Below are 55,438 nucleotides of genomic sequence, written 5' to 3' on the forward strand. Positions count from 1 at the left end.
CCCCCCCCCCCCCCCCCCCCCCCCCCCCCCCCCCCCCCCCCCCCCCCCCCCCCCCCCCCCCCCCCCCCCCCCCCCCGCCGCCCCGGGGCGGCGTCTCGCATCCAGAGGGGAACGGGCGACCAGATCCCGGAAAGGGACGGCGCCGAACCAGAGTGGGGAACGGGCTGATCGAAGCGCTCATCCACCTCGCGCAGGCCAGTGTCTTCGACCTGCTTGCCCTGAGCCCGCCCGGCTGGGGCGGCAACCTGCTTCGCGGTCTGACCAATTCGGTCCTGATCGCCGTCGGCGCCTACGGCATCGGCATCGCCATCGGCATCGGCGGCGCTTTCGGCAAGCTCTACGGCGGGCCGGTGCTGCGCGACCTGCTCGAACTCTACACGACGATCGTCCGCGCCGTGCCGGAACTGGTGCTGATCCTGCTGCTCTATTTCGCGGGAACGGACCTCATCAACCGTCTGCTGGAGGCCCTGGGCTACCAGCGCATAGACATTAACGGGCTGGTCGCCGGCATCTGCGTCCTGGGGATCGTGCAGGGCGCCTACTCGACCGAGGTGATCCGCGGCGCGATCCTGTCGATCCCGCAGGGGCAGATCGAGGCCGCGCGCGCCTTCGGCATGTCGCCGGCGCTCATGCTGCGGCGCATCACGCTGCCGGCGATGCTGCCGTTCGCGATCCCCGGCATGGCCAATCTCTGGCTGATCGCCACCAAGGACACGGCCCTGCTCGCCATCGTCGGCTTCAACGAGTTGACGCAGGAGACGCGCACCGCCGCCAGCACGACCAAGGCCTACTTCACCTTCTTCCTGGCGGCCGGCGCGCTCTACCTGCTGATCACGCTGTTCTCCAACGTCATCATCGCGCGCATCGAGAAATGGGCGCGGCGCGGCATGCCGGCTGGGGCGCACTGATGTCGGACCAGGCCGCCTCCCGACTGGTCGATGCCGGCGCGCGCGCCTCGCTCTGGCTGCAGCCGCACCGCATCGGGCTGATCGTCGTCGGCATCGTGCTGGTCGTCTGCGCCGCCATGTTCATGCGCTGGGACTGGCTGCCGGACTACTACGGCCTGGCGCTGCAGGGCATCTGGCGCACGCTCTGGATCCTCGTTGTGACCTGCGCGCTCGGCTTCCTGCTCGCGGTGCCGATCGGCCTCGTCCAGGTGACCGGCCCGCGCTGGCTGTCGTGGCCGGCCTACTGGTTCTGCACGGTCGTCCGTGGCACGCCGCTGCTGCTGCAGCTTTGGTTCCTCTACTACGGGCTCGGCTCGCTGTTTCCGCAGTTCCCCTGGGTGCGCGAATCGTTCCTGTGGCCGTATCTGCGGCAGGCCTGGCCCTACGCGGTGCTGTCGCTGACCATCTCCTACGCCGCCTACGAAGGCGAGGTCATGCGCGGCGCCTTCGCCGGCGTCGCGCGCGGCCAGCTCGAGGCGGCGCGCGCCTTCGGCATGAGCCGCTGGAAGGTCTTCCGGCGGATATGGCTGCCGCAGGCGACCTACCGCGCCCTGCCGACGCTGGCCGGCGAGACCGTGCTGCAGCTCAAGGCGACGCCGCTGGTTGCCACCATCACGGTGGTCGACATATATGCCGTCGCCTCGCGCGTTCGCCAGTCCACCTTCATCGTCTACGAGCCGCTGCTGCTGCTTGCGGTCGTCTATCTGTGCATCACCGGGATCCTGGTGTATGCCTTTCGCAAGCTTGAGGCCCGGATACCGACGAGACTGGGATAGGGGATGGCCGAAACGGTCCGACTGGATCTGGCTGAAGCGATCGCGCTCTGCGAGGGCGCGGCGCGTGCGGCGGGGGCCAATGCGGAGACGGCCACGGCGCTCGCCAGGTCGGTCGTCGCGGCCGAAGCCAAGGGTGTCGCTTCGGTCGGCCTCTACCACTTCCTCGACTATCTCGACGCGCTCGAGACGGGCCGCCTCGACGGCCACGCCGAGCCGGTCATAACCAGGCCAGCGCTCGCCGTCTTCGTCTCCGACGCCGGGGGCGGAGCCGCGCATACCGGCTTCGACCGGGCGTTCAACGATTTCGGCAAAGCGGCGCGTCTCTTCGGGGTGGCGATCTTCGTGCAGAAGAACGCCTTCACCTGCGGCGAGCTCGGCTACTTCACCGGACGGCTGGCGAGTGAGGGGCTTGTCGCTTTCGCTGCCACCAACGGGCCGGCGCTGATGGCCGGCGCCGGTTCGACCAAGCCTGTCTACGGCACCAACCCGATGTCGTTCGCCGCGCCCGTCGAGGACGGCGTGCCGCTCGTCATCGACCAGTCGTCGAGCTCGACCGCCTTCGTCAACGTCAGGCGGGCCGCCGAGGAGGGGCGCGAAATCCCCGCCGGCTGGGCGCTCGACGCCGGCGGCAGGCCGACCACCGACCCCGTCGCCGCGATGAAGGGAGCGCTGCTCGCTTTCGGGGGCAACCGCGGCGCCAATGTCGCCCTGATGGTGGAGGTGCTGGCGGCCGGGCTGTCGGGCGCCAACTGGTCGCTCGACGCGCCGTCGTTCGAAACGGGGGCGGAGAGCCCGGCGACCGGCCTCTTCCTGCTCGCCATCGCACCGGGCCTGATCGACCCGCAATTCGCCGTCCGCCTCAAGGCGCAGCTCGATCGCCTCGCCTTCGAATACCGGGTGCATGTCCCAGGCGCGTCGCGCGGCAAGGCCGGTCTCCTGGCCAAGGCGCTCGGGCTCGACGTTCCCGTCGACGTCGTCAGGCGGATCGCCGCCTTTGCCGAACGCGGCTGAGGGCGCAGAGCGCAACCCGTGAACCTTTTGCCGTCGCCGGACGACACATTCGAGAGCAACCGCATCGGCGCGGGACCCGAACGCGTCGGGATCCCGCAGCCCGGAAAGCCCCGCCCCCGGCGGGGTTTTCCGCGTTGCCGGCGAGGATGGCGCCGCCCGTCAACCACCCATGCGTGGTTTGGGATGCGCGTCGCGGATCGTCCCAGGCAGTCACCGCAACGCTTCCATCCTGCGGTGAAAGCCTCTATGAGACGGGCTTCAAGCAAGACCACGCAGGCGTGAGCGGAGCCAGCCATGACCGAAATCATCGAGACCCCGAAACTCATCACCGTTTTCGGCGGCTCGGGCTTCATCGGCAGGCATGTCGTGCGGGCGCTGGCCAAGCGCGGCTACCTGATCCGCGTGGCAACGCGGCGGCCCGAGCTCGCCGGCCATGTCCAGCCGCTCGGCAATGTCGGCCAGATCCAGCCGGTGCAGGCCAACCTGCGCGCGCGCTGGTCGGTCGAGCGCGCCGTCGAGGGCGCCAGCCATGTCGTGAACCTGGTCGGCATCCTCCACCAGTCCGGCGCGCAGAGCTTCGAGGCCGTTCAGCATGAGGGCGCGCGGACCGTTGCCGAGGCGGCGAAGGCCGTCGGCGCCAGGCTGACGCACGGTTCGGCGATCGGCGCGGACGCCAGGTCGCCCTCGGTCTACGGCCGCACCAAGGCGCTCGGCGAGAAGGCCGTGCTCGAAACCGTCGCCGACGCGGTCGTGGTCCGTCCGTCCGTCGTGTTCGGCCCGGAAGACCAGTTCTTCAACCGTTTCGCGGGCATGGCTCGATTTTCGCCGGTGCTGCCGCTGATCGGCGGCGGCCGGACCAAGTTCCAGCCGGTCTTCGTCGGCAACGTGGCCGAGGCCATCGCGCGCTCAGTCGATGGCCGCGTCGAAGGCGGTCGCATCTATGAACTCGGCGGGCCGAACGTGATGACCTTCCGGGACTGCATGGAGGAGATGCTGGAGGTGATCGACCGCCGGCGGATGCTGGCGCCGGTGCCGTGGTGGATCGCCGAACTCAAGGGCGCGGTGCTCGGGCTGCTGCCCAACCCGCCGCTGACGCGCGACCAGGTGATCCTGCTGAAGTCCGACAACGTGGTGTCGCAGGACGCCGAAACGACGGGGCGCACGCTGCAGGGCATCGGCATCCAGCCGCAGTCGACCGCCTCGATCCTGCCGAGCTACCTCTGGCGCTACCGCGCCGCCGGCCAGTTCACGCATCGAAGCGAAGCCTGAGCAGCGACCGGCATGGAGGCGGCCGCCTTCCTGCCGGGGGGCATCGAGCCCTGGGTCGCCGGCCTTCTCGTCGTCGCCAGCTTCTTCACTTCCGCCATCACCGCGGCGTTCGGCATCGGCGGCGGCCTGGCGATGCTGGCCCTGATGGGCCTGTTCGTTCCGGTCGCCTCGGTGATCCCGGTGCACGGCGCGGTCCAGCTCGGCTCGAACTCGGGCCGCGCCTGGCACCAGCGCGCCAACGTACGCCTGGACGTGGCGAAACCCTTCATCGCCGGCAGCATCGTCGGCGCAGTCCTCGGCGTCTTCCTCGTCATCCAGCTGCCCGACGCGCTGCTGAAGCTTGTCCTCGGCGGCTTCATCCTTGTGCTGACATGGTCGAAGATCCCGGGCATCGACCGGCTGAGCCGGGCAGGCCTCGCCATCGCCAGCGTCGGGCTGGCGATCCTGTCGATGCTGGTGGGGGCGACCGGCCCGCTGGTGGCTGCCCTGTTCGCGCGATTCCTGGAGAACGACCGCAAGGCGCTGATCGCCACGAGCGCGGTGGCGATGACCACCCAGCACCTGCTCAAGATCGTCGTGTTCGGGATCGCCGGCTTCGCCTTCGGCCCCTGGCTGCCGCTCGTCGCGGCGATGATCCTGTCGGGCTTTCTCGGGACGGTCTTCGGCACCAGGATGCTGGAACGGATGCCGGAACAGACCTTCCGCAAGTGGTTCCGCGTCGGCATCACGCTCTTGGCCGTGGATCTCCTGCGGCGCGGGTTCCTGGCCCTCTAGGCCGAACTCAGCCCCAGATGAACAGCGCGGCGAGCCCGACCGCGCCGACGATCATCCGCCACCAGGCGAACAGCGCGTAGCCGTGCCGCGACACGTAGTCGAGCAGATAGCGCACGACGATGACCGCCGCCACGAAGGCCGCCACGAAGCCGACGCCGATGACGGGCAGGTCGGCGGCCGACAGCACGTCGCGGTTCTTGAAGAGGTCGTAGGCAAAGGCGCCGGCCATGGTGGGCATGGCAAGGAAGAAGGAGAATTCCGCGGCCGAGCGCTTGTCGGTTCCCATCAGCAGCGCGCCGACGATGGTCGAACCCGAACGCGACGTGCCCGGAATCATGGCAAGGCACTGGAACAGCCCGATCTTGAGGCAGAGCGAGAGCGGAAAATCCATGACGTCGTGGTATTTCGGCTTGAGCTGGATGCGATCGATCCAGAGCAGCACCACGCCGCCGAGCAGCAGCATGACGCAGATCAGCTTTGGCGTCTCGAACAGCACGGTCTTGATGAAGCCGTGCGCGGCGACGCCGATGACGGCGGCGGGCAGGAAGGCGACCAGAACGCCGATGACGAAGCGCCGGGCCCGGGGGCTGCTCGGGAGATCGGCGGCGATCGTCAGGAGGCGTCCTGCATAAACGGTGAGGATCGCCAGGATCGCGCCGAGCTGGATCAGGATTTCGAACGCCTTGCCGGTCGACTCGAAGCCGAGGAAGTGGCCGGCGAGCAGGATATGGCCGGTCGAGGAGACCGGAATGAACTCGGTCAGCCCTTCGAGCAGGCCGAGCATCAGCGCGTCGACGAGTGTCTGGTTGTCCATGCCCGCAATCTCCAGCGGAGGCCGCTATTGCTTGTCACACGCCGGAACCGGCCCTATAGGTCGGGCGGCCGAGGCTCCCCTGGAATCGGGGCGTTGCACATTTAGCGGCGCGGCCGCCTCTAGGCCAGACGCATTTTCGTTCTCACACGCCGGACCATGCTGACGCTTTTTCACCATCCCATGTTCGCGACCTGCCGTTTCGTTCGCCTTGCCTTCGGCGAATTCAACGAAGAGCTTTCGCTGATCGAGGAAAAGCCGTGGACGCGCCGCAAGGAGTTCCTGGCGCTGAACGCCGCCGGAACCCTGCCGGTGCTGCTGGCCGAGGGCGACGTGCCGATCATCGGCGCGCATGTCATCGCCGAATATCTCGACGAGACGCGCGGCGTGCTGAAGCGGGACCGCCGGCTGCTTGCCGAGGATCCGCTCGATCGCGCCGAGATCCGCCGCCTCTGCGACTGGTACCTCGTCAAGACCGAGAGCGAGGTGACGCGTCACCTCGTGCGCGAACGCGTGCTGAAGCCGCTCATGCCGGAAGCGTTGGGCGGCGGCTCGCCCGATTCGTCGGCCATCCGCGCGGCGCGCGCCAATGTGCGCCAACACATGAAATACACCAACTGGCTGGCCGGCACGCGCCACTGGCTGGCCGGGCCGCGCATTACCTATGCCGATCTCGCCGCCGCGGCGACGCTCTCCATCCTCGACTATCTCGGCGAGATCGACTGGAGCGGGCATACGGCGGCGCGCGAATGGTACACGCGCATGAAATCGCGGCCGTCCTTCCGGCCGCTGCTCGCCGACCGGGTGCGGGGTCTTTCCCCGGTGGCTCACTATGCGGACCTCGACTTCTAGCAAGCCGCCCGGCGGCGATGCGCTGCGGCGGATGATCGACCGCGACGCGAAGCGCGCCGGCTTCGACGCGGTGGCGGTGACCACGCCCGATTCGATCCCGCTTGCCCCGGCCCGGCTGAGGCAGTTCGTGGCCGAGGGAATGCACGGCTCGATGGGTTGGCTCGCCGAAACGCTGGAGCGGCGCGCCAACCCCCGCGCGTTGTGGCCGGAGGTGCGCTCGATCGTGGTGCTGGCCATGAACTACGGCCCGGAGGCCGACCCGCGCGAAACGCTCGCCAGGCGCGACCGCGGCGCCATTTCCGTCTACGCGCGGAATCGGGACTATCACGACGTCATCAAGGGACGGCTGAAGACGATCGCCGGCCGCATCGTCGCGCAGGCGGGCGGCGACGTGAAGGTGTTCGTCGATACCGCGCCGGTCATGGAAAAGCCGCTCGCCGAGGCGGCCGGCATCGGCTGGCAAGGCAAGCACTCCAACCTCGTCAGCCGCGACTTCGGCTCCTGGCTGTTCCTGGGCTCGATCTTCACGACCGCCGACATCGAGCCGGACGAGCCGGAAGAGGATCGTTGCGGATCCTGCCGCGCCTGCCTCGACGCCTGCCCGACCGACGCATTCCCCGCGCCGTACAGGCTCGATGCGCGCCGCTGCATCTCCTACCTCACCATCGAGAACAAGGGGCCGATCCCGCGCGAGTTCAGAGTCGCGATCGGCAACCGCATCTACGGCTGCGACGACTGCCTGGCCGCCTGCCCATGGAACAAGTTCGCGAAACAGGCCTCGGAAGCGAAGCTCGCCGCCCGCGGCGACCTGCGCGAACCGAGGCTCGGCGACCTCCTGGCGCTCGACGACGCAGCGTTCAGGACGCTCTTCGCGGGCTCGCCCGTCAAACGGATCGGTCGCGACCGCTTCCTGCGCAACGTGCTGATCGCGGCCGGGAATTCGGGCGATGCTTCGCTCGTTCCGCAATGCCGGGAATTGCTGGCCGACCCGTCGTCGCTGGTGCGCGGCGCGGCGGTGTGGGCGCTGTCGCGGCTGTCGGCCCGGGACGAACTGATCGGGCTTGCCGGCGACATTGTCGATCCGGACGCCGACGTCAGGGCGGAATGGACCGTCGCGCTGGAGAGACTTGCATGACATCGCGCTTCTTCATCTTCGGGGCCGGCTACTCGGCGCGGGCTTTCGCCGGCGCGCGAGCCGACCGGCCCGTGGGCTTCGCCGGCACCACGCGTTCCCACGAAAAGGCGGACGCGCTCGCCCGCGCCGGCATCGAGCCACTGCACTTCAACGGCAAGACGCTGTCGCCGGACCTCGTCGCCGCGCTGAAGGAGACGACCCACCTCGTCGTCTCGATCGCCCCGGACGAGGGCGGCGATCCCGTGCTCGCCGCCACCGCCGGGCGGCTCGCCGGGCTCGCTCCGAAGCTGCGCTGGCTCGGCTATCTCTCGACCGTCGGCGTCTATGGCGACCACGGCGGAGACTGGGTCGACGAAACCAGCGAATGCCGACCCGTTTCCGGCCGCTCGCGCCAGCGCGTTCGCGCCGAGCGGGCGTGGCTCGATTTCGGACAGGAAACCGGCGTTGCGACCGCGCTGCTTCGGCTTTCGGGCATCTACGGGCCGGGCCGGAACGCCTTCGTCAACCTGCGGAACGGCACCGCCAAGCGTCTGGTCAAACCCGGCCAGGTGTTCAACCGGATCCATGTCGCCGACATTGCCGGCGCGCTGTGGCGCCTTGCCGATGACGGGCAGGGCGGTGTTTTCAACGTCACCGACGACCTGCCGGCGCCGCCGCAGGACGTGGTGGCCCATGCGGCCGCGCTGATGAATGTCGAGGCGCCCCCCGAAATTCCTTTCGCCTCTGCCCAACTTTCGCCAATGGCGCGGTCATTCTATGGCGAGAACAAGCGCGTTTCGAACGCGGCGATCAAGGCGGCCGGCTATCGGTTCCGCTATCCCGACTACCGCGCGGCGCTCGACGGCATGTGGGCGGACGGCAGCTGGGCGGGCGATGGCGAAGGCGACGCGCGCAGCCCGATCAAGCGCTTCTAGCCCTGGACGGTCGAAGCACGGGCTGGAAAGTGGTATGATTCGGACGCGGCAGTCGGCGTGTACGAACGGGTAACCACCGAGGTCCAGGTTTGGGCCGCAGACGAAAGCTGGGACAGCCCATGAGAAGCTTCCTGAAATCCGTCACCGGGTTCGCCGCGGTCGTGGCGTCGGTCATGGCGATGGCGGCCGTGGATGCGGCCCCGGCGCGCGCCGAGGAACTCGCCAAGAACCTGTTCGGCCACGAGCCGCTGCCCGCCGCCCTGCCGGCGAAATCCTACGGCTTCTATTCGAAAGGTTGTTTTTCCGGCGGCGTGGCGATCCCGACCGATGGTCCGACCTGGCAGGCGATGCGGCTGTCGCGCAACCGCCGCTGGGGACACCCGACGATGATCGCCCTCGTCGAGAAGCTGTCGCGCGACGCCGCTGCCAAGGACGGCTGGCCCGGCCTGCTGATCGGCGACATCTCGCAGCCGCGCGGCGGGCCGATGCTGACCGGCCATGCCTCGCACCAGATCGGCCTCGACGCCGACATCTGGCTGACGCCGATGCCGGCCCGCCCGCTGACGGTGGCCGAGCGCGAGAAGATCAGTTCGGTGTCGATGATCAAGAAGAAGGGGCTGACCGTCGACGACAAGGTCTGGACGCCCGCCCATATGCGGCTTTTGAGACGCGCGGCAAGCTATCCCGAGGTTGAGCGCATCCTCGTCCATCCCGGCATCAAGAAGAAGCTCTGCGACACAGTGACGGGCGACCGGACGTGGCTGCGCAAGGTGCGGCCGTTCTGGGGCCACGATTCGCATTTCCACATCCGCATCGGCTGCCAGCCGGGCTCGCCGGGCTGCAAGAAACAGGCCGCCACCACGCCGGGCGACGGCTGCGACAAGTCGCTGGCATGGTGGTTCACCGAGGAGCCGTGGCGTCCCAACAAGGATCCCGACGCGCCCAAGGCCCGCGACCTCATGACGATGGCGAGCCTGCCGAAGGAATGCCGCGCCGTGCTTGCCGCTCCGGCCCCGGCATCCGAACTCGCCGCCACCTATCGGGGCCCCGGCAGCGTCACCGACACCGGCACGTCGATCGCCGCGGTCATCGAGCAGGCCGATACGATCGATCCGGAGGCCGGCGCGCCGATCAGCGCCAATGCGTTCCTGCCGACCGACGGCGTAAAGATCCCGCTACCGCAGTGGCGCCCCGACGAGTGACGGCCACGCTGGCCACCGTGGGCTAGCACGACCGCGACTTTCGCGGCGGCGGCGCGGTTCGGTCTTGTCAAAGCCGCTCGATATCCTTCACATCTACTGCGTGATGCGGGCGCGGCGCATTCCGTCGCCGCTGCACGAGCGACGCATCCGGGCCGCGGTATCGGGGCCGACAAAAAAATCTGGAGGGACACATGCCGGCTAGCGACTACGAAATCCTCGATCCGCGCTTCGCAAAACTGATCAATGGAAACGCGCATGTCAGCCGGCTCTTCACGGGCTGCCTGTGGGCGGAGGGGCCGGCCTGGTTTGCCGCCGGACGCTATCTCGTCTGGTCGGACATCCCGAACAACCGCATCCTGCGCTACGACGAGACGAGCGGAAACGTCAGCGTGTTCCGCCAGCCCTGCGGCAACACTAACGGCCACACGGTCGACCGCCAGGGACGGCTGGTGTCGTGCGAGCATTCGGGCCGCCGCGTCAGCCGCACCGAGTTCGACGGTTCGGTCACCACCATCGCCGACCGCTGGCAGGGCAAGCGCCTGAACTCGCCCAACGACGTCGTCGTGAAGTCGGACGGCTCGATCTGGTTCACCGATCCGTCCTACGGCATTGACACCGACTATGAGGGCGACAAGGCCGAAAGCGAGATCGGCGCGTGCTACGTCTACCGTGTCGATCCGGGCACCGGAAAGGTCGACGCCGTCATCACCGACATGGTGCGGCCGAACGGCCTCGCCTTCTCGCTCGACGAATCCAGGCTCTACGTGGTCGACACCGGGCGCACGCACGTGCCCGACCATCCGGCGCACATGCGGGTATTCTCGGTTACCTCAAGCGGCAAGAAGGTTCGCGGCGGCAAGGTGTTCGCGGACTGCACCGCCGGCCTGTTCGACGGCTTCCGGCTGGACGAACAGGGCAATATCTGGACGAGCGCCGCCGACGGCGTGCACTGCTACGCGCCGGACGGCACGCTGATCGGCAAGGTGAAGGTGCCGGAGGTGGTCGCGAATGTGTGCTTCGGCGGCGCCAAGCGCAACTGCCTGTACATCACGGGCACCACGTCGCTCTACATGGTGCGGTTGATGGTCAACGGCGCCAAGACGTATTGAGCAATCGGCGTGGAAGGCCCGGGCATCTCCGCTGCCCGGGCGCGGGCGTCAACCCGGCTTGACCTGGCCGGAGGCGATGGCTGCGCCGTTGTTCTGAGCGGTGACGGCGGCAAGCGCGCCCTTCAAGGAAAGGGTGGGTTTCGCGTAGGTCTTCTTCACGGGCAGTCTCCAGAAGCATTTCAGGTCTTGCAGGCGTGATCGCGTCGCATAGAACATGCCGGGCGGAGCGGTGTCAAATGGCACGCGGACCCGGGAGCCTGTCGGGACGGCACCGATGATGAGCGATACCATCCATCGCCTGATCGAGCAGTACGGCCTGGTCGCCGCCTTCGCCGGATCGCTTGCCGAGGGCGAGACGGCGGCGATCCTCTGCGGCTTCTTCGTGCACCAGGGCGTGTTCGCGCCGTGGCAGGCCTTCACGGCCGTGTTTCTCGGCGCCTTCGGCGGCGACGCCCTGTTCTTCCTCTGCGGACGCCGCTTCGCCGACACGGCATTTGTCGGGCGCCTGCGCCAGCGGCCTGGCTTCGACCGGGCCTTCGGCCTGATGCAGCGCCATCCCGCGCTCTACGTGATCGGCAACCGCTACGTCTATGGCTTTCGCCTGCTCGGCGGGGTCGCGGCCGGCCTCTCCAGCATTCCCGCGCTGAAATTCGTCGTCCTCAACGCCGTTTCCGCATTCATCTGGACGGTTCTTTTCGTCGGGATCGGCTATCTGTTCGGCCTTGGCGCCGAGCAGATCCTCGGCGCTGCGCTCCACAGCCACCAGCGCCTGCTGGTCGGACTGGCCATCGGCGTGGCAGCCGGACTGGCGGGCTGGCTCGCTTCGCGCCATTTCAGCCGCAGGGCCGGACGTTGCTAGGACGCACGAGCGCCTTCCGGCAATCCGCACTGCGAAAACTGTCGGTACCCGCCGCTCCGGGGAAGAATATTCTACTGGCGCGCCATGTTTGGGGAGGACGATGCCTCTTGCCCGGCAGGCGCCTCGACTAGATTGCGGCAAAATCATCGGTCCATCAGGAGCCACCATGAAACGCCTCATTCTCGTCGGCGCCGCGCTTGCCGCCCTCGCCGCCGGTCCGGCCAGCGCGCAGGACAAGCTGCTCAACGCGTCCTACGACATCGCCCGCGAGCTCTTCGCCGAGGTCAACGCGACCTTCGCGCCGAAATACAAGGAAGCGACCGGCCGGGACATCACGATCGACCAGTCCCATGCCGGCACCTCGAAGCAGGCGCGCGCCATCGTCGAGGGGCTCGAGGCGGACGTGGTGACCTTCAACCAGACCACCGACATCGACTTCCTGGTGAAGAACGGGTTCGTCTCGGACGACTGGCAGCAGGACTTCCCCAACAACGCGTCGCCCTTCTATTCGCTGCCGTCCTTCCTCGTGCGCGCCGGCAACCCCAAGGGCATCAAGGACTGGGACGACCTCGTCCGCGACGACGTGAAGGTGATCTTCCCCAATCCCAAGACGTCGGGCAACGCCCGCTACACCTATCTCGCCGCCACCGCCTACGCGCTCGGCGCCTTCGGCGGCGACGAGGCGAAGGTGAAGGAGTTCGTAGCCAAGATATTCGCCAACGTGCCGGTGTTCGACACCGGCGGCCGCGCCGCCACGACGACCTTCGTCGAGCGCGAGGTCGGCGACGTCCTGATCACCTTCGAATCGGAGACGCGCGGCATCGCCAGGGAGTTCGGCGAGGACCGGTTCGAGCGCGTGACGCCCTCGGTCAGCCTGCTTGCGGAATTCCCCGTCGCCATCGTTGACAAGGTGGCCGACAAGCACGGCACGCGCGAAATCGCCAAGCAGTACCTCGAATTCCTCTACACGCCGGAGGGCCAGAAGATCCTCGCCGAGAACGGCAACCGGGTGCATGACGAGGTGGTGGTCGACGAGTTCAAGGACCAGTTTCCCGAGGTCAAGCTGGTGACTGTCGACGACGTCTTCGGCGGTTGGGCCAAGGTCCAGGAGGAGCATTTCGCCTCGGGCGGGCTGCTCGACCAGATCTACGGCGACCGTTGACCTGACAATCGGCAACGTCATTGACGGCCGGCGGGCGACATGGCCTGCCGGCCGCACCTGTTGGTGAGGGTTTTCCGTTGAAACGCCGCGTCCTGCCCGGGCTTGCACTGTCGCTTGGGATAACCCTGTTCTACGTCGCCCTGATCGTCGTGCTGCCGCTCGGCGCGCTGGCGTTCAAGGCCGCGAGCCTCGGGCCCGAGGACTATTGGCGCATCGTCTCTTCGCCGCGCGCGGTGGCCAGCTATTGCGTCACGGCGCTTGCCGCACTTGCGGCCACCGCCTTCAATCTCGTCTTCGGCATGGCGCTTGCCTGGGTTCTCGTCCGCTATCGCTTTCCGGGCCGCCGGCTGGTCGACGCCCTGGTCGATCTTCCGTTCGCGCTGCCGACCGCGGTTGCCGGCATCGCGCTCACCGCGCTGTTCGCCGAGAACGGCTGGTTCGGCTCGATCCTTGCCCGCATCGGCATCGAGGTCGCCTACACGCCGCTCGGCATCATGATCGCGATGAGCTTCACCAGCCTGCCCTTCATCGTGCGCACGGTGCAGCCGGTGCTGGAGGACCTCGACCCGGCGCTGGAGGAAGCCGCGCAGACGCTGGGCGGCAGCGATGCGGCAATCTTCACGCGGGTCATCCTGCCGCTGCTGGGACCCGCGCTGCTGGCCGGGGTGTCGCTGTCCTTCGCGCGCAGCCTCGGCGAGTTCGGCGCCATCATCTTCATCGCCGGAAACCAGCCCTACGAGACCGAGATCACCGCGCTGCTCGCCTTCATCAGGCTCGAGGAATACGACTACCAGGCGGCTGCGGCGATTGCCTCGGTGCTGCTCCTGACCGCCTTTGCCATGCTTGCCGCGACCAATCTCCTGCAGGCCCGCGCGCTGCGCTACATGAGCGGGGCCCGCGCATGACCGCGTCGCATGCCCGCAAACCGCCGCGCGTCGGCGACAGCCCCGCCGTCCGGCGGACGCTGATCGCATCGGTGTTGGTCGTCGGCGCGCTGCTCATCTTCGCGCCGCTGGCCGTCATCCTCGTCCAGGCCTTCTCTCGGGGCGTCGAGGTCTTCGCCGCGACGATCGCGCTGCCGGACACCCGCCACGCCATCTGGCTGACGGTTGCCACCGCGCTGACCGCGGTCCCGATCAACACGGCGTTCGGACTGGCCGCCGCCTGGGCGATCACCAAGTTCGACTTCCGCGGCAAGCGGCTCTTGCTCGTCGTTATCGAGATTCCGTTTTCCATCTCGCCGATCGTGGCCGGCGTCGCCTATCTGTTCGTCTACGGGCTGCAGGGCCTGTTCGGTCCGGCGCTGGACGCCGCCGGCGTCAAGGTCCTGTTCGCGCTTCCCGGCATCGTGCTGGCGTCGATGTTCGTCACCGCGCCCTTCGTGGCGCGCGAACTCATCCCGCTGATGCAGGCGCAGGGCCGCGACCTGGAGGAGGCGGCGACGTCGCTCGGAGCGTCGGGCTGGCGCACCTTCTTTTCGGTAACCCTGCCCAACATCCGCTGGGCGCTGCTTTACGGAGTCGTGCTCTGCAACGCCCGCGTGATGGGCGAGTTCGGCGCGGTCTCCGTGGTGTCCGGCAACATTCGCGGCCAGACCAACACGCTGCCGCTCCACGTCGAACTGCTCTACCACGACTACAACACCGTGGGGGCTTTCGCCGCAGCCTCCATCCTGACGGTGCTCGCCATCGTCACCATTGTCGCCAAGCTCTTGCTGGAGCGGCGGGGCGCAGGCCGCGGCGGCCGCCCCTCGCTCGCAGCACCGTCACCCGCCAAGCCGGAACCAGCCAGGGTCGCTACGCCATGAGAATCCGCCTCGACAATGTCGTGAAGACCTTCGACACGTTCCGCGCCGTGCACGGCGTTTCCCTGGATATCGGCAGCGGCGAACTGGTGGCGCTGCTCGGACCGTCGGGTTCGGGCAAGACGACGATCCTGCGCATGGTCGCCGGACTCGAATTTGCCGACGGAGGCCACATCCACTTCGGCGACCAGGACGCCACGGACATCCCGGTGCGCGAGCGCGGCGTCGGCTTCGTCTTCCAGCACTACGCGCTGTTCCCGCACATGACGGTGGCCGACAACATCGCCTTCGGCATGAAGGTGTCGAAGGTCAGGCGAACGAAGGCGGAGATGGCGGCGCGCGTGGCCGACCTGCTGCGGCTGGTCAAGCTGGAGGGGCTCGGCGAACGGTTCCCGAACCAGATTTCCGGCGGCCAGCGCCAGCGCGTCGCGCTGGCGCGCGCGCTTGCCGTCGATCCGAAGGTGCTGCTGCTTGACGAGCCGTTCGGCGCGCTGGACGCCAATGTCAGGCGCGACCTGCGCCGCTGGCTTCGCGAGATCCACGATGAGCTGGGCATCACCACTCTGTTCGTGACGCACGACCAGGAGGAGGCGCTCGACCTTGCCGACCGCGTCGTCATCCTGAACGAGGGCAAGATCGTGCAGGAGGGCACGCCGGAAGCGGTCTGCCGCACGCCCGGCTCCGCCTTCGTGCTGAATTTCCTCGGCGACGCCAACCGGATCCGCGCCGACGTCGTGAACGGCCGGGCGACGGTCGACGGCGCCGAGGTGGATGCGTCCGGATTTGCCGACGGGCGTGCCAGCGTCTACCTGCGGCCGCGCGACCTCGACTGGTCCGCGGTCGGGCCGGGCATCGCCGCGACCGTATCTCGCGTCATCGACCGGCCGGACGGCCGGCGCATTCTGGCGAGGACCGAAAGCGGCGATCAGGTCGAACTCGATGTTGCCCCCGAAACATCCGCGACCGCCGGCGAGCGCGGCTTTGTCCGCATCCACCGCGCGCAGGTCTTCGCGGAGCCGGCATAGTCAGGCAACACCGCGCAGTCGCGGTCAAGTCCTGGGCCTACCGCCTGACTGGCGGCACCAGTATAGGGCCGGGCGGCGGCGCCGGTTCGGGCGGCATGGGTTCCGACGGCGGGCCTGGGAAGGGGTCAGGGGCAGGCCCGGGCCTGCCGGCGGCGCCGGTTTCAGCCTGATGTCTCATCCGATCGATCCCTATGTGACGAGCACGTCGGCATGGCTGGCGAAGGCAAGGAAGGCGTCGTGCGCTTCCTCGACCGACGCCTTGCCGGCCAGTGCCGCCTGCAGCACCTCCATGGTCGACTGGTAGACCGGGCCGCGCCGGGCATGCGGCCAGTCGATCAGCACCTCGCAGGCGCCCTTCACTGACTTGACGGCGCGCGTTGTGTTGTCGCCGGTCCTGACGCAGACCGTGCTGCCGAACAGCATGCGCTCCGCCCTGTCGCGTTCGTTGTGAAGGCTCTGGTCCATGGCCGTGATCTCCGCTCGGTATTCAGCGGAGAGATAAACGCGCTTCTAGCCGGCCAGTTCCGGCGAGCATCAATCGAAGGGCGAGAGTGCCCCAAGCAGGTTGCCGGTCGGCTTCGGCTGGCCCATGTACCTGTCGATCAGTTCCTCGACATGCGCGTTGCGGGCGCGTGCGCTGTCGGCGCCCATCACGACGATGATGAGGCGGCGTGAACCCCGCTTCACCGACGTGACCACGCTGTAGCCCGATGCCTTGATGTAGCCGGTCTTGATGCCGTCGACGCCATCGACGCGGCCGATCATGTCGTTGTGGCCTCGAACGAGCCGCCCGCGGAATGTGAAGTCGCGGCGGGAGAAGTAGTGATAGTACTGCGGGAAGCGCGAACGCAGCGCGGCGCCGAGCATCGCCATGTCGCGTGCCGTCGTGTGTTGGTCGGGATCGGGCAGCCCGGACGCGTTGCGGAATACCGTGCCGGACAGGCCGAGCTGGCGCGCGCGGGCGGTCATCAGGTCGGCGAACTGTTCCTCGGTGCCGCCGAGGGATTCGGCAACCGCGACCGCGACATCGTTGCCCGACTTGACGGCAAGCACGAGGATCGCGCTCTCCACGTCGATCGTCTGTCCGGCCTTGAGCCCGATCTTGGACGGCGGCTGGCGCGCGGCGAACGACGATACCGGCAGTTCGGTCGCCATCGACACGCGGCCCTGGTCCAGCGCCTCGAACAGCAAATAGAGCGTCATCATCTTGGTCAGCGAAGCCGGATATCGCTGTGCGGTGGCGTTGACTTGATAGAGGGTCTTGCCGTTCGACGCGTCGACGACCAGCGCCGCGTATTTTTCCGGCGATCCGGGCGGCGGCGCCTGGACCTGCGTAGGCTCCCCGACCGTGGCGCAGCCGGCGACGAGCACCAGCATGGCGACCAGGGCGAGCGCCCTGCGCAGCAGGGACGCCGCCAGCGCCGTTCCCGGGGCTGCTGCGACGGATGTGCTCAATTCGTTGCCTGACACCGACATCGTTGACGTAGGGGACTAGCCTATGCGCGCAACGCTTTCCATTCCCTTTCTGCAACAGGTGGCGGCAATTCGGACGCCGACGTGGGAGCCGGTCGTTAAAATTCGAGATGTTGGCCAAACCGAATCTAAGAACGGAACTGCTAGTCCTGCGGCAGAAGCTGGATCTCGCGCATGCCCGCAGTCGCCAATCCCAACCGCAGCCCGGTGTTCCGGCTGATCACCATCGCAAGCGCCAGTCTTGGCAGCTTCATCCTGGGGCTTTGGGGCCTCCGGTTCGGGTTCGGAGACGGCGTGGCGGGCCTGCCGGCCGAGGCGATCGGCGCGGTGCTGGCGGCGCTGTGCGCGCTTGCGGCGGGCGGAGCGGCCATGTCGTTCTTCGCCGGCGTCGACGAATCCGTAGGCTATGTCGTCAAGGAGACGCAGTTCGACAAGCTGACCGGGATGCTTTCGCGCCCTGCCATGATCGCCAGGATCGCCGAAGCGGCGCAGTCGACATTGAGGACGGGCGAGCCGGTTTTCCTGATCGACATCGAAATCGACCGCTTCAAGCAGGTCAACGAGGCGATCGGCTTCGGCAAGGGCGACGAGCTTGTGCGGGCCTTCGCGCAGCGGCTGAAGGCCAGCCTGCCCGACGCCGTTCTGATCGGCCGCATAGGGGCCGGCGAGTTCGCCGTGCTCTACCCCGACTCCTATTTCAACATGTCCATGGACGTCATCGCGGAACGGCTGATCGCCGAACTGATGGAGCCCTACCAACTCTCGACCCACCAGCAGTCGATCGGTGTTTCGGTCGGCATTGTCGCGATGCCGAAGGACGGCGACGATCCGGTCCTGCTGCTGCGCCGCTCGAATCTCGCCCTGCAGAACGCGCGCGCTGCGGGGATCGGCAACTGGGCGGTGTTCCATCCCGAGATCGGCAAGGTGGCCGACTATCGCCAGTGGATCGAAGCCGAGCTGCATCCGGCCTTCGAGCGCGGCGATTTCGACCTGTACTACCAGCCGCAGATCGACCTGATGAAGGGAAGGACGGTCGGCTACGAGGCGCTGATCCGCTGGAAGCACCCCGAGCGCGGCATGATCCCGCCGATGGAGTTCATCCCGATCGCCGAGGAGACCGGCATGATCGGGCCGATCGGCGCATGGGTTCTCAGGAAAGCCTGCGCCGACGCGCGCCACCTGCCCGACGACTGTTTCGTTGCCGTCAACATCTCGGCTGTCCAATTCGTGACGCGTGACTTTGTCGGCATGGTCGGCGACATCGTGCGCGAGACGGGCATCGACCCTCGACGCCTGGAGCTCGAGCTGACCGAGACGGCGATGATGCAGGATCGCGGCCGGGCCGAGGCAATCCTCAAGCAACTGACCGCGATGGGCATTTCGGTTGCCGTGGACGATTTCGGCACCGGCTATTCGAACCTCAGCTATCTGGTCGATTTTTCGATCCACAAGCTGAAGATCGACCGCTCCTTCGTCAGCCGCATCGATACCGACCAGAACTCGGGCGCCGTCGTCTCGACCATCGTCGGCCTGTCGCGGGCGCTCGGCGTCCACGCGATCGCGGAGGGCGTCGAGACGGAGAACCAGGCGACGCTCCTCAGGGCAGCCGGCTGCGACGTGTTCCAGGGCTTCCTGTTTGGGCATCCCGCCCCGCTCAAGATCGCGGGCGGACAGCTGCACCCCACCGCCGCGGCCGGGACGGCGAAGGCGGCCAGCCTCCACTGACCCGATCCGTTCTCGACGAAAGGCGCTGCGATGCACTTCTGGCATTGCGCGTCCGGGTTGTTGGTATATAAATTTTCATAACATGAAAAAGCGCGGGCCAGCCGCGAACGAAGCGCCGACAAAGGCGCCTCATGGGGAACGTGACTACAGCAGTTCGTACAATGGGAGCACAGCATGAAAGCCAAGTTGTTGGGAATGAGCGCTGCCGCGCTTGCGGCGGCAGGTCTCCTTTTTGCGCCGGCCGCACGCGCGCAGGCGCCTGAATCGAGCGATCCGATCAAGATCGCCCTCTTCGACTGGACCAGCGTCAACCTGAACGCCAAGATCATCGGAGGCATCCTCGAGAAGCTCGGCTACACGGTCGAGTATCCGACCGCCGACTACCTCTCGAGCCTTACCACGGGCCTGACCAATGGCGACCTGTCGCTCGCCATGGAGTTCTGGGACACGACGGCGGGCGAGGCGATGAAAGCCTCCGACGCGACCGGCCAGACGGAACGCCTCGGGCCGCTCGGCCCCAAGGCGAAGGAAGAGTGGTGGTACCCGGAATACATGAAGGAGAAATGCCCGGGCCTGCCCAACTGGGAGGCGCTGAAGGACCCGAAATGCGCCGAAGCGTTCTCGACGCCGGAGACGGCGCCGAACGGCCGCTACCTCGGCGGCCCGGTGACGTGGGAAGGCTTCGACGACGAGCGCGTCGTCGCGCTCGGCCTGCCGTTCACGGTCATCCACGCCGGAACCGACGCGGCGATGTTCGCGGAGCTCGAGTCCGCCTACCAGCGGCAGGCGCCGATCATGCTGTGGATCTATTCGCCGCACTGGGCCCCGGCCAAGTACAAGGGCGAGTGGGTCGAATTCCCGGAATACACGGCCGAGTGCTACGCCGATCCGTCGTGGGGCATCAACAAGGACGCAGCCTATGACTGCGGCAAGCCTTTCGGCGAGATCTACAAGTACGCCTGGGCCGGCATGAAGGACAAATGGCCGGTGGCCTACAAGGTCGCCAAGAACTATTCGCTCAGCTCCGACGAGCTGAACGCCATGAGCGGCCAGGTCGATCTCGACGGCAAGTCGCCCGAGGACGTCGCGGCCGAGTGGATCGCGGCCAACGAAGCCAAATGGAAGGGTTGGGCCCAGTAGGCTGGGACTGCCGTGGACAAACGGCCCCGTTCGGGTGACGATCGGGGCCGTCATCGTTGGACGCACATGGTGAAAGGCCGCGCATGACGAACGCATCTGGCCCGGCGGCTGCGGGCAAATCGGTCGATGCTCGTCCCGTCAAGCTTGCCTGCAGAAACGTCTGGAAGCTTTTTGGCGCGGGCGCTTCGGAATTCATCCGCCAGCGCAACGGCAAGGCGAGTTCGGCCGAGCTCGTCGAGGCGCGACTGGTCGGCGCGGCCCGGGCGGTCGATCTCGAGATCCGCCAGGGCGAGATCTTCATCATCATGGGCCTGTCGGGTTCCGGCAAGTCGACGCTGGTGCGCTGCATGTCGCGGCTGGTCGAGCCGACCTACGGAAAGGTCGAGTTCGAGGGCAAGGACCTGCTGTCGATCTCCGAAAAGGAGCTCATCGAACTGCGCCGCCACCGCATGGGCATGGTGTTCCAGAACTTCGCGCTGCTGCCGCACCTCAACGTGCTGGAGAACATCGCGTTTCCGCTGTCGATCCAGGGCGTGGACCGCGCCGCCCGCGAAGCGCGCGCCAGGGAGGTGATCGAACTCGTCGGCTTGCGCGGCCGCGAGCATTTCTACCCGCGCGAGCTTTCCGGCGGCCAGCAGCAGCGCGTCGGCATCGCGCGCAGCCTGGCGACCAAACCGGAGATATGGTTCCTCGACGAACCGTTTTCGGCCCTTGATCCTCTGATCCGGCGCGAGATGCAGGACGAGTTGATGCGACTGCAGTCGGTCCTCAAGAAGACCATCGTCTTCATCACCCACGACTTCGACGAGGCGATCCGTCTTGCCGACCGCATCGCCATCATGAAGGACGGCGAGGTCATCCAGATCGGAACGCCGGAAGAACTGGTGGTGAAGCCGGCGACCGACTACGTCGCCGAATTCACCCGCGACGTACAGCGCGCCAAGGTGATCTCCGCGCGCAGCATCATGCGACCGCGCGGCAAGTCGCAGTCCGCCGGCGAGGTGTCGCCCGACGCAAGGATCGCCAGCTTCTCGGCGCAGATCGTGGCGGCGAGGAAGCCCTTCGCGGTTGTGAACGGCGATGGCGCCGCGATCGGCGAGGTGACGCCGGACGCCGTGATCGAACTGCTGGCTGGCGCTCCGGGCGAGGCGCAGGCGTGACCGTCGCGGCCGACGCCGCCCGGCAACCCGCGCGTCCGGCGCAGACATGGCTGGCGATCTGGGCGGCTGCGCTGGCGGCCACCCTGGTTGTGTTCCTGGCCCGCGACAGCATTGCCTGGGCGGTGAAGTATCCGGCATCCGCCGTCGTGCCGGTCGCCGACTGGATCAGCGTCGTGATGACCTGGCTCAAGGTCAATCTGAGCTGGCTCACGCGGTCCATCACAGCCGTCCTCGGCGTGCCGCTAAACTTCGCGCTCGACCTGCTGGCGAAAGGCTTCAAGGTCGGTTCCGGCGCGGCCGCGGTCGAACTGCCGCGCCTCTCCTGGGTCGGCGTCTGCGCCGCCGCCTTCTTCGCAGGCCGCGCCTTTGGCGGCTGGAAGCTCGGCGCGCTGGCCGGCGGCCTGTTCCTCTACATCGCGCTGTTCGGCAAGTGGACGAGCGCGATGCTGACCCTCGGACTGATCGCCATCGCGGTGCCCTTCTGCATCTTCACCGGCCTGCTGCTGGGCATCTGGGCGTGGCGGCGGCCATGGGCGGAGAAGCTGTTCGTGGTTCCCGCACTCGACCTGATGCAGACCATACCGACCTTCGCCTATCTGATCCCGATGCTGCTGCTGTTCGGCAACAGCCCGGTCTCGGCGATGATCGCCACCGCCATCTTCGCCACGCCGCCGATGGTGCGCGCCACCATGCTCGGCCTGTCGCGCGTGCCCACCGAGATCAACGAATTCAGCGAGATGGCCGGCTGCACGGCGCGGCAGAAGCTGTGGCGGGTGCTGCTGCCCTCGGCGCGGCCGACCCTGATGGTCGGCGTCAACCAGGTGATCATGCTGGCCCTCAACATGGTCATCATCGCATCGATGATCGGCGCGGGCGGCCTCGGATACGACGTGCTCCTGGCGCTGAGGGCACTCAAGGTGGGCGAGGCGATGGAGGCCGGGCTGGCCATCGTCGCGCTGGCGATTGCCCTCGACCGTCTGAGCCAGGCGGCGGCGAGGCGTCAGTCCCAGCAACACGGCGAGATCAACGAAGGCCAGGCGTTCTGGCTGCGCAACCCGAACCTGACGCTCGCCCTGGTGATCCTGGCGGCGACGACGCTGCTCGGCCTGGCGATCCCCTTCTTCGACGATGTCCCCAAGGCCATCACCTTCACGACCGCGCCGGCCTGGAAGGCCGCCGTCAGCTGGATCACCGTCAACTTCTTTGACGCGATCGAGGCGTTCCGAGTCTTCCTCATCCTCTACGTGCTCAATCCGGTGCGCGCCTTCTGCGAGGGATTTCCCTGGCTCGGCGCCGTCTTCCTGCTCGGCCTCGCGGGCTACCAGCTCGGCGGCGCCAGGCTCGCGGCCCTGGTGGCGGCGCTGACCGCCTTCTGCGCGGTGACCGGGCTCTGGGAAAAGACCATGGCGACGGTCTATCTGTGCGGCATCTCGGTGGTCATCGCCTGCCTGATCGGCATCCCTCTCGGCCTGGCGGCCTCGCGCAGCGACCGCTTCGAGAAGATCATCACCCCGATCATCGATACGCTGCAGGTGCTGCCGTCGTTCTGCTTCATCATCCCGGTGGTGATGCTGTTCCGCGTCGGCGACGTGACGGCGATGATCGCCACGGTTGCCTTCGCGGTGGTGCCGGCGATCCGCTACACCAATCACGGCATCAGGCAGGTCTCGCCGCAGCTGATCGAGGCGGCGGTCGTGTCGGGCTGCACCAGGCGGCAGACCTTCTGGAGGGTCCAGCTGCCGCTGGCGCTGCCGGAGATCATGCTGGGCATCAACCAGACGATCCTGATGGCGCTCGCCATGATCATCATCTGCGCGATGATCGGCACGCGCGACCTCGGCCAGGAGGTGTTCATCGCCCTGTCGAAGGCCGATTCCGGCCGCGGCATCGTCGCCGGCCTGGCGATCGCCTTCATCGGCATCATCGCCGACCGGCTGTTCAACGCCTGGAGCGCGCGGGCGCGGGCGCGGCTGGGCTGAGCGGAAAGGAACGACGCGATGACCGCCACCCCGACCGTCGAGGCGCTGCTCGCCGAGTGGATCGCGGCCTTCAACGCGCACGACCTCGACCGCCACATGGCGCTCTACACCGAGGCGGCGCTGCTGTTCGGCTCGGTCGACGAACTGCAGCGCGGCCGCGACGCGATCAGGGCCTATTTCGGGCGCCGGCCGCCGGGCGTGCGGGTGCGGTCATATCCGATGCCGGAGGTGCGCGAGGTCGCGCCCGCCGTGGCGGTCACCGCAGGCCATGTCGACTTCGCCGACGGCGACCAGCCCAGCCCCTATCGAATGACCTGGGTGCTGGTCAGAGAGGGCGGCGACTGGAAGATCGCCCAGCATCACGGTTCGCCGCGGTTCGGGAAGTAGCGCGGCGGGCAGGGAGCCCATCACCAGCGACTGGCCGGGAAAGGAACGCTGGGCGCCTGGCCGGCTCGTTCCGCTCGCCACCCTCCCCGCAAGGGGGAGGGAAAGCTCGCGCTCTCACTTCGCCTGCAGGTAGCTCTCCAGCGAATCGTCCATCGCCTCCATCCACCTGGTGTGGTGCTTCGGCGCCATGGTGCCGGTCATCAGCGAGCGGTAGGCGTTGTCGCGGAAGCCCATGATGTCCTCCATCTTGTGGTGCTCCCACTCCATGAAGGTCTTGTTGGTCTCCTCGATGTCGAAGGACGGGTAGTCGGTCGCCTCGATCAGTTCCTTGGTGTAGTCGCCCTGGAACCAGATCATCTGCTCGGCGTCGGCAAGCGTCTCCTCACGGGCGCGCCACTTGGCGCTGTCGGCGGCCATCTCGGCCGCCGAAGGCAGCGTGATTCGGCCGAGCATCACGTCGCGCGCGTACCACGCCTGCGCGTCGAACATGTTGAACGTGTAGAACTGGTCCTGCATGCCGATGTAGAACAGCGCCGGGTTCTTCTCCCAGACCACGCCCTTGTAGAGGTCGAGCGGCCACATCCGGTTGTTGGTCTTCAGCCTGAGGTCGTCGGTCAGGAAGGGGAAGTGGTGCAGGTAGCCGGTGCACAGGATGATCGCGTCGATCTCCTTCGTCGAACCGTCCTTGAAATGCGCGGTCTTGCCGACGACCTTGGTCAGGAGCGGCTTCTGCTCCCACCCCTCCGGGAAGGTGAAGGCCATCGGCGCCGAGCGGTAGCTGACGGTGATCGACTTGGCGCCGTACTTGTAGCACTGCGAGCCGATGTCCTCGGCCGAATAGGAGCGCCCGACGACCAGCACGTTCTTGCCCTTGAACTCGGTGGCGTCGCGGAAATCGTGGCTGTGCAGCACGCGGCCCTGGAATGTCTCGAACCCCTCGAAATAGGGCACGTTCGGCGTCGAGAAATGGCCGCTGGCAACGACGACGTTGTCGAATTCCTCCGAATAGGTGCGGTCGTTGCCGCGGTCATGCGCGGTGACGGTGAACTTCTTCGTCGCATCCGACCACGTCACCATGCGCACCGGCGTGTTGAAGCGCACCCAGGGACGGACGCCGGACTTCTCGACGCGGCCCTTGATGTAGTCCCAAAGCACGGCGCGCGGCGGGTACGAACCGATCGGCCGGCCGAAATGCTCCTCGAACGTGTAGTCGGCGAACTCGAGGCATTCCTTGGGGCCGTTCGACCAGAGATAGCGGTACATCGAACCGTGCACGGGGTCGCCGTGCTCGTCGAGGCCGGTGCGCCAGGTGTAGTTCCACAAGCCGCCCCAGTCGGACTGCTTCTCGAAGCAGACGACCTCCGGGATGTCGGCGCCCTTGTCGGCGGCCGACTTGAACGCCCTGAGCTGGGCCAAGCCGGACGGCCCGGCGCCGATGACGGCGACACGCTTGTTCGATACTCCCATCGCGCGGATTCCCCATTGTCGTTGTTGGAAACAATTTTCACTGTGAGGACAATAAATTCTCCTGTAATGCTGTCAATCGGCTCGCGCCCATGGCGCCGCCGGGTGATCGCCCGGTGCTGTTCTTGCAGAACCAAACCGGCCCGTGCATTAGGGGAAGGCCGGCGCATCCAGGGCTTGTGCCCGGCGGCAAAGCGAGGGGAAATGGCCAGCGAGAAATCGGACAAGAAGCGCAGGAAGCCGCCCGCCAAGGCGGCGAACGCCGAAGGGCTGAAGCCCTTCAAGCAGGCCGTGGCCGAGATTCACGCCATCCGCTCCCTGACCCAGAACCCGCACGCCGTGCGCGACGCCCGCGAGAAGGTGCTTGAAGTTGCGATCGGCCGGGAAGTGCGCGCCTACCGCAAGAAGCTCGGCATCACCGTCGCCGACCTCGCCGCGGCGACCAACCTGTCGCTCGGCATGCTGTCGAAGATCGAGAACGGCATCACCTCGCCGTCGCTGACCACGCTGCAGGCGCTGTCTCGGGCGCTCGGCGTTCCGGTCACGGCCTTCTTCCGCCGCTTCGAGGAAGAGCGCAGCGTCGTCTTCGTGAAGGCCGGCGAAGGCGTCGAGATCGAACGGCGCGGAACGCGCGCCGGACACCAGTACAACCTTCTCGGCCATGTCGACGCCAACACGTCGGGCGTCGTCGTCGAGCCCTACCTGATCACCCTGTCGGCCAACTCGGACGTCTTCCCGACCTTCCAGCACGAAGGGATGGAATTCCTCTACATGCTGGAGGGCGAGGTGGTCTACCGGCACGGCTCGCACCTGTTCCGCATGCAGCCGGGCGACAGTCTGTTCTTCGACGCCGATGCGCCGCACGGACCAGAGGAACTGACGAAGCTGCCGATCCGCTACCTGTCGATCATTTCTTATCCGCAGGGCAGCCCGGGCGACTGAGGCGTTTGCGCTGCGGCCGGCGGGCGTCCGTCCGTCCGCTCGACGCAACGTCCCTTGGCGCGCCGCTGCGCGGGCTGCCGGGAGCGGGTCAGTTGCAGGCAGGATGCGAAGCTATTTCGACTTCGGCTTTGCCGCCGGCTTCCTGGCGGCGGGCGCCTTGGGCACCACCTTCGCCTTCGTCGTGGTGGCCTTGGGCTTCGCGGGCGAAGCAGCACGGGACGGTTTCTTCTTCGCCGCCGCCCCCAGATCTTCCGCGTCGATTTCGCGGGTCGCTCGATCCCAGTGCTGGCGATCGTGGCCGTGCGGCCGGCCTTCACTTTCCCAGATGGCGTGGGCGCGTTGACGAATGCGATGCTGCCGGTCGTCGGTCATGCTTGCCTCCAGTCCGTCGAAGCCTGATCCTAGCACAAATCCGGGGATCGAACAGACCGATTTGTTGCAGTGCAACATCACGGGTTCAGTCGATCGACCGATGCGGCGGCGGGGTCGATTGACATCCTCCTCCGGCACCGGTAGGGCTCGCACCGTTCGTAGAAGGAGCTTTATGCGCAGAGGTTAAATCGCGGGCCGCACCCATGCGGAATCGTCGCACGGCCATCGTGGCCGCGCGTATCTGTGCATATTCAATTCTACGGAAGCATCATGAAAAATTCTGAAGTCGTGATCCGTGCCTACGAGGCATCGGACCTCGAAACCCTGTCGACGATCTGGTTCGAGACCTCGCAGCGGGTCCATTCGTTTCTCGGGACGGAGCGCCTCGGCGAGCAGAGGCACCTGATCGAAACGGTGTACCTGCCGGACGCCGAAGTCTGGGTCGCCCTGTGCGATGGAAGGCCGGTGGGCTTCATCGGCCTGATCGACGCGTTCATCGGCGGGCTGTTCGTCGCGCAGGGGCTGCAGGGCCGTGGCGTCGGGCGCGCGCTCGTCGATCATGCGATGGCATTGAAGGGCGAACTCGAACTGGACGTCTATGCGGAAAATGAAGGCGCGCGCGCCTTCTACGAGAGGCTGGGCTTCGACGAAGTCAGCCGGCAGCCGCAGGACGACGAAGGCCTGCCCTTCGAGACGATCCGCATGCGTAACGGACGCTGATCGGAGTGGGGGGGGGGTGTTCCGCCCCGCCACCTTCTCCGCGGCGGCATGCGGGCACCCGTTCGAATGGACCGGCCTTTTCCCGTCGCGATCGCTGGCGCCATCGGGCTGGCGGGGCCATAATGCCGTATTCGGCGAGGCAGTCGGTATCGAGCCATGTTGGAAAAACCGATGGAGCGCAGGCTGGCCGCCATCATGGCGGCCGACATGGTCGGCTACAGCCGGCTGATGGAAGCGGACGAACAGGGCATCGTCGCGCGGTTGCGGGCGCACCGGATCGAGTTGATCGATCCGGCCATCGCCAAGAACAACGGGCGGATCATCAAGACCACGGGCGATGGCATGCTGGTCGAGTTCCAGAGCGTGCTCGACGCCGTCAATTGCGCGGTCGAGATACAGCGGCGCATGGCGCGCAGAAATGCAGACGTTCCCTCCGACGCACGCATCCAGTTCCGCATCGGCATCAATCTCGGCGATATCATCTTCAACGACAACGACATCTTCGGCGACGGCGTCAACATCGCCGCTCGCATCGAGCAGATTGCCGATAGCGGCGGCGTCTGCGTGGCGGCATCCGTCCACGATCAGGTGTCGGGGCGGCTGGACATCGCCTTTGACGATCTCGGCGAAAAGTCGCTGAAGAACATCAGCCGTCCGATCCGCGTCTACCGCGCCGTGATCGATGAACCCGGCGTGGAACCCGCCCCGGGCCAGGCCCCGAAAGCCCAGGCGCAGGCCGTGTCGAAACCGGCGATTGCCGTCCTGCCTTTCGCCAATATGAGCGGGGACGCGGAACAGGAGTTTTTCGCCGACGGGCTGACGGAGGACATCCTCACCGAGCTGAGCCGCCGCCGGGAACTGTTCGTGATTTCCCGGAACTCGACCTTTGTCTACAAGGGCCAGGCCGTAAACATCCAGGATGTGGCGAAGAAGCTGGGCGCCCAGTATGTCGTGGAAGGCAGCGTTCGCAAGGCAGGCGACAGGCTGCGGATCACGGTCCAGCTGATCGATACCGCGACGGACACGCATATCTGGGCCGAGCGCTACGATCGCAAGCTCGACGACATCTTCCTGGTGCAGGACGAAATCACCACGGCAATTGTCGCCACGTTGCCGGGGCGGCTCGAGGCGGCGCAGAACGACCAGTTGGCGCGCAAGAAGCCATCGAATCTCGCCGCCTACGAAAGCGTGCTCGCGGCCAAGGTGCTGCACCACCGGAGCACGCGGGAGGACAACGCGAGAGCGCAGGAACTGATCGGCCAGGCAATCGGGCTGGACCCCGAATATGGCCACGCCTACGCTTGGCGGGGCTGCATCCTCGGCCAGGCGTGGGGCTATGGCTGGTGCGCCGACAGGGAAGCGGCATTCGTTAAGGTCGAAGCCGACCTCAATCGGGCGCTGATGCTGGACGACAACGACGCAGACGTGCATCGCATTCTCGCCGCAGTGAACATCACCCGTTCGAACTTCGAACGCGCCCGCTACCATCAGGAACGGGCGCTGGCGCTCAACCCGAACTACGATCTGGTCGTCGTGCAGATGGGTGAGCTCCTGACGTGGCTGGGCTCGCCCGCCGAGGGCGTCGAGTGGATCGAAAAGGCGATGCGGCTGAACCCCCATCATCCGGCCCGGTTCTGGAGTCACCTGGGCAAGGCCCATTTCACGGCGAAAGCCTACGCGCGTGCGATCGAGGCTTTCATGCGGCTGCCGACCATGGACGCTCTCGCGCACATCTTCGTTGCCGCGAGCCACGGCTGGCTCGGAGACCGCACGGCCGCCGATGCGCACGTGGCGGCGCTTCGCCGGCTCGACCCGCAGTTCGACCTGGAAACCTTCCTGGCCACCATCCACTACGCCAACGAAGCCGACCTGCAGCATCTGCGGGACGGCTTGTCGAAGGCGGGCCTGACCTAGAGCACGTTCAGCGCTCGCGCTCTGACAGACGTGCTCCCCGGCGGTCCGGTCCGGCATCGTGCCGATCCCGCGCAGTGCCAGGTGGCGGGATGCGCTCACGCCGTCTGGACGAAGCGCTCCAGCTTGCCCAGCGTCTGCAGCCCCAGTTCGATCGCGCCGAACCCCTTCGCCTCCTGAAACTCGGCGGCCGTGCTGAACACCATGCCCAGTGTCACTTTCGTCGCGCCGCCCTGGTCGGCGAGCGAGACCCAGGCATCGGCGTGTTTCGGTCCGTTCTCGCCCCACAGCAGGACGTAGCCGATCGCCTCCTCGGACCGCACCTCGTGGTAGAGATGATGGTTCGGGAAGACCGTGCCGTCGGGCGCGATCATGTCGAAGACCCACTCGCCGCCCTTTCGCAGATCGATCCGCTTGGTGCGGCAGGAATATCCGTCCGGCCCCCACCATTGCGGCAGCGCCTCGGGGTTCATCCACGCGGCCCAGACGGCGGATCGCGGCGCCCGGATCACCCGCTCCAGAACCATCGTGCGCTCGGCCACGCCGGCGAGATTGTCCAGTCCCGCCGCGAAGCCCTGACGGTATCCCGCCTCCATGTCGTCGGCGAGCGAAGACAGTTGCACGGTCACGGACAGCCGGCTGCGCGCGCCAAGATCGCGGATGTCGGCCGTCACCAAAGCGGCCGACCGGGTGACGCCTTTGCTCGAGATCATCTCGTAGTTCACGCTGCGCGCCGGCGGCTGCAACTCGAGCCAGCCGACCTCACAGCGGATCTCCGGCCGGCCCTCGACCTTGCAGAGCGAGACCTCGCGTCCGCCGACCCAGCTATCGGCCTCCAGGAACGCCACCGCGATCGAGGGCGAAGGTGCTGCCCAGACCGCCCGCGCGGCCGGAGCCGTCCAGGCCTGCCACAGAACCGTGGTGGGCGCGGCGACGTCGCGCTCGAAGGACAGGGTGGCGAAGCGGCCGCCCGTGTCGTCGGCGGCTGCGCGCCCGATTTCGTCGGCGGCGATGGTCGGTCTCATGTCGGGGGTTCCCTCATCATGGTCATGACAAATGCGTCCAGCCGGTCGAGCCGGGCATCCCAGATCGCCCGCTGCTCGTCGAGCCATGTCCGGACCGGCGCCAGCGCCTCGGGGACGATGGCGCATGTGCGCACACGCCCGTCCTTGGACGTTGCAACCAATCCCGCCTCCTCGAGCACGGAAAGGTGCCGCATCACTGTCGGCAGCCTGAGCCCGGTCGGGCCCGCCAGGTCGGTGACCCGCGCCGGCGCTTCGGAAAGCCGGGTCATGATCGACCGGCGCGTCGGATCGGCGAGCGCGTGGAAGAGCAGCGAAAGGTCGGGATCATGCTTAGCCATGTCGCTAACTAATATGCGATCCGCAAACGGCGCAAGCAAAAACTTCGATGATCGGCTAAGTGTTGTTCCGGGCGTCGGGGGCCCTGAACCGGCGATGGTCGTTGGTGGTTGCCGCAGGAACAGCGTCCTGCATCGAGGCTAAACGTGATCGGTTGCTGCGCCGTCGCATACTCGCTTGAGCCGCGCGGCGGAACATATCGGTAGGACGTCGAGGTCGCCTGACCAGTGACCGGCGTGTGCCCAACGACGCCCGTCACGCGCGTATTGGTAGTGGCGGGAACGATTAGCGGCGTGTCGCTCATCGTCGTGGCATTGCTTACGACCTGCACGTCCGTCCGCTCGAACACGGCCCGCCCGCCCCGGCTTCCGACGTAGCGCACAGTCGTGCCACCGGCATTCGTCGTCCGGCCGAACAGGTCTGCCTTGCCGAAGGCATTGGGCAGCGCTCGTCGGGACTGGAAGTTCAGCACAACGTCGCCTGGGCCGGCGGTCATCGCGCCGTTGGCAACCGGGGTTGTCAGCGACGTTCTTGTCTCTACCGGCGCGCAGGCAGACAGAGCCATCGCCGAAAACAGCAGCGCGGTGCCTGCCAGCAGCTTCTTGTTCATGTGGGGTCTCCAGGCCGCAAAAGGGAAAAGCGAAAACGGAAACATTCCGAAAAACGGCTGTCAATTTACTCGGTCGCCTGTCGGATCATCGGAAGGCGTTCGCCATCAACGATGCGGGTTGCGGCCTTGCGCAGCTGCGAGATCGAAACTGGCTTCTGCCCCCTCCAAGGCTCGCTGGGCAGGAACTCTCGAACGTAGTGTTCTGGTCCGTTGTAGATTGCGCGACCGGTGCCCCCGTCGAAGTCCAATTCCAAGACGAGCAGGTGGTCGGCCTGCGTTTCTGAGTAACTGAACGCAATTCTTTTCGTGGATGGGCCTTTGGCCTTGACCTGGATGGTCATTTTCCCGTCCGGCGAGTAGCCGTCGAAACCAGCATTCGAACTGGCCTCGACAAGCTTCATGCCATATTCCTCTACCGCGCAGGCCTCGCCAAAATCACCAACGAGATTGCCGTCGAACGTAAACTCAAGACGCAGCCCCTTGCGGCGATAGTGGTCCCGGACTGCAATTCTCGCTTCGGAAAGCGGTCGTACCTCGGGCGGCAAGCGGAATTCGCGATCAAGGTGAGTTTGGTCTTTCACGCCCCAAATCCTCCTGGGGCGACCATGCCAGAATACCCGAATTTGGGGTACTCAAAAATCGGGTTCTATTGGAGCGCTGGTCTTTGCACTGGCGCTTTCCGTGTCCTCACTTCGTTCCGATCTTTACCAACGAATGATCGAGCTGCTCGTGCAGGCTCGGAAAGACGCGGGCATAACCCAAGCCGAACTCGGGAAACGCATCGGGCAGCGCCAGACATTCGTATCAAAATTCGAACTCGGCGAGCGGCGTCTCGACGTGGCGGAGTTTATTGCCGTATCACGAGCAATCGGCGTAGATCCGCATAAGGTAATCCGGGCCGCTGAAGCTAACAAGCACTAGCTTTTGAGGGCTTTGAATCCTTGCAGATGCCTTCTTGGGTACCATGCTAATATGTTGGCGGTCTATGGGGGATAGTTATGGGCAATCCAACACATTTCAGTCTCGAAGTACCGAAAAGAGCACATCAACTCCTTCAGGAAGCGATTGAAGAAGTCATGGCCGAGGATCTCGGTCTAGACGGCTTCGAAGCTGATGCGTCGGCCATCCCTGAGAAGGATGTCGTGGTGGAATAGAAATGGACGCCGCCTTCTTTCTCCGTCGCCGGACTAGCTTAATCCGCCGCTACTATGCTACCGGCGTCAAACCGTTCCGCGACATTCAGCGGAAGATCAATGCAGAGGAAAGTCCTTACGACAAAACACCGCCATTTTTCGACCCGGAAGGCGGTGAGCCTGCCTTCCTGGACGAGTATATCGAGGCAGACGAAATAGTGCAGGTAGTCGGCCGCTCGGCGGTATCGCTGCTGTCTGATTCAATTAAACTCTACTTTAAGGCCCTGGAACAACAACTGGATTTCCGCCTCAGCGCAGAGGGCAAAGCGACCGCCAAAAGAGAAGGCTTTTTGGCGGCCTACAAAAATGCCCTCGGCGAAGTTCTCGAAACGAATTGGACTAACTGCCCCGTACGGTTCGAGGTTATTGAGCAGATCGTGCTAGCCCGAAACCGGGCGCAGCATGGCGATCGCCTGTCGATTCTTGGTGCTCGACACGACGCGAACACGCTTGCGAAGCATCGCGATCTGATTTTTGCGAGCGAAGGCGAGCTCAAGATGTGGGTGGATGAGGGTGCTGATCCCGACACTTGGCTTGCGCCACGACTTGAGATCACACAGGAGAACCTAAGCGCCGCGATTACAGAGGTGGATAAGCTCGCGGATTGGGTTGAAAAGCTTATCCCCGATGTCCGTGCGCGCCGCTATGGTCGGGACAAAAGCAATTCCTGACGGCTCGCCTAGGATTGGATGGCGAGGAATGGTTGAGGGGGACAATGCTGAGCAAGGAAAATCGCCGCCAAATAATGGAGCGTATTGGGAAAGCAATAGATGAATTGGTCACAGACCTCTATTCAGAAAGGATCGATGGGATCAGCGCTGTTCAGGAAGCGGAGATCACATCTAGGCTGTGTCAGAGATTGGAGGACCAGTTAGACAACTCGCGCGTGGGCGATTATGTCTTTCGGGTCATTGCGCAGTCATTGCCCGATCGCGGGCCTAAGTCGATGGAGAGAGTGATTGGAGCGGACCTTTTTCTCTCTGTCTCTCTGGAAGGGCACGACGGTTTCGACAAAGGTATTTTCATCCAGGCAAAATATGATCGAAACCTCGATCGGGGCGAGTTGAAAGACGCATGCCGGCGCATGCGACAGGTAGCGGGCAGCAAGGGAGCGTACGTTTGGATTTATGAAGCAGACGGCGTCCGGGTCGTATCTTCCCACCAAGTGAGCCAGATGCGACATAACACGCTCGCGGACGTCGTACCGCGTTCAGCTACTGGATTCTTCGGCCGTATTCTAGACTGCTATGCAGGCAACAGGTCGTGGGGAATCCCAAATGGAAGTGATCGCCGCGAAGCGGTCGCGACCAGGCTCCGTGAGACCAGAGCCAACAACCTTCTGGATATCAAACTGAAAAAGTCTCGTCCATGATACGACTGCGGGCTATTGTTCGCATTTTGCGCTGAATGAAACCGACGAACTTCGGCAGACTGGTAACCCGCGTGTAACCCGCGCCCCCGGACAACGTCTTCTAGGCTGCGGTTCAACACTCCGGAAAAACGAAAAAGCCGCGGCGAACCGCGGCTTTTCGGACTTGAGAATTTGGAGCGGGTGAAGCGATTCGAACGCTCGACCCCAACCTTGGCAAAGATGGTGAAGCAGGCTTCTGCGGTTTACTACAATTTGTCGCGTTTGCAAAATTTATTGCAATTTCAGCATTTTAGGATAACGATCCTGCCATCGAGTTTACCGTTGATTCCCGCCTTGTGGCGACATGGTGGCGATTTCTGAGGGTTATCCGTGCCAAAGATAACGAAACGCGTGGTTGACACTTTAAAGCCCAAAGACAAACCGTTTGTCGTCTACGACGACTCCCTGAAAGGCTTTGGCGTTCGCGTTATGCCATCGGGTACTGCAAGCTACGTTGTCGAGTACAGACCTGACGGCGGCGGTCGGTTGACCAACAAAAAACGGATGGCGATTGGCCGTGTCGGTGAACTCACGCCGGATGAGGCGCGCGAGTTGGCCAAGGATCGGTTGGGTGATGTGCGGAAAGGCCACGACCCATTGGCAGACCGCCAGAGCAAGCGGAAGGAAATGACTGTTGCCGATCTGGTTGCGTTGTGGGAATCCGAGAAGCCGGTCGGTCGGCGTGGAAAGCCCTTAGGCGAACTTACCATTCAATACACGCTTGGCCGGCTGCGGGCGCATGTAGTGCCTCTGTTGGGTACCAGGAAGATTGGCTCCGTTACGACTCTCGACATTAACAATGCCGTTCGGCGGATCGTTAAAGGCGACACGGCCTTTGAGGGCAAAAGTGAGAAGGCGCGTGGACGAATAAGGATACGCGGAGGAGAATCGACTGCGCGCCGGACCGTGACCGATATCGCGACAATCTACAATTTTGCGATCGATAGAGGCTTTGTGAAGACTAGCCCGGTTGTGGGCGTGAAGAAGCCGCCCCCAAACCAGCGGCGTGATTTTCTGCGCGTCGATGACATAACCAAAATTGCGAGTTCGCTTGACGAGATGGAAAGCGAGGGTATGAACGCCGCTGGAATTGCGATCTTGCGGTTGCTTTTGATTACAGGCGCTCGGCCTTCGGAGATTGAAAGCTTGCGCTGGTCCGAAGTCGACCTGGCGGCACGTTGTCTAAGACTGAATAAGACTAAGACGGGCCATTCTGTGCGGCCAATCTCGACTGCCGCGATGACTGTTATCGCCTCACAGCCACGAATTGAGCGATCACCCTACGTATTCCCGGCAACTCGTGGCGATGGATACTTTGTCGGAAGCAAAAAGCTATGGAGGATCGCGGCGGAACGTGCGGGGCTTAGCGGAAAAGTCCGTTACCACGCTCGGCATTCGGTCGCCACTCTTTCGCTAGCTGCCGGCGCGGACGTAGTGAGTGTTGCGAACATTCTCGGTCATGCAAATCCGCGTACGACGCTTAGCACATACAGCCACGTGACAGACCGAGCAGGTGAGGCAGCCGAGCAGATTGGTGGCCTCATAGAAACGGCGATGAGCGGGGGTCGGAGCGAGGCGAGGGTCTTGAAGTTGAGGAAGGAAGGGCGGTCGTGACAACTTTCCATCGGATGAAGGACGCCTGGTATCTCTCCGGGTTTGATGAGAACTACAAAAAATCGATAAGCCTCTTAAAACGCGGCAAAGCAGAATCCATTGTGCACCGCCTCAGGGCGCATAGGCCACTGGTTGACGATGATTTTGATCTGCTAGCGGACTTTTTCGAAGAACGGAATCGTCCGGTTGGACGCCCCAGCAAAACGTTCAAGAAAATGGCGGCAAGACGGGCCACGGAAATCTTGGCCAGCTATCGCCATGCAATCGGCGAGGAACGAATTCTCGATCCCGAAAAAAGTAGAGGCATTGTTGCAGGCGCATGTCGCGATATCGAGGAGATGTACCATTGCGATAAGCTGGACGTCGATGAGGTGATCAAGCAGGTAAACCGCCCGAAGAGTCGTTCCGCATAGTCCGCCAAAAATAGTGGGTTTTTGGCGGTTACATCTCGGTAGCCCGAAGTACGTTCGATCCATCGACAGTTAGCGATGGAGACAAGCGATGTCGCGATATCTGAGACGGCATGAAGCATCTGCCTACCTGACCAAGACGATCGGAGTCCCGTGTGCTCGCACCACCCTTAACAAACTGGCCGTCGTCGGCGGCGGTCCTGCGTTCGTGAAATTTGGTGGTCGCATTCCCCTCTATTCCATTGAGGACCTTGATGCATGGGCCGCTGAACGCCTGACGAAGCGCAAATTCACTTCGACAAGCGAATATTCAGCATCTTGATGCACTCAAGAAGGAGGACCGGAAAATGGTCTCGTCGCTTCAATCAATTGCGCCTTCGAACGAGATTGCCGAGGCGATCGCCGCAGCGACTTACACTCTGGATCAGCAAATTTCGGATGCTCTATCGTCGGCTACGATCAGCAGCATAGTCATCGCGGAAATCCGTGATGCCGCGGCGGAAGCGGAGATACGCGCCCGTGAAGATCACGCAGAAGCCAAACAGATAGCGCTCGATCCAAAAACCACCCCAGAAGATGCGCGGAAAGCTCGCGACTTGATGGTAGACAAGCAGTTCTTTTTTGACCGCATATCTTCGGCGGTTCAGGCTTTGAACGCCCATCTTGTCGCACGGCGCGATCAAGAACATCAATCAAGTATCGAGAAGGCGGAACGCATTGCGATTGAACGCCATGCCGACGCGGTTCACGCGATCGAGGCGAAATACGGCGAACTGGCGTCCCAACTATCCGCCCTGTTGAGCGAATATCTGGACGCTCGCGAACAGAAAAGACGCCTTGGGCTAGCCGTGGTCCGATCAGTCAAGGAGATCGGCTTCTCGACGCACATGGTGAAACTGCCTGGCCACTTCGATCGGCCAGTGCGCAACCTTCTTAGTGGTGACTGAAGAATGTCAAAAAGCGATGTCTCAATCGACGAAGAAATCACCGTGCGTGTCCCACTGTTGATGTCAGATTCGAAGACTTCTTGGATTTCTTGCGCGGATCGCGACAACGGTTACGCCGACTACGTTTGGCGAATTTCAAATGCATGGCGTGGCGAACCAATCGCCGCCCCTGCCCGCCCGGTAGACTCCGGTTACGCCGAGTACGTTCATCGCATTGCCAACGCGTGGCGCAAAGGCTGATTGCAGCAGCATGGAAGGCGGGGGCGATCGCACCCCGTAATATGAAAAATTGAGAGGTTGGTCATGAGCATCGCAGTCGATGAACTCAACGATCGTGCGCGTCGTTTCGCAGCGGAATACTTGATAGATTTTACGGTGAGTAGAGCCGCGCAGCGCGCAGGCGTGTCACGGCGCATCGCAACCGAATATATGAACGATCCGCGCGTTCAAGCCCTTATTCAAGATGGGAAGTTCAAGCATACCGAAGCTGTCAATGCCAGCGTCGCAATGGTGCTGGGCAGATTGGTGCAGATCGCGACCGCAAACATGGATGAGGCCTTACGGGCATTGGAGCCAACCGATGATCAAACAAGATCTCTATCGGAACGGCTCTCTGGATTGCCGGACCATGTTCGTTATTCGGTCAAATCTGTCGAGCTGACGAAGTACGGGCCGCGCCTGACGATGCACGACAAGATCGCGGCCTTAGCGAATCTTGGCCGCTATTTCGGAATGTTCACAGACAAGGTCGAAGTTGCCGGGCGCGATGGCACGCCGTTCCACCCCATTACTGAGACGATGACGCTTCAAGAGGCGGCGGAAGCATACCGTCTCACCATAGAAGGGTGAGCGTGTCAGCTTGGCGGAGACAGATGTTATCGCTGCGGGTTTCCGCCAGCTACCAGACCAGTTTATCAACTGGCGCCTTATCGTTGTTGGGGGCCGTGAAACGAAGCAACCTTATGATCCCGGCACTGGCAAGTCGATAAATCCGCACGACCCGGCATTTTGGAAGTCGCATGCTGGTGCACTTTCGTTCGACCAGCGCGTGGGATTTGTCTTAACGGCAAGCGATCCGTATTTTTTCATCGATATGGATCACTGTCGCCGGGACAACGAGTGGACGGCGGAGGCAGTACGCATATTCCAGATGTTCAAAGGCGCTGCGTGCGAGGTTTCTCAATCGGGAAGCGGCATTCACGTCATGGGACGGTGCGAACAGTCCCTTGTCACAAATTTGAAGAACAAGTGGGACGGATGGCTGGAGTTCTACAGCCAAAAGCGCTTCGTTGCGTTTGGTCATGGCTGGACTGGCAACTTCGATCAGGATTGTACGGCACAAATCCTTCAACTTGTCCCTAAACGTGACGTTGCCGCAGAATGCGACCCCGGAACCGGGTTTGCCGGGCCCGACGATGATGATGAACTTGTCCGCCGAATGCTCGCCTCACGGGGTTCGATCGGGGCTGCGTTTGGTTCCAAGGCAACAATACAATCCCTTTGGGCAGCCGACGCAGCTTTGCTGTGTCAGTTCTTTCCGTCTCCCTCGAATGACGCGTATGATCGCTCCGCCGCCGACGCGGCGCTGATGGCACATCTAGCATTTTGGACCGGCAAAAGTGGGTCACGTATGGATCGGCTATTTCGTCGATCAGGTTTGATGCGATCCAAGTATGCGGAACGGGCGGACTATCGGAATTCTACAATCCGCAACGCCATCGCCGGATGTCGGGCCGTCTACGATCGTTCGGCCGAATTTGCGCCGCCTGTCGTCAATTCCATCCTACCAGGCAGCCTAAATGAAGACGTTTTGGCTCAGCGGTTCTCCGATAAATTCGCGAACGTGCTTCGCTATGTCGCCAAGTGGAACACGTGGATGATTTGGAAAGGAGGTAAGTGGCAGAAAGAAGAGACCATTGCAGCTTACGACCTGGTTCGTAGTGTATGCCGGGAGGCGGTCAGCCATATTGTCGGAAGCCAGACGCAGACCAACAAGCTGGTGTCGGCTGCCACAGTTTCCGCCGTCGAGAAACACGCCAAGGCCGATCGTCGTCATGCGGCAACCTCGGAACAATGGGACACCGATCCTTGGTCACTCAACACTCCCGCAGGTGTTGTTGATTTGCGTACGGGAACGATCCGACCACACAATCCCGACGATCACATTACAAAGATGACGCGGGTTCCAATGGCGGACCGGGCGGATTGTCCGAAATGGATTGCGTTCCTAAATCGAACCTTCACCAACGATCTCGAAATGATTTCATTCGTTCAGCGTATCGCAGGATATTGCCTTACTGGCAGTACGCGAGAGCATGCCTTGTTCTTTGGCTACGGAAGCGGAGGCAACGGCAAAGGCGTTCTGCTTAATACGCTGAATCGGATGTTGAATGACTATGCAGCGGTGGCGCCTATCGAGACATTTTCGGCAAGCGCTCATGACCGTCATCCTACCGATCTAGCATTTCTGCGTGGTTCACGGCTTGTGACAGCCCAAGAGACGGAGGAGGGGAGGCGCTGGGCAGAAAGCAGGATCAAAAGTCTGACCGGGGGCGATCCGATCACAGCGCGATTTATGCGCGGTGATTTTTTCACCTATCAGCCGAATTTTAAATTGTTTGTCGCCGGGAACCATAAGCCCGGCTTGCGTAATGTCGATAATGCGATGCGTCGTCGTTTTCATCTTATACCATTCACAGCTGAAATTTCGGCCGATGAACGCGATCCGAACCTCGAAGAAAAACTAGAATCTGAATGGCCCGCCATTCTGCGATGGGCCGTTGAAGGCTGCTTGTCATGGCAACGCATCGGCCTAGCAGCGCCAAGCGTCGTTAGGGACGCGACAAACGAGTATCTGACTTCAGAGGATTGCTTTGGCCAATGGATTGAAGAGTGCTGCGAGCGTGATGACCAGGTCTGGCAATCATCGTCGACTCTCTATCAAAATTTCAAATTTTGGGCCGAACGGTCAGGCGAGTACGTCGTCGCCCAGAAACGATTTTCACAGGCTCTCATAGATCGTGGGTTCAAGAAGAGCGATACACGGGCCGGACGAGGATTTATCGGCCTACGCCTAAAGACTCAGACTCTGCCCGGAATGGTTCTCCCCTTCCCCATGGCCGTGAAATCATAGTCTGTGTCGGATGTGACGGAACGTCCGTATTACACCGTGTACACATGTGCGCGCACAAACGCATGCAACAGTTGAATGAGGCTGCCCTGCCACATCCGTCACAGTCTATGGCGTGAGTGACCACTATCGGAACCCTCAGTCGGAGTGACCAGGCCTGTCAATTTGTCACGCGCAGGTTCATTTCGTCTGTGACTAGTGCGAGCGCGTCAAATGCTGCGACAAGATCGCAAAGGCTTCGCGGCCCGAACGATGGTGAGGAGGTTTTTAAGAAATCCGTAGCGTGAAATGAAAAACCTCTTTGAGGAAGGTGTCACGAACGTCCTTGTCCTCCAGCAGTTCGATGATGTCGTAGAAGCGATGTACCAATGCATCTGCGGCAATACGTTTGGTCAATTCATCCGTGTAGACAGCAGACAAGAAAAAGTTCTGGCACTTGTTGTTTTCACCAAGGGCACTCTGAAACGACTTTTGAGCCGCGCCATAGCGCTCAAGAGCGCCTGCGGGGTCTGTCCCGCCCTTTATCTCAATCACGCAGACCAGCGTATTTTGGTCGCCGGCGACTTTGTGGAAGGAGATGTCAGGCTCGGCGCCAAATGTCATCCTCACGTCGCCATCGAGCAAATAGCGCCGTGGCAAGGGTTCCTTGGCTAGGATCTCATCGTTTATCGGGGGTTCGAGGATTAGCCCGGCTTCATGCGCGGCGACGACAACCATTTTGCGGACATGACCTTCGGCAACTTCGCCGATCTTGTTCCGCATAACTCCATCTAGCGTGATCCCCATGGTGGCGATGATCGCTCTGTGACCGTCGTCTGGGGTCCAATCATCGACGCCGCCGATAATTGCCGAAATGAACTGGTTATAGGTGCTCGTAAGGGCCGGCAGTTGCTTGGCAGAAAACTTGCGGCCCTTCCCCGATTCCGCGCTCTCGACCGAACCGGCATATTCTCGGATTGCCTTCAATGACAAGGTGGACATGCCCCGATAATAGAGGCTCAAACTCGGATCATGTGAGAGGATGTCGGGGTGACAGAAAACCACTTTGGGGTCGATGCCCAATTGCTGCGTCACGTATTTCCAAGCGTCCTCGTCGATCCCAAGTTCGTCCAGTTTGCTCCAATCGAGCTCTTCGGCAAATCCATCGAGATTGCCTCGCGCGATCTGGTCAAGGCGCTCCTTAAGCTTCGAAGTGATCAGGATAGCTCGAATCTTACGTAGCGCGGTTACGTAGTCGTCGGCCATTCTAACGCCGCTTCCAGATGTAGACGCACTTTCTGATTTCGGTGCGCCCGTGTGCACCCATCTGTTGGCTGCTGTTTCCCTTGCCTCTTGGCAATACCCAGATGCCCTCAAGAGAGAAACCGAGCCGTTCGGCCATCGCAGACAGGATCAAGTCGACGGGAACCTCTTCGCCAAAATAGCGCACGTTGTCATTGACCATAACAACCTTGGCGCCGCGCTTTGTGATGCGGCTCAGGTTGCTAATCGCAATGGCCATTTCGAAGAAATAGTTGCGCACCATACGAGGTATGTTGGGATTGTTTAGACTCCCGTCTGTGGCGGCTTGTTCCAGTATGGCGACTACCTCATGGAGCGCGCCTACCGATTCGTACGTTTCCAGAATTTCCGCGAAGCGTGTGTCTTCGTCATGCTCTGCGAAGAGGCTTCGCAACGCTTCCATCTTCGGACGGTTCTCTACGGTTGCCGTGAGAAGTGATTGTCGCAATGCGCTGACATCGGCATCTGTGTAGTCAAGGTACAGAAGCTCGAGAGCGTAGGTTCGCGTGTAGTCGTAGCGGTTGCAATACGGTGGAGAGGTCACCACGAGGTCAACCGACGCCTTTGGCATTTTCAGGCCGTAAGAAAAGAAAGATTCTTGATTGATCGCAACATCCATGGGCACGCCTTCCTTGCGTCCCGCGATGTCTTCGATCATCTCATCGAGTTTGCTCCCGACGGCTTCCGCAAACGTTTTGATAACGCCCTTATGAAATTTGGAGTCCACATTTTTGCCGGAGCGGTAGTCCCAGCGAAGGTATTGGCCGTCTTTGCGAGTGAAGCTGGACTCTTCGAGGACACAAAGTCCGGCAAAATGAAGGAGGCATTTTACGTCCTTGTCCCGGATGCGCGATACGGCGCCGCGGTAAGAGGCAATCGCTGCGTCGTTGCTTTCGGAAAAGGCGCCCTTGGTCATCCGCAGATGGCGAAGGGGTTTGCCGGGGCCGACCATTAAAGAGGCGAGGTTTCGCCTCGCTTCTACCATCTTGTCAAGCTTTACCCTCTGTGCGGCGGCGCGCGCTGCCGCTACGGCGATGCCTATAGGAAGCAGTTCAGTGCCGGTTGCGACGTGGCCTTCCTGCACGCTCGCAAAGAGGGCTGTCCCCGAACCAGCAAAGGGGTCGAACACGACGCCCCCCTTTGGAGCATATCTGTCGAGGATGAGCCGGACAAAGTCAGACGAGAACGCTTCCTTGTATTTGAGCCACCGATAAAACGGCTGTTTCTTGTTCCCTTGGAAAGAGACAAGGCTGCGGGTGAGAGCTTCGTTGGTCGTAAGCTTGTCAGCCATCGACTCGAACAAGCGAGTTCTCTCTGTCTCTTGTGGCCTAACGGAAGGGTTCAAGAGCATGAGGTCACCTGGTCAATACGGGCAAAGAGATTCGCTGAATCACTCTGATTCGAGCGATTCAGGTTGTCAAACTGGAAAAGGGAAAAATGACTGCTGTTCGGTATTTTTTGGGCACGTCTCCACTAGCGCGACGAAGGGCCGTACTCCCTGCCAGCCCGAACAAGAGAACGATCATCGGTTCTGGGAGCCATGCGGTGGCGACAGGGTGGCGACAGGAGATAAAAAGTAAAACGGCCGCCCAAGGGCAGCCGCTTTAATAGCCTGATTTCCCGAAGGAATTTGGAGCGGGTGAAGCGATTCGAACGCTCGACCCCAACCTTGGCAAGGTTGTGCTCTACCCCTGAGCTACACCCGCTCGCGCGGTCTCAAGACCGCAAGCCGCGCCTATATGACCGAAGAGCAATCCGAATGCAACAGGGAAATCTCGCGTCTGCGAGATCGGCGGCTCGGGGTCGCCTGAGCGCCTGGATCGAGGCTTCGGGCTTGTTCGGAAGGCGAGTTTGGCTCTAAAGGTGCGGCCATTCTTGTTCCGGACGCGCGCCATGCCGAAAACTCCCGCCGACCTGTTCGCCTATCTCGACGATCTCGGTATCCAGGTGACGACCGTTTCGCACCCGCCGCTCTACACCGTCGCCGATTCGCAGGCGCTGCGCGGCGACATTCCGGGCGCCCATACCAAGAACCTCTTCCTCAAGGACAAGAAGGACAACTATTTCCTGGTGACGATCGAGGAGGATGCGCAGGTCGACCTCAAGCAGATCCACCACATGATCGGCGCGGCGAGCCGGGTGTCCTTCGGCAAGCCCGAGGCGCTGATGGCGCTGTTGGGGGTGGCGCCGGGCGCGGTGACCGCCTTCGGGCTGATCAACGACGACAAGGGCGCGGTGCGCTTCGTGGTGGACAGCGACCTTGTGCGGCAGGAAACGATCAACGCGCACCCGCTGACCAACGAGGCTACCACCTCGGTGCGCTCCGAGGACCTGCTGGCCTTCGTTCGGGCGACGGGGCACGAGCCGGCCATCTTGAAAGTCTCGAGTTGATTGCCACATGGTGGCCGGACGCAGGCAAGGATCCGGCCCGGAATCGGAAGGTTTGAGATGAGCGACAACGACAATCCGTTCGGCGGCATGGGCAGCCAGTATTCGACCAGCATGAGCTTCGGCGCGGCCGAACCGGCCGCCCCGGCGGCGGGCGAGGTAGAGATCAAGGACGTGACGACGGCGAGCTTCGCGGCCGACGTCATCCAGGAATCGCGCAAGCTGCCGGTGCTGGTGGATTTCTGGGCACCCTGGTGCGGGCCCTGCAAGCAGCTGCAGCCGGCGCTCGAGCGCGTGGTGGCGGCGGCCAGGGGCGCGGTCAAGCTGGTCAAGATGAACATCGACGAGCATCCGTCGATCGCCGGGCAACTGGGCATCCAGTCCATTCCGGCCGTAATCGCCTTCCGCGACGGCCAGCCGGTCGACGGGTTCATGGGCGCCGTTCCGGAAAGCCAGATCCGCGACTTCATCCAGAAGCTCGTCGGCAAGAACGGCGGCCAGCCGGAAATCGCAGAAGCGCTGGCGGCGGCCGGCGAGGCGAGGGACGCAGGCGACCTGCAGACGGCGGCGGGCATCTTCGACGCGATCCTGCAGCAGCAGCCGGAGAACCTCGATGCGATCGCCGGGCTCGCGGACATCCTTTTCGAGGCGGGCGACGCCACCGGCGCCGAGGAACTGCTCTCGCGCGTTCCCGACGACAAGCGCGACGTGCCGGCGATTGCCGCGGTCAGGTCGAAGATCGAGCTTGCGTCGGAGGCGGCCGGTCTTGGCGACGCGGCGGATTTCGAGAGCAGGCTGGCGCAGAACCCGAATGACCACCAGGCGCGCTTCGACCTCGCCATGGTCCAGAACGCGCAAGGGAAGCGGCAGGAGGCCGCCGACAACCTGCTCGCCATCGTCAAGGCGGACCGGACGTGGAACGAGGACGGCGCCCGCGCGCAGTTGCTGAAGTTCTTCGACGCGTGGGGCATGACCGACGACGCGACCCTGTCGGCGCGCAGGAAGCTGTCCTCGCTGCTGTTCTCCTAGGCGGGCGGCGGCCCCGCCGGCGCGGCCCGCGCAGGCCTTGAGATTCCCGCGCGCTGCGCCAGATTGTGCGGAGGAGGATCGAAGCATGCAGGCGGGCAACTTCAACTACCGGCGCGTGGCGGACCTGCCCTCGGCGATCCCGGTGTTTCCGCTCCCGGCGGCGCTGCTTCTGCCGGGTGCGCGCATGCCGCTCAACATCTTCGAGCCGCGCTATCTGCAGATGGTGGACCAGGCGATGGCCGGCGATCGCATCATCGGCATGATCCAGCCGTCCTTCGACGGCGCCGAGCGCGGCGACGGCGAGCCCGAGCTTGTGAATGTCGGCTGCATGGGCCGCGTCACCTCGCTGACCGAAACCGGCGACGGGCGCTACATGATCGCCCTGCAGGGCGTGTGCCGCTTCCGCGTGGTCGATGAACTGGCGGTGAAGACGCCGTTCAGGCAATGCCGGGTGGCGCCGTTTGGCGCCGACCTGGAGGAGGACCGCTCGGGCGCCGATGTCGACCGGCCGGCGCTGCTTCGGACCTTCCGCGCCTATCTCGAGGCCAACGAACTCGATGCCGACTGGAACAGCGTCAGCCGCGCCGAGAATGCGATGCTGGTCAACGCGCTGTCGATGATGGCGCCCTACGGCCCCGCCGAGAAGCAGGCGCTGCTCGAGGCGCCCGATCTGAAGGCGCGCGCCGACACGCTGATCGCGCTGACCGAGATGGCGCTGGCGCGCGACAACGAGGATTTCGGCTCGAGCCTGCAGTAGGGGCGGAGCCGGCAAGGGAAGACACCGTGAGCGACATCCAGCGCAAATCCGGCATCGACGTGAAAATGCTCGAGCTGCTCGCCTGCCCCCTGACCAAGGGACCGCTGGTCTGGGATGAGGAGCGCTGCGAACTGGTGTCGAAGCTGGCGAGGCTCGCCTATCCGGTGCGCGACGGCATTCCCGTGCTGTTGCCGTCGGAGGCGCGCGCCCTCGACGCCCTGTCGCCGCCGGGCGCGACGAAGGACTGAGTTCGGCCCGCGGCGCTTACTGAAAATTGCGGCCTTTCGGCATCGCCCTGCTCGCTTCCGCGAAAAGATCGTTGTCGGCCGGCGGCGTCGGCTGTCGGGACCGTCGCGGCCGGAAGCGGGAATCCGTCCCCGGTCTCCTGATCTCGTCGGCGCGGGCGAGGCTGTCGATCGACTGCGCCTTCTCGGAGAGGTCGGCAAGCCAGGGGGTCATGTCCTCCATGCTTTCCGCGACGATGTGGATGACGCCCGATTCGCATTGCAGCCTGCCGGCGACGCGGATCAGCCTGGAGCCCATGATGACCGGAAGCAGCCGTTCGAAGTCGCGCTTCCAGACGATGATGTTGGCGATCCCGTTTTCGTCTTCCAGAGTCAGGAAGATGGCGTTGCCCTTGCCCGGCCGCTGACGCACCAGGACCAGCCCGCAAACGCAGACGCGGCGACCGTTCTTCACCGAGACGAGCCCTTCATTGGGTGTCACGCCCGCGCGGTCGAGCCGCGCGCGCAGGAACGACACCGGATGCGCCTTCAACGAAAGGCTGAGCGCACGGTAGTCGTGGATCACATGCTCGCCGGCGGGCATGACGGGCAGCGCCACGGCCGGCTCATTGTCCGGGAGACGGAGGCCCGGCCTGTCGAACAGCGGCATGGTCTCGACCGCCGACTTCCGGTCGAGCGCGCGGACCTGCCAGAGCGCGGCGCGGCGGTCGAGGCCGGTCGAGCGGAAGGCGTCGGCCTGAGCGAGTTTTTCGATCTCGTCGACGTCGAGGCCGGAGCGCAGCCAGACGTCGCGTACGCTGGCGTAGCCGTCGCCGCGGCGCTCGACGAGCAGGGTCATGCGGGCCTCCGACAGGCCCTTTATCTGGCGGAAACCGAGCCGCACGGCATGAGCGGTCCTGATGACGCCGCGCATTCCGGCGTGGCGGTCGAGAATGCGGGCGGGATCGTATCCGTCCGGCTCGAGCATGCAGTCCCAGGCGGAAAGATTGACATCGACCGCGCGAACCTCGACGCCGTGGTCGCGGGCGTCGCGCACGAGCTGGGCCGGCGCATAGAAGCCCATGGGCTGGGAGTTGAGGATCGCGGCGCAGAAGACGTCGGGATAGAAGGCCTTGAACCAGCAGGAGGCATAGACGAGCAGCGCGAAGGAGGCGGCGTGGCTTTCGGGAAAGCCGTATTCGCCAAACCCCTCGATCTGCCTGAAGCAGCGGTTTGCGAATTCTTCGGGGTAGCCCTTCGCGACCATGCCCCGGATCATCCTGTCGCGATAAAGGTGGATGGTTCCGTTGCGCCTGAACGTGGCCATGGCGCGGCGCAGCTTGTCCGCCTCGCTCGGGGAAAACCCGCCGATGTCGATGGCGATCTTCATCGCCTGCTCCTGGAAGAGGGGAACGCCCAGGGTGCGGCTCAGGATCGCTTCGAGCTCGGGCTTGAAATATTCGACTTTTTCCAACCCCATGCGCCGGCGCAGATAGGGATGCACCATGTCGCCCTGGATCGGGCCCGGCCGGACGATGGCAACCTCGATGACGAGGTCGTAGAAACGCTTCGGCTTCAGGCGGGGCAGCATCGACATCTGCGCGCGCGACTCGATCTGGAAGACGCCGAGCGTGTCGGCGCGGCAGATCATGTCGTAGACTTCGGTTTGTTCCGCCGGGAGCGCTGCAAGAGAGGCTATGGGCTCGCCGCCTTCATTGCATGCATCGTAATGCTGCTTCAGGAGATCGAAGCAACGCCGCAGGCAGGACAGCATGCCGAGCGCCAGGATGTCGACCTTGAGGATGCCGACCGCGTCGAGATCGTCCTTGTCCCACTCGACCATCTTGCGTTCGTCCATCGCTGTCTTGACGATGGGCACGATCTCGTCGAGCCGGTCCCTGGTGATCACGAAGCCGCCGACATGCTGGGAGAGGTGGCGCGGGAAGCCGAGGATCTCGTTGGCCCGCGCGATGACGTGGCCGGTGCGCGGATCGGCCTGGTCGAGGCCTCCGGCCTTGGCCTCCTTTTCGCCGAGGGAGGAGGACCACCAGCCCCAGATCGAGCCCGACATGGCGCTGCGGATATCGTCCGACAGGCCCATCGCCTTGGCCACTTCGCGCAGCGCAGACCGGCCGCGATAGCTGATGACGGCAGCGGCGAGCGCGGTGCGCTTTTCGCTGTATTTCTCGTAGATGTACTTGATGATCTCGTCGCGCCGCTCGTGCTCGAAATCGACGTCGATGTCGGGCGGCTCGTCGCGTTCGACGGACACGAAGCGCTCGAACAGCACCTCGCTGCGTTCGGGGTCCACGTCGGTGATGCCGAGGCAGAAGCAGATCGCGGAGTTGGCGGCGGAACCGCGCCCCTGGCACAGAACGCCGATCGTCTTCGAATGGCGGACGATGTCGTGCACGGTGAGGAAGTAGCGTGCGTATTTCTTAAGGGCGACGATCGCCAGTTCGTGCCGCAGCAGGCCGCACACTTTTCCGGGCACGCCCCCCGGATACCTGGCTGCGGCGCCCTCCCATGCCAGCCGCTCCAGTTCGACCTGCGGGTCGACGCCTTCGGCCGTGGTTTCCTCGGGATAGTTGTGCTTGAGTTCGTCGAGGGAGAATTTCAGTTCGCCGGCGAAACGGATCGTCTCGGCGAGCGCTTCCGGGTGGTTCCGGAACAGGCGCGCCATCTCCGCCGGCGCCTTCATGTGCCGTTCGGCATTTGCGCAGAGCTCGAAGCCGGCGTCGGATACCGGAACGGCGAGCCGGATCGCGGTGAGCACGTCCTGCAGCGGCCGTCGCCCGGGGGCATGATAGAGCACGTCGCTGGTCGCCATCAGCCGCATGCCGGCCGCCCCGGCGAGGGCCGCCGCCTGCTCCAGCCTCAGAGGGTCGTTGCCGCAATAGGCTGGCGCCACGGCGAGGCGGATGTTCTTGTAGAAACGGTCGACGAGGCCATGCAGGAGGGCGAGGGTCTCGTCGGGACCGGCATCGAGATCAGGCAAAACGGCGAGCGACATGTCGTCGCCCCACTCATCGAGGTCGCTCCGGTAGAGGAGCGGCGCGCCCTTCGGGCTGTCGTCGCGCAGGTTCGCCTGCGTCAGGAGCCGGCACAGATTGCCCCAGCCCTTGCGGTCCCGGGGGTAGGCGAGCACGTCGGGCGTGCCGTCTGCAAAGACCAGCCGGCTGCCCGGGTGGTAGGGAAAGGCGACGGGCGTACCGCCGGGGCCGGTCGCAACCGCCTTCGACTGGCTCCAGGCCCGCACCACGCCGGCCACCGTGTTGCGGTCGGCCAGTCCCATGCCGGCCAGCCCCAGGCCGAAGGCGCCCAGCACGAGTTCCTCCGGCATCGAAGCGCCGCGCAGGAACGAAAAGCTCGACTGGACACCGAATTCGACATAGGGCGGGACCGCAGGCGCGTTCATGCCGAGACGCCCTGCAGGTACCAGCACGGAACGGCGTCCGTCTTGCCGTAGAGGCCCTCGCGGAAGAGCCAGTAGCGGCGGCCGTCCGCGTCCTCGACGCGGAAATAGTCTCGGGTCAGCCGCGCCGTCCCGGCGTCCTCGGCCGCCTGTCTTCCGGCTTTCCTGCGGTCCTTCCCTCCGTCCCCTGCGATGTCCGCCGCAGCCTCGGCTGCGGGCTGCAGCCACCATTCGGGCGCGATGCGCTCGGGGCCTTCGGCGCGTGCCACGCGGTGCATGGCGCGGCGCCAGCGGAACGTGAGCGGCGGCCCTTCCGGGATTTCCGTCACCGGCACGTCGATCGGCTCGGGACGGGAAAACAGTCGCAACGGGCGTTCCGGCGCCCGGCGGGAGGGATAGTCGTCGTTTTCCCGCGGAACGGCCGGCGCCTTGCGTTCCGGCGGTCCGCCGTCGGCAGGGACGAGGGATGCGGCGCGTTCGGGCAGATGGCTGTCGACGAGAAGCGGCATCAGCATCGCAGCCCGGCCGAGACGGGCGCGCACCCGGTCGGAAAAAAGCGCGACGTCTTCGTCCGCCGCGGCCGCCTTGCCGTCGAGATCGGCCTGCGGCGTGTCGAGCGCCGCCGTCTCGAACGCCGAAAGACGCACGAGATCGAAGCCGTATCCGGGCTCGAGCGCCGCGCCGAGCGCGGCCAGCCTTTCGTGGAAGAGCCGGCCGACCGGAACCGGCTCGCGCAAAGGCAGCGATGCGCGGGCCGCAATGCGCGACACCGCGCCATCGACCCGGAAAAGCAGCAGTTCGAACAGCCGCGCACCCTCGCCGCGCCGTTCGAAGTCCTGCTTCAGGCTTGTGGCGAGCTTGGGTATCAGCTGTTCGATGTCCTCGACGAGGCCGATCGGCTCGGCGAGATGCCGCTCGACCGAAAGGGCGGGAACGGGCAGGCGCGGGGAGACGGCTTCCTCGACCTCGCCCAGCGCCTGGTCGAGCCGCAGGAGCAGCATGGCGCCGAAGCGGCGGGCGAGCGGCGCGCGCGGCGCGGCCATGACGGAGCCGACCGTGCGCAAGCCGACGCTTTCGAGGCTGGCGATCGTTTTCGGCTCGAGCCTCAGGACGAAAAGCGGAAGGTCTTCCAGAAAGGATCGTTCGTCGCCGTCCTCCAGGGTCTTTCCGGGAAGCGAGAAATGCGCCGCCGCCCAGGCCGTGCCGGGTGTCCCGGCAAGCCCGGCCCGCGTGCGGAAACCCTGTTCGAAGAAACTGGCGAGGATGCCGTCGAGCAAGGCTTCCTCGCCGCCGAAGAGATGTGCGCAGCCCGTGATGTCGAGGAACAGGCCGTCCGTTCCGTCGAACGCCACAAGCGGCGTGTAGCGGTCGCACCAGTCGGCCAGGGCCTCGAGCAGCCTGCGGTCCGCCGCCGGGTCCTCCGCGACGATCTCGATCGCCGGATACATGGCGCGCGCGTCGGCGATGCCCATGCCGACCTTCAGCCTGAGGCGCTCGGCTTCCTCATCCAGCGCGGCGATGCGCTGGGTGTTGTTTTCCTGGCGGCTGACGACCAGCGGCGGCCGGCCCTGGCGCGGGAGCGAACGCCAGGAGCGTCCCAGCCGCTGCCGCAGCAGGCGCTCGGTGCTCAGATGCGGGAACCACAGGGACAGGATTCTCCGCCGCTCTTTCCTGAAGGGCGCGTGCATGGCTGTTCCATTCCAATGTGAACAAGGCGGGTGGAGCGGTTCGGTTCTTGCTGATCTCGACCTCGAATGCGGGCGGGCCGATCGAGCGGGCGAGAGGCTTTCCAAGGATACGGCGCAGGCTGGCGGGGGCGGATTTCACGATGAGCCGGAAGGGCGCCGCGGTCGGTTCCGGCCGCGCCGTCTGGCGCAGCAGGAACAGCGGGTGGCCGGCGTCGCGGGCGCGGCGATGCAGCCGGCGCGTCGCCGTGAGATCGAGATGGGCGGAAGCGCCGCGGGTCTCCAGGAGCACGGCCGAGAAGCCATCGAGCGCGGCGGCCTGCTCGGCGATCCATAGCGCATCCGCCAGCTTCTCCGCCTGCGCGACCAGGAGGCGGGAGGCATCGACGCCGTAGAGGAACCGGAGGCCGGGCGGATAGGGAAAGCCCGCCTCGCGAAAGCTTTCGGCCATGCCGACCCACAGAAGCGGCGCCTGTCGCGCCTCGAGGACAAGCCGGAGGAGGGCCAGCGCGAAGCCGGCGGCGGCGCCCGCGTCGCGGGTTTTTGGCGCATGAATCTCGGTGAGTCCCGTCGCAGGCACGCCGCCGCCCAGCGCCGCGTCGAACCGCGCAGCGCCGGTAGGGAGGAGGCCGCCTGCCGGAATGATCGACCCGTGGCGGCGCGCAAGATCGACGTCTTCCGGTCCCGCCTGACCGAGCCGTTCGGCGAGGCGGCCTTCGATCTTCGCGATCCGGTGGCGCAAGGACGAAATGGTTTCCCGCGCCAAGGCTGACGTGGCCATGACGTTGTCTCGTTCGAAAATGTTCCTGTTATGTTCTTATAGATTCCAGAGCCGGCGGGAGGAGTCAAGCGGAGTCCGAAAAGAATTTATTCCTCTTCTCGCATGTCTGCCGGACCGGGTGTTTTCCTTATTCGCCGAACAGCCTCGAAACGGCGGGGACGAACGGCTATATGCTCCCGCAAAGGAAAAAGAATGGCCCGAATCTACCAGACCCGTTCATGGCACGACCAGCTATCGCCCTCGATGGGGGAGATGGAACTGCTCGCGCTCGAAGCCTATGCGCACCTTCCCGAGCAGTTCCGCTCGATGACCGGCGAAATCGTCATCCAGGTCGCCGAGTTCCCCACCGACGAGATCATGGACGACCTCTCGCTGGAGACGCCCTTCGACCTGCTCGGCCTGTTCGAGGGGCGCGGCATCGCCGAACGCTGGAACCCGCAGACGGGCGAGGGCCCCAACCGGGTGACGCTCTACCGCCGTGCCATCCTCGACTACTGGGCGGAGAACGAGGAGACGCTCGGCGCGATCGTCACGCATGTCCTGATCCACGAGATCGGCCACCACTTCGGCCTCTCGGACGACGACATGGAACGGATCGAGGAAAGCGCCGATCAGTAGTCCGACAGCGCGATCCCCGGATCGTAGTCGATACCGTCGACATCCTTCACCACCGCCTGGCCGCAACGCATGGATTTCGTCTCGCCGTCGAAGGCGTAGGTGGGCGAACCGTAGAGGTGCCAGCCCTTGTTCAGCGCCGCGGTGATCTTGTGGCAGAAGGTGGAATCGTCGGGGCCGCTCAGAAATCGGTAAAGCCGCATGGCCATGTCTCCTTCGCCGCTGCACGGAGAAGATAGCCGGTCCAATCGTTTCGCCGCAATCGCAGGCCGAAGGCCGGCCCCGCCCGCGCGACCTAGCCGCCGTTGACGAGGTTCAGAACGAGCTGGTGCACGGCGCCGCCATTGCTCAACTCGGCGCGGTCGAAGTCGCGGCTTCGCTGCTGCCGGGCCTGCGAGATGGACGGCAGGCGCTCCTGGAGCTTCGCCCGCACCTTCTTGCAGCCGGGATCGTCGGCGGCCGAAAGACCGATGCTGTAGGCCTCGATCTGCTTCACCATGTCGACGATCATTTCGCCGTGCACCGCCTCATGCTTGCGCACGCCGTCGATGAAGACCTTCCAGTTCGTTGCGACCGGCTCGGGCAGTTCCCCTTCCAGCTCCGGCAGGTGATAGCTGATGATCAGCTTGGGACGCGCTGTCGCCAGCGTGCAGGCGCCGTCCGGCTGGGGCCGGTAGTCGCGCTGCCAGGTCAGCTTGAAATTGGTGAAGGCGATGGCGCGCCCGACGCCGGCCTTCGGACCGCGTTCGCCGATCGAGGCATAGAGCTCGGGGCCGGTCTTGCCGGCGATCTTGTAGGGCACGTCCTTTTCGACCGGCTTCCAGTCGGCTCGCGCGGCGAAGGGATGCGTCGCCATGCAGGCCGCCAGCAGGCAGGACCATGCGAGGCGTGCGCCCGGGTGCGCTCCAGTCACCGCGCCGCCTCGCCCAAGGCGGCATCGACCTCCTTGGCATGCGGGATGGCCGGCTGCGCGCCGGGTTTAAGGCAGGCGAGCGAGCCGGCCGCGGCCGCGCGGCGCAGCGCCTCTTCGAGCGGCAGTCCGGCCGCGAGCCCGGCGCCGAGGTAGCCGCAGAACGTATCGCCGGCGCCGACGGTATCGACGGGGGTGATCTCCAGCGCCGGCACCGTCAGTTCGCCATCGGGCGTCGTGGCGATCACGCCGTCCCTGCCGAGTGTCACGATGACGGTCCGGCCGGTCCGGTCGGCGAACGCTTTCATGCGGGCCTGCCTGCCGTCGCCCTCAAGCTGCAGCGCGTCGGCGTAGAGATCGAACTCGGTTTCGTTGGCGACGATGAAATCCGCCATGGCCAGCAGCTTCGCCGCCTCGGGGCGGAAGGGCGCGGTGTTGAGCACGCTGGTGCTCCCGGCCTCGGCCGCCGCCGCCAGCGTCGCCTCGACGGTTGCGAGCGGAATCTCGAACTGCAGCAGCACGACCTCGCCCTTTTCGAAATTCGCCCTGGCGAGGTCGCCGGCCAGCACCGTGTCGTTGGCGCCGGGCGCCACGACGATGACGTTCTCGCCCCTGCTATCGACGAAGATGAGGGCTATGCCGGTGGCCGCGGCGGCCTCGCGCACCCCCGACAGCTGCACCTTGCCTTCCTTGAGGCAGGCGAGCGCTTCCGCGGCGAAGCCGTCCTTGCCGACCGCCCCGATCATGCGCACCTCGCCGCCGGCGCGGGCCGCGGCGAGCGCCTGGTTGGCGCCCTTGCCGCCGGGCGCGGTGGCGAAGCCACCGCTGCGGACGGTCTCGCCGGGGTCGGGCAGTCGCTCGACATTGGCGATGAGATCGAGATTGATGGAGCCGACGACGGTGATCAAGAATGCCTCCCGGATTGCGCCGGGAAGCTATCTCCTGCGCCGGCGATTTTCCAGCGCTTCCGTAGGTCGAAGCTCAGGCGGACAGCTGGCCGGCCTCCCAGCCGAGGATCGCCCGCTTCCTGGTCAGGCCCCAATGATAGCCTGTCAGCGCGCCGGACTTGCCGAGCGCCCGATGGCAGGGCACGACGAAGGAGATCGGATTGGCGCCCACCGCAGCGCCGACGGCGCGGCTGGCGGCGGGCGCGCCGATCTCGGAGGCGATGGAGGAATAGCTGCACGCCCGACCCATCGGGATCCTGAGCAGCGCCTGCCAGACGCGGACCTGGAAGTCGCTGCCGATCAGCACGACGCGCAGCGGTTCCTCCGAGCGCCAGCGCGACGGGTCGAAGATGCGCGCCGCGTAGGGGGCGGTGGCGGACATGTCCTCGACATAGGTCGCATTCGGCCAGCGTCCGGACATGTCGGCGAAGGCCTCGCGCTCGTGGCCGGGATCGTTGAAGGAGAGGCCGGCGAGCCCGCGCTCGGTGACCATGACCAGCGCCACGCCGAACGGCGAGATATGGTAGCCGTAGCGGATGGTCAGGCCGGCGCCGCGCGTCTTGTAGTCGCCCGGCGACATCGCCTCGTGGGTGACGAACAGGTCGTGCAGCCGCCCGGGACCGGACATGCCGACTTCGTAGGAGGCTTCGAGGAGCGGCATGCCGCTGTCCAGCAGGCGCCGCGCATGGTCGAGCGTCACCGCCTACAGGAAAGCCTTCGGCGAAAGCCCGGCCCAGCGGGTGAACAGCTTCTGCAGCGCGGTCGGCGACTGGCCGACCTCGGCGGCGAGTTCGTCCAGCGACGGCTGGTCGCGATAGTCGAGGCTGATCTTCTCGATCACCCGGCGCACGGTCTCGTAGTCGTCGCCTTCGGGCGTGATGTCGGTCTCGAGGCTGGCGGAAATCGGCATGCGGGCATTCATAGGCATCAGGGCGTTCATGGCAATGTTCTCCTTGAACGCGACTATCGGGCGTCCCGGCGCCGTTCTCCACCCGATTCCTGCGGCGGCCGACGGTCCGTCTACCGCCTCTTCGCCGTCGCCAGCGCGCGCGAGAAGGCGGCGGCAAAGCTCTCGCGGTCGTCGGGATTGAGGAAGCCTCCGATCGCCACCGACCGCCCCTGTCCCTCGACTGCCATGCGCGTGATGCCGATTTCCTGGTGCCTGGCGATCGCGAATTTCGCCCAGAACGGGTTGAAGTGGTGCGCCTCGGCGCGACCCGACGGCGCGATCTTCGTGATGTCGAGGCTGGTGCGCGACACCGAGACTTCCTCGCGCGCCCGGGCGGCACGATAGTTCAGCCTGAAGCAGACATAGACGAGCAGGACATCGAGACCGAAGAAGCCGAAGACCGGCCATGCGCCGTGCGCCAGGAAAATCGCGCCGGTGACCAGCCAGCCGAACAGAAGCGCGCCCATGAGGATGGCGAACCCGGTGCGGCCCAGCGAGCGGTGCGGCGTCAGCAAGGCCCGGAAGAATGGTTCGTCAGCAGCGTTTGTCTCGCTCATGCCGCGCAATTATAGAGGGGCGATGCAAAAGCCCAAGCGAAAAACCGCCGCACCCGCGGCCCGCAAGCCAGCCGGCGCAAAGCGTGTAGCGCGTCCGCCGAAGCGGCGTTCGCGCTACACGGCGGCGGAGGTCCACGAGATCTTCCGCCGCTTCTCCGTCCAGCGGCCCGAGCCGAAAGGCGAACTTGAGCACGTCAACGCCTTCACGCTGCTCGTCGCCGTCGTGCTCTCGGCGCAGGCGACCGACGCCGGCGTCAACAAGGCGACGCGCGCCCTGTTCGAAGTCGCCGACACGCCCCAG

Annotated in this window: 57 protein-coding genes, 1 tRNA gene and 1 pseudogene (1 of these 59 only partly in view); 39 read left to right on the forward strand and 20 right to left on the reverse strand. The window is 64.6% G+C overall.

All coding sequences use genetic code 11. The features are described from left to right. Positions 1-152: 152 nt before the first annotated feature. The 5 genes from ABUE31_RS10365 (at position 153) to ABUE31_RS10385 (ending at position 4,777) form a co-directional block, all read left to right on the forward strand. Positions 153-908 carry an ABC transporter permease gene (locus ABUE31_RS10365; RefSeq protein ID WP_437344099.1) on the forward strand — a complete coding sequence of 252 codons (756 nt, stop codon included), beginning with the start codon at positions 153-155 and terminating at the stop codon, positions 906-908. Continuing rightward, positions 908-1,723, forward strand: a complete 816-nt coding sequence (locus ABUE31_RS10370; RefSeq protein WP_367723455.1) for an ABC transporter permease — start codon at positions 908-910, stop codon at positions 1,721-1,723. Before ABUE31_RS10365 ends, ABUE31_RS10370 begins: the two co-directional genes overlap by 1 nt. 3 nt (positions 1,724-1,726) lie before the next feature. After that, positions 1,727-2,734 (forward strand): Ldh family oxidoreductase, encoded by a 1,008-nt coding sequence (locus ABUE31_RS10375; protein ID WP_367723456.1) that lies wholly within the window; start codon positions 1,727-1,729, stop codon positions 2,732-2,734. A 294-nt stretch (positions 2,735-3,028) separates the two neighbouring features. Then, positions 3,029-4,003, forward strand: a complete 975-nt coding sequence (locus ABUE31_RS10380) for a complex I NDUFA9 subunit family protein (RefSeq protein ID WP_367723457.1) — start codon at positions 3,029-3,031, stop codon at positions 4,001-4,003. A 12-nt stretch (positions 4,004-4,015) separates the two neighbouring features. Continuing rightward, complete coding sequence (locus ABUE31_RS10385) at positions 4,016-4,777, forward strand: sulfite exporter TauE/SafE family protein (RefSeq protein WP_367723458.1); 762 nt, start codon at positions 4,016-4,018, stop codon at positions 4,775-4,777. 7 nt (positions 4,778-4,784) lie between these two features. Here ABUE31_RS10385 and ABUE31_RS10390 read toward each other — a convergent pair whose 3' ends face one another. Next, complete coding sequence (locus ABUE31_RS10390) at positions 4,785-5,591, reverse strand: undecaprenyl-diphosphate phosphatase (RefSeq protein ID WP_367723459.1); 807 nt, start codon at positions 5,589-5,591, stop codon at positions 4,785-4,787. A 156-nt stretch (positions 5,592-5,747) separates the two neighbouring features. On the opposite strand from ABUE31_RS10390, the gene ABUE31_RS10395 reads away from it, so the two are divergent. The 10 genes from ABUE31_RS10395 to ABUE31_RS10445 all read left to right on the forward strand — a co-directional run bounded on the left by ABUE31_RS10395 (position 5,748) and on the right by ABUE31_RS10445 (position 15,650). Beyond that, positions 5,748-6,440, forward strand: a complete 693-nt coding sequence (locus ABUE31_RS10395; RefSeq protein WP_367723460.1) for a glutathione S-transferase family protein — start codon at positions 5,748-5,750, stop codon at positions 6,438-6,440. Then, positions 6,421-7,575 (forward strand): tRNA epoxyqueuosine(34) reductase QueG, encoded by a 1,155-nt coding sequence (gene queG, locus ABUE31_RS10400; RefSeq protein WP_367723461.1) that lies wholly within the window; start codon positions 6,421-6,423, stop codon positions 7,573-7,575. Before ABUE31_RS10395 ends, queG begins: the two co-directional genes overlap by 20 nt. Continuing rightward, on the forward strand, positions 7,572-8,489 hold the full coding sequence (locus ABUE31_RS10405; RefSeq protein ID WP_367723462.1) for an SDR family oxidoreductase: 918 nt from the start codon (positions 7,572-7,574) through the stop codon (positions 8,487-8,489). The genes queG and ABUE31_RS10405 overlap by 4 nt, the downstream gene beginning before the upstream one ends. 173 nt (positions 8,490-8,662) lie before the next feature. Next, positions 8,663-9,691: a penicillin-insensitive murein endopeptidase gene (gene mepA / locus ABUE31_RS10410; protein WP_437344108.1), complete on the forward strand. Its 1,029-nt coding sequence runs from the start codon at positions 8,663-8,665 to the stop codon at positions 9,689-9,691. Positions 9,692-9,882: 191 nt separating this feature from the next. Then, positions 9,883-10,800 (forward strand): SMP-30/gluconolactonase/LRE family protein, encoded by a 918-nt coding sequence (locus ABUE31_RS10415; RefSeq protein ID WP_367723464.1) that lies wholly within the window; start codon positions 9,883-9,885, stop codon positions 10,798-10,800. A 277-nt stretch (positions 10,801-11,077) separates the two neighbouring features. Continuing rightward, complete coding sequence (locus ABUE31_RS10425) at positions 11,078-11,659, forward strand: DedA family protein (protein ID WP_367723466.1); 582 nt, start codon at positions 11,078-11,080, stop codon at positions 11,657-11,659. 166 nt (positions 11,660-11,825) lie between these two features. Further along, positions 11,826-12,821, forward strand: a complete 996-nt coding sequence (locus tag ABUE31_RS10430) for a sulfate ABC transporter substrate-binding protein (RefSeq protein ID WP_367723467.1) — start codon at positions 11,826-11,828, stop codon at positions 12,819-12,821. A 77-nt stretch (positions 12,822-12,898) separates the two neighbouring features. Further along, positions 12,899-13,726, forward strand: coding sequence for a sulfate ABC transporter permease subunit CysT (gene cysT, locus ABUE31_RS10435; RefSeq protein WP_367723468.1), 828 nt, complete (start codon positions 12,899-12,901; stop codon positions 13,724-13,726). Beyond that, entirely contained in the window at positions 13,723-14,628 is a 906-nt protein-coding gene (cysW, locus tag ABUE31_RS10440; RefSeq protein ID WP_367723469.1) for a sulfate ABC transporter permease subunit CysW, read from the forward strand. Before cysT ends, cysW begins: the two co-directional genes overlap by 4 nt. Then, entirely contained in the window at positions 14,625-15,650 is a 1,026-nt protein-coding gene (locus ABUE31_RS10445; protein WP_367723470.1) for a sulfate/molybdate ABC transporter ATP-binding protein, read from the forward strand. The genes cysW and ABUE31_RS10445 overlap by 4 nt, the downstream gene beginning before the upstream one ends. Before the next feature lie 189 nt (positions 15,651-15,839). Here the strand turns inward: ABUE31_RS10445 and ABUE31_RS10450 are convergent, their stop codons facing one another. Next, positions 15,840-16,115, reverse strand: a complete 276-nt coding sequence (locus ABUE31_RS10450) for a DUF982 domain-containing protein (RefSeq protein WP_367723471.1) — start codon at positions 16,113-16,115, stop codon at positions 15,840-15,842. 69 nt (positions 16,116-16,184) lie between these two features. Further along, on the reverse strand, positions 16,185-17,027 hold the full coding sequence (locus ABUE31_RS10455; protein WP_367723624.1) for a D-alanyl-D-alanine carboxypeptidase family protein: 843 nt from the start codon (positions 17,025-17,027) through the stop codon (positions 16,185-16,187). 270 nt (positions 17,028-17,297) lie between these two features. On the opposite strand from ABUE31_RS10455, the gene ABUE31_RS10460 reads away from it, so the two are divergent. From ABUE31_RS10460 to ABUE31_RS10480, 5 genes are all read left to right on the forward strand, one after another. Next, entirely contained in the window at positions 17,298-18,848 is a 1,551-nt protein-coding gene (locus tag ABUE31_RS10460; protein ID WP_367723472.1) for a putative bifunctional diguanylate cyclase/phosphodiesterase, read from the forward strand. Positions 18,849-19,022: 174 nt separating this feature from the next. Further along, positions 19,023-19,988 (forward strand): ABC transporter substrate-binding protein, encoded by a 966-nt coding sequence (locus ABUE31_RS10465; RefSeq protein WP_437344100.1) that lies wholly within the window; start codon positions 19,023-19,025, stop codon positions 19,986-19,988. Positions 19,989-20,071: 83 nt separating this feature from the next. Beyond that, the gene (locus ABUE31_RS10470; RefSeq protein WP_367723473.1) at positions 20,072-21,148 is read left to right on the forward strand and encodes a quaternary amine ABC transporter ATP-binding protein; all 1,077 of its coding nucleotides are present in this window, start codon (positions 20,072-20,074) and stop codon (positions 21,146-21,148) included. Beyond that, a complete protein-coding gene (locus ABUE31_RS10475) occupies positions 21,145-23,127 on the forward strand; it encodes an ABC transporter permease (protein ID WP_367723474.1) in 1,983 nt (660 codons plus the stop codon). Before ABUE31_RS10470 ends, ABUE31_RS10475 begins: the two co-directional genes overlap by 4 nt. 18 nt (positions 23,128-23,145) lie before the next feature. After that, positions 23,146-23,514: an SgcJ/EcaC family oxidoreductase gene (locus ABUE31_RS10480; RefSeq protein WP_367723475.1), complete on the forward strand. Its 369-nt coding sequence runs from the start codon at positions 23,146-23,148 to the stop codon at positions 23,512-23,514. Positions 23,515-23,628: 114 nt separating this feature from the next. On the opposite strand, the gene ABUE31_RS10485 is transcribed toward ABUE31_RS10480, so the two are convergent. Next, a complete protein-coding gene (locus ABUE31_RS10485) occupies positions 23,629-24,981 on the reverse strand; it encodes a trimethylamine monooxygenase (RefSeq protein ID WP_367723476.1) in 1,353 nt (450 codons plus the stop codon). A 201-nt stretch (positions 24,982-25,182) separates the two neighbouring features. Here ABUE31_RS10485 and ABUE31_RS10490 point away from each other — a divergent pair, with 201 nt between their 5' ends. Beyond that, entirely contained in the window at positions 25,183-25,920 is a 738-nt protein-coding gene (locus ABUE31_RS10490; RefSeq protein ID WP_367723477.1) for a helix-turn-helix domain-containing protein, read from the forward strand. 111 nt (positions 25,921-26,031) lie between these two features. On the opposite strand, the gene ABUE31_RS10495 is transcribed toward ABUE31_RS10490, so the two are convergent. Continuing rightward, on the reverse strand, positions 26,032-26,292 hold the full coding sequence (locus tag ABUE31_RS10495) for a DUF2934 domain-containing protein (RefSeq protein WP_367723478.1): 261 nt from the start codon (positions 26,290-26,292) through the stop codon (positions 26,032-26,034). 270 nt (positions 26,293-26,562) lie between these two features. On the opposite strand from ABUE31_RS10495, the gene ABUE31_RS10500 reads away from it, so the two are divergent. Both ABUE31_RS10500 and ABUE31_RS10505 read left to right on the forward strand, forming a co-directional pair. Continuing rightward, positions 26,563-27,012: a GNAT family N-acetyltransferase gene (locus ABUE31_RS10500; protein ID WP_367723479.1), complete on the forward strand. Its 450-nt coding sequence runs from the start codon at positions 26,563-26,565 to the stop codon at positions 27,010-27,012. Between the two features lie 171 nt (positions 27,013-27,183). Beyond that, positions 27,184-28,926: an adenylate/guanylate cyclase domain-containing protein gene (locus ABUE31_RS10505; protein WP_367723480.1), complete on the forward strand. Its 1,743-nt coding sequence runs from the start codon at positions 27,184-27,186 to the stop codon at positions 28,924-28,926. Positions 28,927-29,021: 95 nt separating this feature from the next. Here the strand turns inward: ABUE31_RS10505 and ABUE31_RS10510 are convergent, their stop codons facing one another. The 4 genes from ABUE31_RS10510 to ABUE31_RS10525 form a co-directional block, all read right to left on the reverse strand. After that, positions 29,022-29,948 (reverse strand): SRPBCC family protein, encoded by a 927-nt coding sequence (locus ABUE31_RS10510; protein WP_367723481.1) that lies wholly within the window; start codon positions 29,946-29,948, stop codon positions 29,022-29,024. Next, positions 29,945-30,286: an ArsR/SmtB family transcription factor gene (locus ABUE31_RS10515; protein WP_367723482.1), complete on the reverse strand. Its 342-nt coding sequence runs from the start codon at positions 30,284-30,286 to the stop codon at positions 29,945-29,947. The genes ABUE31_RS10510 and ABUE31_RS10515 overlap by 4 nt, the downstream gene beginning before the upstream one ends. Positions 30,287-30,294: 8 nt before the next feature. Continuing rightward, positions 30,295-30,894 (reverse strand): hypothetical protein, encoded by a 600-nt coding sequence (locus ABUE31_RS10520; protein ID WP_367723483.1) that lies wholly within the window; start codon positions 30,892-30,894, stop codon positions 30,295-30,297. Positions 30,895-30,959: 65 nt separating this feature from the next. Continuing rightward, entirely contained in the window at positions 30,960-31,475 is a 516-nt protein-coding gene (locus tag ABUE31_RS10525; RefSeq protein ID WP_367723484.1) for a DUF6998 domain-containing protein, read from the reverse strand. A 133-nt stretch (positions 31,476-31,608) separates the two neighbouring features. Here ABUE31_RS10525 and ABUE31_RS10530 point away from each other — a divergent pair, with 133 nt between their 5' ends. The 10 genes from ABUE31_RS10530 (at position 31,609) to ABUE31_RS10575 (ending at position 39,602) form a co-directional block, all read left to right on the forward strand. Next, entirely contained in the window at positions 31,609-31,815 is a 207-nt protein-coding gene (locus ABUE31_RS10530) for a helix-turn-helix domain-containing protein (RefSeq protein WP_367723485.1), read from the forward strand. A 77-nt stretch (positions 31,816-31,892) separates the two neighbouring features. Continuing rightward, complete coding sequence (locus ABUE31_RS10535) at positions 31,893-32,048, forward strand: hypothetical protein (protein ID WP_367723486.1); 156 nt, start codon at positions 31,893-31,895, stop codon at positions 32,046-32,048. A gap of 2 nt (positions 32,049-32,050) precedes the next feature. Then, positions 32,051-32,758, forward strand: coding sequence for a hypothetical protein (locus ABUE31_RS10540; RefSeq protein WP_367723487.1), 708 nt, complete (start codon positions 32,051-32,053; stop codon positions 32,756-32,758). A gap of 44 nt (positions 32,759-32,802) precedes the next feature. Continuing rightward, positions 32,803-33,459 carry a hypothetical protein gene (locus tag ABUE31_RS10545; protein WP_367723488.1) on the forward strand — a complete coding sequence of 219 codons (657 nt, stop codon included), beginning with the start codon at positions 32,803-32,805 and terminating at the stop codon, positions 33,457-33,459. A 369-nt stretch (positions 33,460-33,828) separates the two neighbouring features. Then, a complete protein-coding gene (locus ABUE31_RS10550; RefSeq protein ID WP_367723489.1) occupies positions 33,829-35,112 on the forward strand; it encodes a tyrosine-type recombinase/integrase in 1,284 nt (427 codons plus the stop codon). After that, positions 35,109-35,525, forward strand: a complete 417-nt coding sequence (locus tag ABUE31_RS10555; protein ID WP_367723490.1) for a hypothetical protein — start codon at positions 35,109-35,111, stop codon at positions 35,523-35,525. Before ABUE31_RS10550 ends, ABUE31_RS10555 begins: the two co-directional genes overlap by 4 nt. 88 nt (positions 35,526-35,613) lie before the next feature. Next, a complete protein-coding gene (locus ABUE31_RS10560; protein WP_367723491.1) occupies positions 35,614-35,844 on the forward strand; it encodes a helix-turn-helix transcriptional regulator in 231 nt (76 codons plus the stop codon). A gap of 25 nt (positions 35,845-35,869) precedes the next feature. After that, entirely contained in the window at positions 35,870-36,469 is a 600-nt protein-coding gene (locus ABUE31_RS10565; RefSeq protein WP_367723492.1) for a hypothetical protein, read from the forward strand. A gap of 303 nt (positions 36,470-36,772) precedes the next feature. Then, positions 36,773-37,318 carry a terminase small subunit gene (locus tag ABUE31_RS10570; protein WP_367723493.1) on the forward strand — a complete coding sequence of 182 codons (546 nt, stop codon included), beginning with the start codon at positions 36,773-36,775 and terminating at the stop codon, positions 37,316-37,318. A gap of 10 nt (positions 37,319-37,328) precedes the next feature. After that, complete coding sequence (locus ABUE31_RS10575) at positions 37,329-39,602, forward strand: phage/plasmid primase, P4 family (protein ID WP_367723494.1); 2,274 nt, start codon at positions 37,329-37,331, stop codon at positions 39,600-39,602. A 264-nt stretch (positions 39,603-39,866) separates the two neighbouring features. Here ABUE31_RS10575 and ABUE31_RS10580 read toward each other — a convergent pair whose 3' ends face one another. The 3 genes from ABUE31_RS10580 to ABUE31_RS10590 form a co-directional block, all read right to left on the reverse strand. Continuing rightward, positions 39,867-40,844 (reverse strand): XcyI family restriction endonuclease, encoded by a 978-nt coding sequence (locus tag ABUE31_RS10580; protein WP_367723495.1) that lies wholly within the window; start codon positions 40,842-40,844, stop codon positions 39,867-39,869. A gap of 1 nt (position 40,845) precedes the next feature. After that, a complete protein-coding gene (locus ABUE31_RS10585) occupies positions 40,846-42,183 on the reverse strand; it encodes a hypothetical protein (RefSeq protein ID WP_367723496.1) in 1,338 nt (445 codons plus the stop codon). A 328-nt stretch (positions 42,184-42,511) separates the two neighbouring features. Continuing rightward, positions 42,512-42,586, reverse strand: a tRNA-Gly gene (locus tag ABUE31_RS10590). A 187-nt stretch (positions 42,587-42,773) separates the two neighbouring features. Between ABUE31_RS10590 and ABUE31_RS10595 the strand changes: the two genes are divergently transcribed. The 4 genes from ABUE31_RS10595 to ABUE31_RS10610 all read left to right on the forward strand — a co-directional run bounded on the left by ABUE31_RS10595 (position 42,774) and on the right by ABUE31_RS10610 (position 45,302). Then, complete coding sequence (locus ABUE31_RS10595; RefSeq protein WP_367723497.1) at positions 42,774-43,271, forward strand: prolyl-tRNA synthetase associated domain-containing protein; 498 nt, start codon at positions 42,774-42,776, stop codon at positions 43,269-43,271. 57 nt (positions 43,272-43,328) lie between these two features. Next, positions 43,329-44,297, forward strand: a complete 969-nt coding sequence (trxA, locus tag ABUE31_RS10600) for a thioredoxin (protein WP_367723498.1) — start codon at positions 43,329-43,331, stop codon at positions 44,295-44,297. Between the two features lie 85 nt (positions 44,298-44,382). Then, on the forward strand, positions 44,383-45,054 hold the full coding sequence (locus ABUE31_RS10605; protein WP_367723499.1) for an LON peptidase substrate-binding domain-containing protein: 672 nt from the start codon (positions 44,383-44,385) through the stop codon (positions 45,052-45,054). A gap of 65 nt (positions 45,055-45,119) precedes the next feature. Next, positions 45,120-45,302: a Trm112 family protein gene (locus tag ABUE31_RS10610; protein ID WP_367723626.1), complete on the forward strand. Its 183-nt coding sequence runs from the start codon at positions 45,120-45,122 to the stop codon at positions 45,300-45,302. 16 nt (positions 45,303-45,318) lie between these two features. Here the strand turns inward: ABUE31_RS10610 and ABUE31_RS10615 are convergent, their stop codons facing one another. From ABUE31_RS10615 to ABUE31_RS10625, 3 genes are read right to left on the reverse strand one after another with little or no spacing between them, the layout of a single operon-like run. Beyond that, complete coding sequence (locus ABUE31_RS10615; RefSeq protein WP_367723627.1) at positions 45,319-48,696, reverse strand: error-prone DNA polymerase; 3,378 nt, start codon at positions 48,694-48,696, stop codon at positions 45,319-45,321. Then, positions 48,693-50,204, reverse strand: coding sequence for a Y-family DNA polymerase (locus tag ABUE31_RS10620; RefSeq protein WP_367723628.1), 1,512 nt, complete (start codon positions 50,202-50,204; stop codon positions 48,693-48,695). Before ABUE31_RS10620 ends, ABUE31_RS10615 begins: the two co-directional genes overlap by 4 nt. Beyond that, on the reverse strand, positions 50,197-51,159 hold the full coding sequence (locus tag ABUE31_RS10625; protein ID WP_367723500.1) for an ImuA family protein: 963 nt from the start codon (positions 51,157-51,159) through the stop codon (positions 50,197-50,199). Before ABUE31_RS10625 ends, ABUE31_RS10620 begins: the two co-directional genes overlap by 8 nt. A gap of 192 nt (positions 51,160-51,351) precedes the next feature. Here ABUE31_RS10625 and ABUE31_RS10630 point away from each other — a divergent pair, with 192 nt between their 5' ends. Then, positions 51,352-51,777 (forward strand): metallopeptidase family protein, encoded by a 426-nt coding sequence (locus ABUE31_RS10630; RefSeq protein WP_367723501.1) that lies wholly within the window; start codon positions 51,352-51,354, stop codon positions 51,775-51,777. Here the strand turns inward: ABUE31_RS10630 and ABUE31_RS10635 are convergent. The 5 genes and pseudogenes from ABUE31_RS10635 to ABUE31_RS10655 form a co-directional block, all read right to left on the reverse strand. Next, on the reverse strand, positions 51,771-51,977 hold the full coding sequence (locus ABUE31_RS10635; protein WP_367723502.1) for a DUF1737 domain-containing protein: 207 nt from the start codon (positions 51,975-51,977) through the stop codon (positions 51,771-51,773). The two genes, ABUE31_RS10630 and ABUE31_RS10635, sit on opposite strands and share 7 nt — an antisense overlap. Before the next feature lie 92 nt (positions 51,978-52,069). Beyond that, positions 52,070-52,630 (reverse strand): DUF922 domain-containing Zn-dependent protease, encoded by a 561-nt coding sequence (locus ABUE31_RS10640; protein WP_367723503.1) that lies wholly within the window; start codon positions 52,628-52,630, stop codon positions 52,070-52,072. Positions 52,631-52,683: 53 nt separating this feature from the next. Further along, positions 52,684-53,592, reverse strand: coding sequence for a ribokinase (locus ABUE31_RS10645; protein WP_367723504.1), 909 nt, complete (start codon positions 53,590-53,592; stop codon positions 52,684-52,686). 73 nt (positions 53,593-53,665) lie between these two features. Further along, positions 53,666-54,553: pseudogene (locus tag ABUE31_RS10650) on the reverse strand (methylated-DNA--[protein]-cysteine S-methyltransferase). A gap of 98 nt (positions 54,554-54,651) precedes the next feature. Continuing rightward, entirely contained in the window at positions 54,652-55,137 is a 486-nt protein-coding gene (locus tag ABUE31_RS10655) for a DUF2244 domain-containing protein (protein ID WP_367723505.1), read from the reverse strand. Between the two features lie 22 nt (positions 55,138-55,159). Here ABUE31_RS10655 and nth point away from each other — a divergent pair, with 22 nt between their 5' ends. Further along, a protein-coding gene (gene nth, locus ABUE31_RS10660; RefSeq protein WP_367723506.1) for an endonuclease III crosses the window boundary here: on the forward strand, positions 55,160-55,438 show its 5' end (the start). 489 nt of this gene lie beyond the right edge of the window; the window shows 279 of its 768 coding nt (coding positions 1-279); its start codon is at positions 55,160-55,162; its stop codon lies beyond the right edge, outside the window.

This window comes from Mesorhizobium marinum (assembly GCF_040813675.1).
GTDB lineage: Bacteria > Pseudomonadota > Alphaproteobacteria > Rhizobiales > Rhizobiaceae > Mesorhizobium_K > Mesorhizobium_K marinum.

Coding starts and splice junctions, on each gene's coding strand:
- ABUE31_RS10370 (WP_367723455.1), top strand. CDS start 908: ATGTCGGACCAGGCCGCCTCCCGACTGGTCGATGCCGGCGCGCGCGCC.
- ABUE31_RS10375 (WP_367723456.1), top strand. CDS start 1,727: ATGGCCGAAACGGTCCGACTGGATCTGGCTGAAGCGATCGCGCTCTGC.
- ABUE31_RS10380 (WP_367723457.1), top strand. CDS start 3,029: ATGACCGAAATCATCGAGACCCCGAAACTCATCACCGTTTTCGGCGGC.
- ABUE31_RS10385 (WP_367723458.1), top strand. CDS start 4,016: ATGGAGGCGGCCGCCTTCCTGCCGGGGGGCATCGAGCCCTGGGTCGCC.
- ABUE31_RS10390 (WP_367723459.1), bottom strand. CDS start 5,591: ATGGACAACCAGACACTCGTCGACGCGCTGATGCTCGGCCTGCTCGAA.
- ABUE31_RS10395 (WP_367723460.1), top strand. CDS start 5,748: ATGCTGACGCTTTTTCACCATCCCATGTTCGCGACCTGCCGTTTCGTT.
- queG (WP_367723461.1), top strand. CDS start 6,421: ATGCGGACCTCGACTTCTAGCAAGCCGCCCGGCGGCGATGCGCTGCGG.
- ABUE31_RS10405 (WP_367723462.1), top strand. CDS start 7,572: ATGACATCGCGCTTCTTCATCTTCGGGGCCGGCTACTCGGCGCGGGCT.
- mepA (WP_437344108.1), top strand. CDS start 8,663: ATGGCGATGGCGGCCGTGGATGCGGCCCCGGCGCGCGCCGAGGAACTC.
- ABUE31_RS10415 (WP_367723464.1), top strand. CDS start 9,883: ATGCCGGCTAGCGACTACGAAATCCTCGATCCGCGCTTCGCAAAACTG.
- ABUE31_RS10425 (WP_367723466.1), top strand. CDS start 11,078: ATGAGCGATACCATCCATCGCCTGATCGAGCAGTACGGCCTGGTCGCC.
- ABUE31_RS10430 (WP_367723467.1), top strand. CDS start 11,826: ATGAAACGCCTCATTCTCGTCGGCGCCGCGCTTGCCGCCCTCGCCGCC.
- cysW (WP_367723469.1), top strand. CDS start 13,723: ATGACCGCGTCGCATGCCCGCAAACCGCCGCGCGTCGGCGACAGCCCC.
- ABUE31_RS10445 (WP_367723470.1), top strand. CDS start 14,625: ATGAGAATCCGCCTCGACAATGTCGTGAAGACCTTCGACACGTTCCGC.
- ABUE31_RS10450 (WP_367723471.1), bottom strand. CDS start 16,115: ATGGACCAGAGCCTTCACAACGAACGCGACAGGGCGGAGCGCATGCTG.
- ABUE31_RS10455 (WP_367723624.1), bottom strand. CDS start 17,027: ATGCTGGTGCTCGTCGCCGGCTGCGCCACGGTCGGGGAGCCTACGCAG.
- ABUE31_RS10460 (WP_367723472.1), top strand. CDS start 17,298: ATGCCCGCAGTCGCCAATCCCAACCGCAGCCCGGTGTTCCGGCTGATC.
- ABUE31_RS10465 (WP_437344100.1), top strand. CDS start 19,023: ATGAAAGCCAAGTTGTTGGGAATGAGCGCTGCCGCGCTTGCGGCGGCA.
- ABUE31_RS10470 (WP_367723473.1), top strand. CDS start 20,072: ATGACGAACGCATCTGGCCCGGCGGCTGCGGGCAAATCGGTCGATGCT.
- ABUE31_RS10480 (WP_367723475.1), top strand. CDS start 23,146: ATGACCGCCACCCCGACCGTCGAGGCGCTGCTCGCCGAGTGGATCGCG.
- ABUE31_RS10485 (WP_367723476.1), bottom strand. CDS start 24,981: ATGGGAGTATCGAACAAGCGTGTCGCCGTCATCGGCGCCGGGCCGTCC.
- ABUE31_RS10490 (WP_367723477.1), top strand. CDS start 25,183: ATGGCCAGCGAGAAATCGGACAAGAAGCGCAGGAAGCCGCCCGCCAAG.
- ABUE31_RS10495 (WP_367723478.1), bottom strand. CDS start 26,292: ATGACCGACGACCGGCAGCATCGCATTCGTCAACGCGCCCACGCCATC.
- ABUE31_RS10500 (WP_367723479.1), top strand. CDS start 26,563: ATGAAAAATTCTGAAGTCGTGATCCGTGCCTACGAGGCATCGGACCTC.
- ABUE31_RS10505 (WP_367723480.1), top strand. CDS start 27,184: ATGGAGCGCAGGCTGGCCGCCATCATGGCGGCCGACATGGTCGGCTAC.
- ABUE31_RS10510 (WP_367723481.1), bottom strand. CDS start 29,948: ATGAGACCGACCATCGCCGCCGACGAAATCGGGCGCGCAGCCGCCGAC.
- ABUE31_RS10515 (WP_367723482.1), bottom strand. CDS start 30,286: ATGGCTAAGCATGATCCCGACCTTTCGCTGCTCTTCCACGCGCTCGCC.
- ABUE31_RS10520 (WP_367723483.1), bottom strand. CDS start 30,894: ATGAACAAGAAGCTGCTGGCAGGCACCGCGCTGCTGTTTTCGGCGATG.
- ABUE31_RS10530 (WP_367723485.1), top strand. CDS start 31,609: ATGATCGAGCTGCTCGTGCAGGCTCGGAAAGACGCGGGCATAACCCAA.
- ABUE31_RS10535 (WP_367723486.1), top strand. CDS start 31,893: ATGGGCAATCCAACACATTTCAGTCTCGAAGTACCGAAAAGAGCACAT.
- ABUE31_RS10540 (WP_367723487.1), top strand. CDS start 32,051: ATGGACGCCGCCTTCTTTCTCCGTCGCCGGACTAGCTTAATCCGCCGC.
- ABUE31_RS10545 (WP_367723488.1), top strand. CDS start 32,803: ATGCTGAGCAAGGAAAATCGCCGCCAAATAATGGAGCGTATTGGGAAA.
- ABUE31_RS10560 (WP_367723491.1), top strand. CDS start 35,614: ATGTCGCGATATCTGAGACGGCATGAAGCATCTGCCTACCTGACCAAG.
- ABUE31_RS10565 (WP_367723492.1), top strand. CDS start 35,870: ATGGTCTCGTCGCTTCAATCAATTGCGCCTTCGAACGAGATTGCCGAG.
- ABUE31_RS10570 (WP_367723493.1), top strand. CDS start 36,773: ATGAGCATCGCAGTCGATGAACTCAACGATCGTGCGCGTCGTTTCGCA.
- ABUE31_RS10580 (WP_367723495.1), bottom strand. CDS start 40,844: ATGGCCGACGACTACGTAACCGCGCTACGTAAGATTCGAGCTATCCTG.
- ABUE31_RS10595 (WP_367723497.1), top strand. CDS start 42,774: ATGCCGAAAACTCCCGCCGACCTGTTCGCCTATCTCGACGATCTCGGT.
- trxA (WP_367723498.1), top strand. CDS start 43,329: ATGAGCGACAACGACAATCCGTTCGGCGGCATGGGCAGCCAGTATTCG.
- ABUE31_RS10605 (WP_367723499.1), top strand. CDS start 44,383: ATGCAGGCGGGCAACTTCAACTACCGGCGCGTGGCGGACCTGCCCTCG.
- ABUE31_RS10610 (WP_367723626.1), top strand. CDS start 45,120: ATGCTCGAGCTGCTCGCCTGCCCCCTGACCAAGGGACCGCTGGTCTGG.
- ABUE31_RS10615 (WP_367723627.1), bottom strand. CDS start 48,696: ATGAACGCGCCTGCGGTCCCGCCCTATGTCGAATTCGGTGTCCAGTCG.
- ABUE31_RS10625 (WP_367723500.1), bottom strand. CDS start 51,159: ATGGCCACGTCAGCCTTGGCGCGGGAAACCATTTCGTCCTTGCGCCAC.
- ABUE31_RS10630 (WP_367723501.1), top strand. CDS start 51,352: ATGGCCCGAATCTACCAGACCCGTTCATGGCACGACCAGCTATCGCCC.
- ABUE31_RS10635 (WP_367723502.1), bottom strand. CDS start 51,977: ATGCGGCTTTACCGATTTCTGAGCGGCCCCGACGATTCCACCTTCTGC.
- ABUE31_RS10640 (WP_367723503.1), bottom strand. CDS start 52,630: ATGGCGACGCATCCCTTCGCCGCGCGAGCCGACTGGAAGCCGGTCGAA.
- ABUE31_RS10655 (WP_367723505.1), bottom strand. CDS start 55,137: ATGAGCGAGACAAACGCTGCTGACGAACCATTCTTCCGGGCCTTGCTG.